61 protein-coding genes and 1 pseudogene are annotated in these 57,216 nt (G+C 51.1%); 12 read left to right on the top strand and 50 right to left on the bottom strand.

Annotation, left to right across the window (positions count from 1 at the left end; all coding sequences use genetic code 11):
* Positions 1-209, top strand: a 209-nt coding sequence (locus BM181_RS15870; protein WP_442758764.1) for a transposase, incomplete at its 5' end; no start/stop codon positions are given.
* A 38-nt stretch (positions 210-247) separates the two neighbouring features.
* A pseudogene (locus BM181_RS15865) lies at positions 248-517 on the top strand (integrase core domain-containing protein); the annotation flags it as partial.
* A gap of 114 nt (positions 518-631) precedes the next feature.
* Here the strand turns inward: BM181_RS15865 and BM181_RS11400 are convergent.
* From BM181_RS11400 to BM181_RS11385, 3 genes are all read right to left on the bottom strand, one after another.
* A complete protein-coding gene (locus BM181_RS11400; RefSeq protein ID WP_075445035.1) occupies positions 632-2,284 on the bottom strand; it encodes an FAD-dependent oxidoreductase in 1,653 nt (550 codons plus the stop codon).
* A 279-nt stretch (positions 2,285-2,563) separates the two neighbouring features.
* A complete protein-coding gene (locus BM181_RS11395; RefSeq protein ID WP_082336285.1) occupies positions 2,564-3,049 on the bottom strand; it encodes a threonine synthase in 486 nt (161 codons plus the stop codon).
* Between the two features lie 176 nt (positions 3,050-3,225).
* Complete coding sequence (locus tag BM181_RS11385; protein WP_256211368.1) at positions 3,226-3,705, bottom strand: PAS domain-containing protein; 480 nt, start codon at positions 3,703-3,705, stop codon at positions 3,226-3,228.
* A 140-nt stretch (positions 3,706-3,845) separates the two neighbouring features.
* Here BM181_RS11385 and BM181_RS11380 point away from each other — a divergent pair, with 140 nt between their 5' ends.
* The 3 genes from BM181_RS11380 to BM181_RS11370 all read left to right on the top strand — a co-directional run bounded on the left by BM181_RS11380 (position 3,846) and on the right by BM181_RS11370 (position 6,246).
* The gene (locus BM181_RS11380; RefSeq protein WP_075445033.1) at positions 3,846-5,219 is read left to right on the top strand and encodes a DUF389 domain-containing protein; all 1,374 of its coding nucleotides are present in this window, start codon (positions 3,846-3,848) and stop codon (positions 5,217-5,219) included.
* A 366-nt stretch (positions 5,220-5,585) separates the two neighbouring features.
* Entirely contained in the window at positions 5,586-6,002 is a 417-nt protein-coding gene (locus BM181_RS11375; RefSeq protein WP_075445031.1) for a hypothetical protein, read from the top strand.
* 94 nt (positions 6,003-6,096) lie between these two features.
* On the top strand, positions 6,097-6,246 hold the full coding sequence (locus BM181_RS11370; RefSeq protein ID WP_143092182.1) for a phosphatase PAP2 family protein: 150 nt from the start codon (positions 6,097-6,099) through the stop codon (positions 6,244-6,246).
* A gap of 238 nt (positions 6,247-6,484) precedes the next feature.
* Here the strand turns inward: BM181_RS11370 and BM181_RS11365 are convergent, their stop codons facing one another.
* The 31 genes from BM181_RS11365 to BM181_RS11215 all read right to left on the bottom strand — a co-directional run bounded on the left by BM181_RS11365 (position 6,485) and on the right by BM181_RS11215 (position 35,874).
* Positions 6,485-7,603: an MBL fold metallo-hydrolase gene (locus BM181_RS11365; RefSeq protein ID WP_075445047.1), complete on the bottom strand. Its 1,119-nt coding sequence runs from the start codon at positions 7,601-7,603 to the stop codon at positions 6,485-6,487.
* Positions 7,604-7,621: 18 nt separating this feature from the next.
* On the bottom strand, positions 7,622-8,101 hold the full coding sequence (locus BM181_RS11360; protein ID WP_075445029.1) for a flavodoxin: 480 nt from the start codon (positions 8,099-8,101) through the stop codon (positions 7,622-7,624).
* Positions 8,102-8,125: 24 nt separating this feature from the next.
* On the bottom strand, positions 8,126-9,874 hold the full coding sequence (locus BM181_RS11355) for a 1-deoxy-D-xylulose-5-phosphate synthase (RefSeq protein WP_075445027.1): 1,749 nt from the start codon (positions 9,872-9,874) through the stop codon (positions 8,126-8,128).
* 202 nt (positions 9,875-10,076) lie between these two features.
* Positions 10,077-10,442, bottom strand: a complete 366-nt coding sequence (locus tag BM181_RS11350; RefSeq protein WP_075445025.1) for an ACT domain-containing protein — start codon at positions 10,440-10,442, stop codon at positions 10,077-10,079.
* A 13-nt stretch (positions 10,443-10,455) separates the two neighbouring features.
* Positions 10,456-10,935, bottom strand: a complete 480-nt coding sequence (locus BM181_RS11345) for a pyridoxamine 5'-phosphate oxidase family protein (protein WP_256211367.1) — start codon at positions 10,933-10,935, stop codon at positions 10,456-10,458.
* 142 nt (positions 10,936-11,077) lie between these two features.
* Positions 11,078-11,911 (bottom strand): HAD family hydrolase, encoded by an 834-nt coding sequence (locus BM181_RS11340; protein WP_075445021.1) that lies wholly within the window; start codon positions 11,909-11,911, stop codon positions 11,078-11,080.
* 19 nt (positions 11,912-11,930) lie between these two features.
* On the bottom strand, positions 11,931-12,797 hold the full coding sequence (locus BM181_RS11335; protein WP_075445019.1) for a histidinol-phosphatase HisJ family protein: 867 nt from the start codon (positions 12,795-12,797) through the stop codon (positions 11,931-11,933).
* Positions 12,798-12,811: 14 nt separating this feature from the next.
* Positions 12,812-13,987 (bottom strand): MFS transporter, encoded by a 1,176-nt coding sequence (locus BM181_RS11330; protein ID WP_082336283.1) that lies wholly within the window; start codon positions 13,985-13,987, stop codon positions 12,812-12,814.
* Positions 13,984-14,991, bottom strand: a complete 1,008-nt coding sequence (locus BM181_RS11325; RefSeq protein WP_075445017.1) for an ROK family protein — start codon at positions 14,989-14,991, stop codon at positions 13,984-13,986. The genes BM181_RS11330 and BM181_RS11325 overlap by 4 nt, the downstream gene beginning before the upstream one ends.
* A gap of 100 nt (positions 14,992-15,091) precedes the next feature.
* On the bottom strand, positions 15,092-15,445 hold the full coding sequence (locus tag BM181_RS11320) for a VOC family protein (RefSeq protein ID WP_256211366.1): 354 nt from the start codon (positions 15,443-15,445) through the stop codon (positions 15,092-15,094).
* A 177-nt stretch (positions 15,446-15,622) separates the two neighbouring features.
* Positions 15,623-16,165, bottom strand: a complete 543-nt coding sequence (locus tag BM181_RS11315; RefSeq protein WP_371263038.1) for a universal stress protein — start codon at positions 16,163-16,165, stop codon at positions 15,623-15,625.
* 11 nt (positions 16,166-16,176) lie between these two features.
* Positions 16,177-17,361, bottom strand: a complete 1,185-nt coding sequence (locus BM181_RS11310; protein WP_075445013.1) for an ABC transporter permease — start codon at positions 17,359-17,361, stop codon at positions 16,177-16,179.
* Positions 17,342-18,436, bottom strand: a complete 1,095-nt coding sequence (locus BM181_RS11305; RefSeq protein WP_075445011.1) for an HlyD family secretion protein — start codon at positions 18,434-18,436, stop codon at positions 17,342-17,344. Before BM181_RS11305 ends, BM181_RS11310 begins: the two co-directional genes overlap by 20 nt.
* A 60-nt stretch (positions 18,437-18,496) precedes the next feature.
* Entirely contained in the window at positions 18,497-18,982 is a 486-nt protein-coding gene (locus BM181_RS11300) for a MarR family winged helix-turn-helix transcriptional regulator (protein ID WP_075445009.1), read from the bottom strand.
* Between the two features lie 130 nt (positions 18,983-19,112).
* Positions 19,113-20,039, bottom strand: coding sequence for a SufB/SufD family protein (locus tag BM181_RS11295; protein ID WP_075445007.1), 927 nt, complete (start codon positions 20,037-20,039; stop codon positions 19,113-19,115).
* Positions 20,040-20,054: 15 nt separating this feature from the next.
* Positions 20,055-20,783, bottom strand: coding sequence for an ABC transporter ATP-binding protein (locus tag BM181_RS11290; protein WP_075445005.1), 729 nt, complete (start codon positions 20,781-20,783; stop codon positions 20,055-20,057).
* Between the two features lie 117 nt (positions 20,784-20,900).
* A complete protein-coding gene (locus tag BM181_RS11285; protein ID WP_075445003.1) occupies positions 20,901-23,102 on the bottom strand; it encodes a SpoIIE family protein phosphatase in 2,202 nt (733 codons plus the stop codon).
* 263 nt (positions 23,103-23,365) lie between these two features.
* Positions 23,366-24,139 carry a TonB family protein gene (locus BM181_RS11280; RefSeq protein WP_075445001.1) on the bottom strand — a complete coding sequence of 258 codons (774 nt, stop codon included), beginning with the start codon at positions 24,137-24,139 and terminating at the stop codon, positions 23,366-23,368.
* Positions 24,129-24,548: an ExbD/TolR family protein gene (locus BM181_RS11275; RefSeq protein WP_075444999.1), complete on the bottom strand. Its 420-nt coding sequence runs from the start codon at positions 24,546-24,548 to the stop codon at positions 24,129-24,131. Before BM181_RS11275 ends, BM181_RS11280 begins: the two co-directional genes overlap by 11 nt.
* Positions 24,545-25,210, bottom strand: coding sequence for a MotA/TolQ/ExbB proton channel family protein (locus BM181_RS11270; RefSeq protein ID WP_075444997.1), 666 nt, complete (start codon positions 25,208-25,210; stop codon positions 24,545-24,547). Before BM181_RS11270 ends, BM181_RS11275 begins: the two co-directional genes overlap by 4 nt.
* Positions 25,211-25,235: 25 nt before the next feature.
* Positions 25,236-27,158: a TonB-dependent receptor plug domain-containing protein gene (locus tag BM181_RS11265; RefSeq protein ID WP_075444995.1), complete on the bottom strand. Its 1,923-nt coding sequence runs from the start codon at positions 27,156-27,158 to the stop codon at positions 25,236-25,238.
* A gap of 38 nt (positions 27,159-27,196) precedes the next feature.
* Complete coding sequence (locus tag BM181_RS11260; RefSeq protein ID WP_075444993.1) at positions 27,197-28,171, bottom strand: ABC transporter substrate-binding protein; 975 nt, start codon at positions 28,169-28,171, stop codon at positions 27,197-27,199.
* Entirely contained in the window at positions 28,168-28,944 is a 777-nt protein-coding gene (locus BM181_RS11255; protein WP_143092181.1) for an ABC transporter ATP-binding protein, read from the bottom strand. The genes BM181_RS11260 and BM181_RS11255 overlap by 4 nt, the downstream gene beginning before the upstream one ends.
* Positions 28,945-28,955: 11 nt before the next feature.
* Entirely contained in the window at positions 28,956-29,960 is a 1,005-nt protein-coding gene (locus BM181_RS11250) for a FecCD family ABC transporter permease (protein WP_442758765.1), read from the bottom strand.
* A 206-nt stretch (positions 29,961-30,166) separates the two neighbouring features.
* Positions 30,167-30,787 carry a peptidase C39 gene (locus tag BM181_RS11245; protein WP_075444989.1) on the bottom strand — a complete coding sequence of 207 codons (621 nt, stop codon included), beginning with the start codon at positions 30,785-30,787 and terminating at the stop codon, positions 30,167-30,169.
* Positions 30,788-30,921: 134 nt separating this feature from the next.
* Entirely contained in the window at positions 30,922-31,659 is a 738-nt protein-coding gene (locus BM181_RS11240) for an SDR family NAD(P)-dependent oxidoreductase (RefSeq protein ID WP_075444987.1), read from the bottom strand.
* Between the two features lie 17 nt (positions 31,660-31,676).
* Positions 31,677-32,444: an amino acid ABC transporter ATP-binding protein gene (locus BM181_RS11235; protein WP_075444985.1), complete on the bottom strand. Its 768-nt coding sequence runs from the start codon at positions 32,442-32,444 to the stop codon at positions 31,677-31,679.
* 18 nt (positions 32,445-32,462) lie between these two features.
* Positions 32,463-33,170: an amino acid ABC transporter permease gene (locus tag BM181_RS11230; protein ID WP_075444983.1), complete on the bottom strand. Its 708-nt coding sequence runs from the start codon at positions 33,168-33,170 to the stop codon at positions 32,463-32,465.
* Complete coding sequence (locus tag BM181_RS11225; protein WP_075444981.1) at positions 33,154-33,942, bottom strand: amino acid ABC transporter permease; 789 nt, start codon at positions 33,940-33,942, stop codon at positions 33,154-33,156. The genes BM181_RS11230 and BM181_RS11225 overlap by 17 nt, the downstream gene beginning before the upstream one ends.
* A 24-nt stretch (positions 33,943-33,966) precedes the next feature.
* Positions 33,967-34,821, bottom strand: a complete 855-nt coding sequence (locus BM181_RS11220) for a transporter substrate-binding domain-containing protein (protein WP_075444979.1) — start codon at positions 34,819-34,821, stop codon at positions 33,967-33,969.
* Between the two features lie 54 nt (positions 34,822-34,875).
* Positions 34,876-35,874 carry a uroporphyrinogen decarboxylase family protein gene (locus BM181_RS11215; protein ID WP_075444977.1) on the bottom strand — a complete coding sequence of 333 codons (999 nt, stop codon included), beginning with the start codon at positions 35,872-35,874 and terminating at the stop codon, positions 34,876-34,878.
* 247 nt (positions 35,875-36,121) lie between these two features.
* Between BM181_RS11215 and BM181_RS11210 the strand changes: the two genes are divergently transcribed.
* The 3 genes from BM181_RS11210 to BM181_RS11200 all read left to right on the top strand — a co-directional run bounded on the left by BM181_RS11210 (position 36,122) and on the right by BM181_RS11200 (position 38,968).
* Positions 36,122-37,261 (top strand): trans-sulfuration enzyme family protein, encoded by a 1,140-nt coding sequence (locus BM181_RS11210; RefSeq protein ID WP_075444975.1) that lies wholly within the window; start codon positions 36,122-36,124, stop codon positions 37,259-37,261.
* A 23-nt stretch (positions 37,262-37,284) separates the two neighbouring features.
* The gene (locus BM181_RS11205; protein ID WP_075444973.1) at positions 37,285-38,457 is read left to right on the top strand and encodes a MalY/PatB family protein; all 1,173 of its coding nucleotides are present in this window, start codon (positions 37,285-37,287) and stop codon (positions 38,455-38,457) included.
* A gap of 82 nt (positions 38,458-38,539) precedes the next feature.
* Positions 38,540-38,968: an FKBP-type peptidyl-prolyl cis-trans isomerase gene (locus BM181_RS11200; RefSeq protein ID WP_075444971.1), complete on the top strand. Its 429-nt coding sequence runs from the start codon at positions 38,540-38,542 to the stop codon at positions 38,966-38,968.
* Positions 38,969-39,088: 120 nt separating this feature from the next.
* Here the strand turns inward: BM181_RS11200 and BM181_RS11195 are convergent, their stop codons facing one another.
* The 3 genes from BM181_RS11195 to BM181_RS15010 form a co-directional block, all read right to left on the bottom strand.
* Positions 39,089-39,451: a hypothetical protein gene (locus tag BM181_RS11195; protein ID WP_075444969.1), complete on the bottom strand. Its 363-nt coding sequence runs from the start codon at positions 39,449-39,451 to the stop codon at positions 39,089-39,091.
* A gap of 168 nt (positions 39,452-39,619) precedes the next feature.
* Positions 39,620-40,984 carry a YjiH family protein gene (locus BM181_RS11190; RefSeq protein ID WP_177207204.1) on the bottom strand — a complete coding sequence of 455 codons (1,365 nt, stop codon included), beginning with the start codon at positions 40,982-40,984 and terminating at the stop codon, positions 39,620-39,622.
* Between the two features lie 125 nt (positions 40,985-41,109).
* Positions 41,110-41,742, bottom strand: coding sequence for a hypothetical protein (locus BM181_RS15010; protein ID WP_082336281.1), 633 nt, complete (start codon positions 41,740-41,742; stop codon positions 41,110-41,112).
* A 377-nt stretch (positions 41,743-42,119) separates the two neighbouring features.
* On the opposite strand from BM181_RS15010, the gene BM181_RS11180 reads away from it, so the two are divergent.
* Both BM181_RS11180 and BM181_RS11175 read left to right on the top strand, forming a co-directional pair.
* Positions 42,120-43,508, top strand: coding sequence for a pyruvate carboxylase subunit B (locus BM181_RS11180; protein ID WP_075444965.1), 1,389 nt, complete (start codon positions 42,120-42,122; stop codon positions 43,506-43,508).
* A 240-nt stretch (positions 43,509-43,748) separates the two neighbouring features.
* Entirely contained in the window at positions 43,749-45,167 is a 1,419-nt protein-coding gene (locus BM181_RS11175) for an alanine/glycine:cation symporter family protein (protein WP_075444963.1), read from the top strand.
* 131 nt (positions 45,168-45,298) lie between these two features.
* Here the strand turns inward: BM181_RS11175 and BM181_RS11170 are convergent, their stop codons facing one another.
* The 9 genes from BM181_RS11170 to BM181_RS11130 all read right to left on the bottom strand — a co-directional run bounded on the left by BM181_RS11170 (position 45,299) and on the right by BM181_RS11130 (position 51,631).
* Entirely contained in the window at positions 45,299-46,132 is an 834-nt protein-coding gene (locus tag BM181_RS11170; protein WP_075444961.1) for an FtsZ/tubulin family protein, read from the bottom strand.
* Positions 46,133-46,148: 16 nt separating this feature from the next.
* On the bottom strand, positions 46,149-47,630 hold the full coding sequence (locus tag BM181_RS11165; protein WP_075444959.1) for a PcfJ domain-containing protein: 1,482 nt from the start codon (positions 47,628-47,630) through the stop codon (positions 46,149-46,151).
* A gap of 121 nt (positions 47,631-47,751) precedes the next feature.
* Positions 47,752-48,168, bottom strand: coding sequence for a hypothetical protein (locus BM181_RS11160; protein ID WP_075444957.1), 417 nt, complete (start codon positions 48,166-48,168; stop codon positions 47,752-47,754).
* A gap of 225 nt (positions 48,169-48,393) precedes the next feature.
* The gene (locus tag BM181_RS11155) at positions 48,394-48,618 is read right to left on the bottom strand and encodes a DUF6718 family protein (protein WP_033170034.1); all 225 of its coding nucleotides are present in this window, start codon (positions 48,616-48,618) and stop codon (positions 48,394-48,396) included.
* Positions 48,596-48,826 (bottom strand): hypothetical protein, encoded by a 231-nt coding sequence (locus BM181_RS15170; protein WP_143092180.1) that lies wholly within the window; start codon positions 48,824-48,826, stop codon positions 48,596-48,598. The genes BM181_RS11155 and BM181_RS15170 overlap by 23 nt, the downstream gene beginning before the upstream one ends.
* A gap of 284 nt (positions 48,827-49,110) precedes the next feature.
* Positions 49,111-49,521, bottom strand: a complete 411-nt coding sequence (locus tag BM181_RS11145) for an HAD domain-containing protein (protein WP_075444955.1) — start codon at positions 49,519-49,521, stop codon at positions 49,111-49,113.
* A gap of 39 nt (positions 49,522-49,560) precedes the next feature.
* Positions 49,561-50,499 carry an SEL1-like repeat protein gene (locus tag BM181_RS11140; protein WP_075444953.1) on the bottom strand — a complete coding sequence of 313 codons (939 nt, stop codon included), beginning with the start codon at positions 50,497-50,499 and terminating at the stop codon, positions 49,561-49,563.
* An 86-nt stretch (positions 50,500-50,585) separates the two neighbouring features.
* On the bottom strand, positions 50,586-51,002 hold the full coding sequence (locus BM181_RS11135) for a hypothetical protein (RefSeq protein WP_075444951.1): 417 nt from the start codon (positions 51,000-51,002) through the stop codon (positions 50,586-50,588).
* A 98-nt stretch (positions 51,003-51,100) separates the two neighbouring features.
* Entirely contained in the window at positions 51,101-51,631 is a 531-nt protein-coding gene (locus BM181_RS11130) for an Appr-1-p processing protein (protein WP_075444949.1), read from the bottom strand.
* A 142-nt stretch (positions 51,632-51,773) separates the two neighbouring features.
* Between BM181_RS11130 and BM181_RS11125 the strand changes: the two genes are divergently transcribed.
* Positions 51,774-52,115, top strand: coding sequence for a hypothetical protein (locus tag BM181_RS11125; RefSeq protein WP_075444947.1), 342 nt, complete (start codon positions 51,774-51,776; stop codon positions 52,113-52,115).
* A gap of 573 nt (positions 52,116-52,688) precedes the next feature.
* On the opposite strand, the gene BM181_RS11115 is transcribed toward BM181_RS11125, so the two are convergent.
* From BM181_RS11115 to BM181_RS11100, 4 genes are all read right to left on the bottom strand, one after another.
* Positions 52,689-53,309 (bottom strand): EcsC family protein, encoded by a 621-nt coding sequence (locus BM181_RS11115; protein WP_075444943.1) that lies wholly within the window; start codon positions 53,307-53,309, stop codon positions 52,689-52,691.
* A gap of 98 nt (positions 53,310-53,407) precedes the next feature.
* A complete protein-coding gene (locus BM181_RS11110) occupies positions 53,408-54,643 on the bottom strand; it encodes a tetratricopeptide repeat protein (RefSeq protein WP_075444941.1) in 1,236 nt (411 codons plus the stop codon).
* Positions 54,644-54,655: 12 nt separating this feature from the next.
* Positions 54,656-55,537, bottom strand: coding sequence for a hypothetical protein (locus tag BM181_RS11105; RefSeq protein WP_075444939.1), 882 nt, complete (start codon positions 55,535-55,537; stop codon positions 54,656-54,658).
* A 15-nt stretch (positions 55,538-55,552) separates the two neighbouring features.
* Positions 55,553-56,851 carry a hypothetical protein gene (locus BM181_RS11100; protein ID WP_143092177.1) on the bottom strand — a complete coding sequence of 433 codons (1,299 nt, stop codon included), beginning with the start codon at positions 56,849-56,851 and terminating at the stop codon, positions 55,553-55,555.
* 101 nt (positions 56,852-56,952) lie between these two features.
* Here BM181_RS11100 and BM181_RS11095 point away from each other — a divergent pair.
* Positions 56,953-57,216: helix-turn-helix domain-containing protein (locus BM181_RS11095; protein ID WP_143092176.1), on the top strand; the 264-nt coding region annotated here is incomplete at its 3' end.

Here is a 57,216-nt window from a genome sequence, read left to right as displayed (position 1 = left end):
AAGAAGGCCGATCTATAAGAAGCATCATTGAAGAGTATGGAATGTCAAAAGCCAGCATTATCAACTGGTGCAACGAATTTCGCGAAGAATGCCAGAACAATCCTGAAAGCCAGAATGAATACGACTCCATGAAAGAAATACGTAAGCTTAGAAAGGAGAATCTTTTCCTAAAAAAAGCAGCGGCATTCTTTGCAAAGGAAATCGATTAGAGGCTTATCGTGCCCAGAAACAGCGTGTGCTCAAGAGTGAGTCAGCAGGCATCACCCAAAGTATGAGCAAAGCTGGCTATCCCTATGATAATGCTCTGATGGAGCGCTACTTCAATACGCTAAAGAATGAATGGATTTACCTGCATGACTATCTAGCAGCGGACAATCTTTATGCATCTGTTGAAGAGTTCGCTTATGTCTGGTATAACCATGTGCGGCCACATTCATATAATGGTTACAAGACTCCATTCGAAGCCAGGACAGGAAATCAGCAATTATTAAGGCACAAGTGTTACAAAAATGCTTGACCACTACAGATAGGAAAAGTCTCAACGGAATATTCTCCCAGGTGTAATAGACATCCAGCCGCCGGCCGCCAAAGAAGGCCAAGGTAAGGATTGACCCAAGGCAATATAGGTCGTTTAGGGCAAAATTCCCTGCAGATAGGTGAAACCACCCATCATATTGCGAACCTCAAAGCCTGACTGCTTCAGCATGCGTTCCATGAAATATCCGTTCATGCCAATTTTGCAGATGACCACCAGGGGCCGTTTTTTATCCAGCTTATCCAGCTGTTCCCGCATTTTTGCCGCCGGGATATTGATTGCGCCCTCTACATGGCCTGCCGCAAACATTTCCGGCGGACGCACATCGATGATCAATGCCCCCCGCTCCTGTTCTGCCACCAGTTCCGCCGGCAACAGGGGATTAGTCAGCCCCTGCAGGATGTTATCGCCATAGTATCCGGCCATATTCACCGGGTCTTTGGCTGAAGAGAAGGGCGGCGCATAGGCAAGCTCCAAATCTTCCAAATCATACACCGTGCCGCCTAAACGCAAAACAGAAGCCAACACATCAATCCGCTTATCCACGCCCTTTTTACCAATTGCCTGGGCACCAAGGACCTTGCCATCCTGCAGGCTGAACAGCACTTTAAGGGCGAAGGGCTCCGCCTGGGGATAATAGGATGCATGATCATTGGGATAGGTGATGGTATAACGATAGTCTTTGCCATAAACCAGCCCCGCCTGCTGCAAGGCCCGCTCGTTTTTGCCAGTGGCGGCAGCAGTCAAAGAAAAGACCTTGAGCACAGAACTCCCCACCACACCGGCATACTTGCGTTTTTTGCCAGCAATATTGTCAGCGGCCAGCCGCCCCTGACGGTTGGCGGGACCAGCCAAAGGCAACGCCGCCTTCTTTCCCGTCAGGCCGTCAAAGGTCATCACCGCATCACCTACGGCAAAGACTGCCGGGGCACTGGTCTGCATATATTCATCAACTAAAATATGCCCTCGCTCCCCCAGCTTGATACCGCTGTCCTGCAGGAATGCCGTATCCGGACGCACGCCGATGGCCAGCACCACAAAATCAGCCGTCAACACCTCTTGAGGAAGTTTAACGCCAATGGTGCCATCCTCATGATGAAGGAATTCCTGTACGCCCTGCTCCAATAGCAGCTTCACGCCATTCTGACGCAGTTCTGCTTCTGCCAGGGCTGCCATATCCGTATCAAAAGGAGCCAGAATATGGGGTGCTGCTTCCACCAATGTCACGGACAGGCCCTGGGCCTGCAGATTCTCCGCCGCTTCCACGCCGATGAAACCGCCGCCGACCACCACGGCACGCCCCTGAGGATAATCCCCGGCCAGCTTCTTCAAAACCGCAGCATCTGGTACATTGCGCAGGGTTACAATGCGTTCATGGTCGATGCCCGGAATCGGCGGCCGCAGGGGCTGGGCACCCGGAGACAGCAGCAGGGCATCATAGCTTTCCGGATATTCTTCCTCCCCATGGCGAATAACTACCTGACGGGCTGCCGTATCCACCTTTATAACTTCGCTCTGCACCCGCACATCCACATGAAAAAGCCCGCGGAATTTGGCCGGTGTCATCACCAGCAAATCGTCCTGCCGAGGAATAACGCCCCCTACATAATAGGGCAGGCCGCAATTGGCAAAGGAAATATCGCCGCCACGCTCCACCAGAATGATTTCTGCCCCTTCGTCCAGCCGCCGCAGACGGGCAGCTGCCGTAGCACCGCCTGCCACGCCGCCAACTACGATATATTTTGCCATAATCATACCTCCAAACGAATATCAATTTCTCGATGTTATTATGATTATAGCAATTTACCGGATAATCGTTCGTGATTCAATCACTTTTACATATCCGTGCAAGGTTTGCTGGATTCCCCAGGCCCGCATTGGCCCAGAGTTTTGATATTTTTTTTTATGTACTTGCTATGTCATACCGCTACTACCTGCATTTTGCAAGTCTTTCTGCAAATAAGTCAAAAATCCCCTTAAGCAAGCCCTTGAAAAAGTGCTCACTTAAGGGGATTTCATTCACTATCTTTAGTGGTCAGACTTCAGCCCAGCCCCGCACATGGAGATCAGGGCATCGCGGGTACGTCCATGCTCCTCGCAATAGTGTAAATAACCAGCATATACAGCAGCAGTGGTATGTTCTGCATATATGCCCCGGCGGGACAGCGCTTCCCGGGCAGCGAGAATCTTATCCTCAGGAATGGTGGCCGATACGGCAGCGCCCCGGTCCTTGAAGGAAAGAGTGGGCATATAGTAGTCCATCTTCACCAGCACGTCTTCATCCAAAGGAACAATGGGTGTCATCCCCTCCCCCAGGGTAACCTGCCGCCAGCTTTCATCGGGCAAAGTCATAAATTTCCGGTAACGGAAAATGCTCCAGGTATCCTGGTCAATCAAGTCCCGGCTGAGCTTAGGCGGCTGAAAGTCCAGCTTCCACAAACCGCCGCAATCACATTTTACCTTCAAGGTCTGAATCTCTTCTTCATGACCGCATTTGCTGCATACATATTTCATTTTGACTCGCTCCCTTCAACAATAAATACTTGCCCCAAAGCCTGCCAATCTCTGTTTTCAGTCGATGGTCCATTCCCGCAGTTCGGCCACAGCTTCCACCTCCACCAAAGCACCATGATGCAGTTTGCCGGTGGGCACCACCGTTCGGGTCGGCTTATGGCCGCCGAAAAATTTGGCTATACCGTAACCTTATTTACCCCCAGGCGCTCTTCCACCTGCTCAATGCTGCCTTTCAGCTGGAAGATGCCTCGTGTGTCCATGAAGCGTATCTTAGCAATGCGTTCCTCACGGGAAAGGGCTGATGTCTCACAATCGGCCAAGATGTTATCAATCAGCGAAAAGACCATATCTTCCACCCGGTCAGGAGAAACATCCTTCTTGACCGTTGGTTTTTCCTTCACCTGGGGCAGGAAGGACTGAATGTATTCTGCCTGCTGCAACATCCTTGTCATGTCGATATTGATACAGAGCGCACCGATCAGTTTGCCCTCATCATCACGAATCATAACCGACGACGTACGAATCAGCTTGCCCTTCTTGCGAAAGAAATCATTGGCTACAAAATCCTCATTTGTATCGCCCTGTTCCATGGCACTTTTGACAAAGTGCTCAAAGCGCTGGCCAATCTTCCCGCCCTCTATTTTATTTTGAAGCAATCCATTGGACAGCAGGAAATCTAGCCTGTATCACGAAGTTATGTAGAAGCGAACGTTCCATTTTTCGTTCCCAGAAGGTATTTCATGAAGGAGCTATACGGCGTTTGAGACACGCAACGGCCATCTAAGGAGGAATATCTATGAATACCCTCAAAACCGTCGCCGCCAATATCTTTGACCTGGAAAAGGACCGCGCTCCCTTGGAAGAAATCGCGGAGCGCATCTATAGCGGCGGCACCCTCAAAGGCACAAACATGTGCATCCTGATTCTTGCCATTTTCATTGCCTCGATTGGTCTGAACATGAACAGCACCGCCGTCATCATCGGTGCCATGCTGATCTCGCCCCTGATGGGGGTCATCATGTCCCTAGGCTATGGCATGGCTACTTATGACAGCGCTTATGTCCGGGAATCCTTCCTGAAGCTCGTGTTTCAGGTCAGTCTCTCCGTCCTGACCTCAGCGGTATATTTTACCCTCTCCCCCATTGACACCGCTTCCACAGAACTTCTGGCCCGCACGGAGCCGACCATCTGGGACGTGCTTATCGCCATCTTTGGCGGCCTGGCCGGCATCATCGGCAGCACCCGCATCGAAAAGAGCAATGTGATTCCCGGCGTAGCTATCGCCACCGCCCTGATGCCGCCCTTGTGCACGGCAGGCTATGGACTGGCCACCTATTCGCCCAAGTTCTTCTTTGGCGCGCTCTACCTCTTCTTTATCAACAGTTTCTTCATCTGCCTGACCACCTTTATCGTGCTGAAATTCATCAAGATTCCTGCCAAGACCTATGTATCCGAGCAAGTTTTCCGCCGCCAGCGCTGGCTTCTCTCTCTGTTGGGAGTGCTCATCATCCTGCCCAGCATGTATATGGCCTACCAGAGCATCCGCAACAATCTGGAACATGCGCAGGTCAAAGCCTATATCGAAAGCAATTTCCAGCAGGGAAACCCGCAGGTCGTCGCCTTTCATCTGAATCCCCAGGAGAAAAAACTGGATCTGACTCTTATCGGCCGGACGGTTACAGATGAAGAACAGGCCGAACTGGAAAAAAAACTGCAGACTTATTCCCATTTTGCAGACTGGAACCTGCATATCATTCAGAACGATCTGTCCGGCACCGTCCGCGCTGAGGATGTCCAAAACCTCATCAACACCCAGTGGAACGCCGCTGGCGGAGCCAGCCTTGCCAAGGCCCAGGAAGATTTGCGCAAGTACAAGGAACTGAGCATGCGTTACAGCCCCGCCTACCAGCGATTCGAGGCCGACCAAAAGCTGCTGGCCAGCATACGGGAAAAAGCCCCTATCCTGTTCCCCTCCTTCACCGGCGTTGAAGGAGCCACCGTTGCCACGGAAAACAAGGATGGCCAAATCATCCCCACAGGATTCCTGGCCGTCATTACATGCAAATCACCACTTACCGAAGACGAACAAGCCCGGTTGCAAAAATGGCTAAATGCTGAAACTGAACTTCCCGTAAGTTTTATCCTGCGAATTACACCAGAAACAGATTAATACATTATGGAGTATCCCAGGTCATTTGGGTATAAATCAATTTATATTTATATGTTTTTCATTTTTTTGCTATACGAGGTGATTCCATGAATTTTTTGCGTATCAGTAAGGATGCCTTATCCATAGCCATGGCCTATGTGGGCGTTTTGGTGGGAGCTGGGCTTTCTTCCGGCCAAGATATGCTGCAATACTTTTTGAGTTTCGGACAATTATGCCGAATATCTACCTATCCGTTATGAATTACTTTGCTCTCTGCGTGATGAATGGCGTTTCCATGGCATTGGTGCCTTTGCCTTGATTTTCAACACGGCCTTCAGTCTTTATTACGCCACCGCCCGCCGTTTCGCCGGGGATGATGTACGCAAAATGCATCGTTATATCATTGGCATTGTAATCTTGGGCTATATCTGCAGTTTCGGCGGTTTCACCAAGCTGGTATCCTGGATGTATCCCTTGCTGGGCTATATGGGATTCCTGGTTTTGGCGGTGCTGTCCATTGCCTGGATTCAGGAGCGGGACAATATCATCCGGGAAAAATTCCTACGCCGCAAGATGATCCGCCTGCTGTTCCGCAAATACGACGACGATTATGAGTTTACCCGCCAAAACAAACAGACATTCCAAAAGCTCGGGGAAATGTCTGCGGCCGATACGGAAGGCCTCAAAAAAGACATCAAAGCCTATGTAGAAGATGTTGTGGAAAATCATGATGACCTGCAAGCTTACGCCAAGAAGAATTTGTCCATGGAGTGCTCGCCTTTAAAGAAAGAAAAAAAGGAATAATGCACTGTGCCTTTTCTCATTGACAATAAACCCATAAACGAACGATAATGGGCGAACATGTCTTTTTGACACAGTACACCAAGCGAGGTAATTTATGGACGAAGCTTTCGCGGTCATCATGGCCTTTTCCCGTCTATATGCAGGTGTCCACTACCCCACCGATGTAGTAAGCGGCATAATCGTAGCCTTTGTTGGCGGCTGCCTGACCTGGCACTTGCGCAGCACCATCTTTGACCGGAAATAAACAACAACATATCAAAAAGAAGCAGACTCTCCAGTTTGACTTTTGACATGTCATTTTAGTTGTTTATATTAGCTTTTTTCATAATCCTCCCTGTACAATTCATTCATACATAAATTTTTGTAAACAGGAATATCCCTCAAACATTTTCTCTGATATTAATCGGACGGCAGTTGAAAAACGAGAATAAAAATCCACACAGCAAAGGAGCGACATCCACATCGATGACGCTCCTTTGCTGTTATTTCATGTTCTCCCACCAGAGCCCAAAGTTCTGGGCATTGTCAAGATAAGCCGCTTCGCCAATTTCCGGGGTCAGCAGCTTATACCCCCGCCCCTGGCTAAAGTGGGAAAGCTCCCGATAAGGTTCCTGCCAGGGATGACGGGAAAGGGCGAACTTGCCGCCATGGGCTGGCAGCAGCAGTTTTGTCCTTGCATCCGTTGCTGCCTGGGCGGTTTCCTCCGGCAGCATATGGATGGCATGCCAGGCCATATTGTACTGGCCGTTTTCACCCAGCATCAGATCAAAACCGCCAAACTTTTCGCCGATGGCCTTGAAATGCTCGCCATAGCCCCCGTCGCCGGTATAATAGACCTTCCGCTGGGGCGTCACAAAGGCAAAGCCGCACCACAAGGTTGGATTGCGGTCAAGGAAGCGGCCAGAGAAGTGCTGGGAGGGTAAGATATGGACAGAAAAATCCTCCGCCAGCCTGACTTCCGTATCCCAATCTTCCTCACGGATCGTTGACATGTCAAATCCCCAAAAGTCAAAATGCTCTCCTACGCCCAAAGGACAGACAATCTGCTTCACCTTGGGCTTCAGGGCCATGACAGTAGGATAATCCAGATGGTCCCAATGATCGTGGGAAATGGCCAGCACATCAATCTCCGGCATATCATCAGCCGTGTAGACATTGCTGCCAGGAAAGGCCTTGTTGATGAAGAACACCGGCGAAGCATAGTCGCTGAATACCGGGTCAATCAGTATCCTGCGTCCTCCCAGCTGCAAAAAGAAGCTGGAATGCCCCAGCCACACCACAGCATCCTTGTCTTTGTCCAAAGCCTTCAGATCTGTCTTTTGAGATAGCATGGTTTCCTGGGGAGAAAGCTCGGATTTATCCCCAAAGAGGAATTTCGCCATAGCCACGAAGCGATTCTCCCCGCTCTCCTCATTCATCACCTGCACCGGCACCAGATTTTGGAACTGGCCGTTTTTATAATGAGGCGAGGCCTGCACGCGGGCCAGCCTTTGCCCTTGGGGCAGGCGGCCAAACTCCGGCCGCCTGGTAAAGAGCCAGCCGCCGGCAGACAGCATGCCCACAGCACCGATACCTCCCATAATAAATGTTCTGCGGTTCATCTTTTTCCCCATTATAAATCAGAGCGTCAGACTGTCCACCCATTCTTTCAACTCATCGATTGAAGGACAGCCGTTCAAAATTTTTCCTTCCATAACCGTCGCCCCCGGGCAGCTATCCTGAAGGCCTGCAACGCTCTTGCCAAAGCCGCTGCCGCCGGAAGTGGCAAAAAGAATGATTTTCTTGCCTGACATGTCATATTCTTCCAGAAAGCTGTTAGTGATATGGGGAGCCACATACCACCAGATGGGGAAGCCCAGGAAAATCACATCATAATCTCCCATGTTCTCCACCTTGCCCGCCACCGCCGGACGGGAGGCAGTATCCCGCATCTCCACGCTGCTGCGGGAGTTCTTGTCCTGCCAGTTCAGGTCTTCTTTTGTGTAGGGCACCTCCGGCTTGATCTCAAAAAGATCTGCCCCTGCGGCCTCGGCCAGATTGCTGGCAACCTTAGCCGTCACACCGCTGGCAGAAAAATACGCGACTAATGCTTTGCTCATAATGGATCCTTCTCCCTTCTACACTTATAAAGTCTTTATGATATCCTCGGCAATCTGTTCAGCAGTCAGATGATGTTCCTGCGCCAGCTTACCGTAATCATAGCGGTCATAGAATTTCTTGGGCAGGCCGAAGTTCAGCACCTTCATCCTGTCAGCACCATAGAAGCGGGCAATCTTCTCGCCGAAGCCGCCTTCCAGCACGCCATCTTCCAGCGTCACCACCATATCGTGGTTTTCCTTCAGGCTTTCCAGCAGTTCCTCATCCAGCCCCGTGATAAAGAGCGGATTGATTACCGTAGCCTCCATGCCCTGTTCTTTGAGCTTGGCCGCCGCTTCTTCCGCCAGATTGCAGAAACTGCCCAGACCGATAAGAGCCACCTGGCTGCCCTGGCGGACCACCTCGTACTTGTTCAGCTCGTCATAGCTCTTGCGGACAGGACGGTTGGAGCTCCCCACCATCATATGGGACACCCGGATGGCTACCGGGTATTTTTCCTGCGCCACCGACCAGTCCAGCATGGCCTGATATTCCTCCGGCGAAGTGGGTGCCAGATAAACAAGATTGGGGATATTGCTCATCATGGGGATGTCGTAGAAGCCCAGATGGGTTACATCATTCATGCCGTACATGGAGGCCCAGAACACCAGGAAGGTTGCGGGGCTGTTATTGACACATACATCCTGTGCCAGCTGGTCATAGGTACGCTGGAAGAACGAGGAATAATCCCCAAAGACCGGATGGGCACCATTTTTCGCCAAACCGGATGCCATAGCCACCGCCTGCTCCTCAGCAATGCCCACGTCGATATAATGCTCACCCAGCTCCTCACGGCGTGCCTGGGTAAGCCCCATGCTGGCAGGAGTTGCTGCCGAGATGGCGATGAATTTCTTATCCTCCTTGGCCAGCCGCAGGAAGGTCTCCGCCGTCTGTTCCGCATAAGGGTCAATCAACGGCTGTGTCACTTCACCGGTCTCGATATCAAAGGGCATATGCCAGTGCCACTCTTCCTTATTCTCTTCGGCAAACTTATAGCCTTTTCCTTTTTTGGTGACAATATGCAGCACCACAGGATGATCGATATCCTTGACTTCCTCCAGAGCCGCAATCATCGCCTCGGCATCATTGCCATCGGCCACGAAGCGATAATCAAGTCCCATAGCCTTGAACAGATTGCGTTCCGACTTACCATTGGTATCACGCAATTCCTTAAAGCCCTTATACATGCCGCCGTGAACTTCAGCAATGCTCTGGTCATTATCATTGAACACGATAATCAGATTGGACTTCATCTCCCCGGCAGTATCCAGCCCTTCCAATGCTTCACCGCCACTCATGGAACCATCGCCGATGATGGCGATGATATTTTCCTTGTCACCCTTGAGGTCACGAGCCTTGGCCAGTCCCGTTGCCAGACTGATGGAGGTAGACGTATGGCCCACATTGAACATATCGTGCGCGCTTTCCTCGGGGTTGGTATAGCCCGACACATCGTCGTAATGCTCCTCATAGAGATAGGCATCCTTGCGGCCCGTCAGCATCTTATGGGGATAGGCCTGATGGGAAATATCAAAGACAAACTTATCCTTCGGCGAATCAAACACCGTATGCAAGGCAATCGTGGCCTCCACAATACCGAAATCCGGGCCGAAATGGCCGCCATGGATACTGGCTCTTTTCAGCATAGCCTCCCGCATTTCGCGAGCCAGCGCTCTGCGCTGCTCCGCCGAGAACCCTTTGATATCCTCAGGACCCGTGACTTTCTCCAAATACATGAAATCGCTCCTTTGCTCTAGCTTACAACATTCATAATCTCAGCTGATGTTTGTAAGTCTATACCTTGGAGCAAACTTCAAGTCAATCCCCCCTTCCGAAAAAATTTCTAAACTTTTATTTTCTCAAGCTCCTCCCGTCCCACTAACTCCACATTTTTACATAGCGTGCCAGCCGCAGGTGGAGTACCGGCTCAGTGGGCAATTACACGATTTTGTAGCCGTGTTCCCCCAATGCCGTTAATGCTGCATTAAAATCGCCTTCCCTAACGAGGATATAATCTGTGTTGTAGGTGGATACGGCGAATATCCCTATCTTATTTTCTGCCAATATGGATGATATTTTCGACAGAATGCCAATCAGTGAAAAATCAAGTATTCCCTTTATACGAAAGGCCCGCCAGCCATCGTCACGCTCCAGTGTTTTAGTTGGAGTATTCTCAGTCTTGCAGACCAAGGATATTTCCTCATCCGTCCTGCCAACAAAATAAAAATCTTGATTCAAGTCAATTTCTGCCGTCGTTTTAAGTTTGCAAACCGTCAGCCGGCCATCAATTTGTTTCAATTCCATCTGCGCCCCCTCCTTACGACTCATTTACCAACTTACCTGTCATATACTCAATACCCATCGCCAGGCACTGCACCCGTGGCAGGGCATTTTTTAATTCCTTCTCCAGATATTCCTGATCGTCGGTGAATCTGCCTACGAGATGGGTACATATCCTTTTAGCCACCTCTTCGTCCTCCACCAGGCTGATTCTGCCGAAGGCGATGACACTCTCGATATTGAGGGCCCATTCCCCTTCTTTGCGATAGCCCTCATCGTAGGCACAGAAGCTGTCCTTGTCACACTTCTTGATGGCCTCAAGCTTATGCCCCGCCTTGGCCCCATGGAAATACAGCTTGCCATCTTCCTCACAGTACCAGTGATTGATAGGCAATCCATAGGGATAGCCATCCTCCCCAAGAAGAGAAAGCACTCCCCGCTTGGCATGGTTCAATACCTCACGGCATTCCTCTTCACTGACCTGCTGCTTAAAGCGTCTCATCTTTCTGAACATCATCCTATCCCCCTTCAATATGCAAAGAACGCCATATCTTTATCTTCGCTGACCTAACGATAAAGATATGGCGTCTTTCCTGCTCCCCGGTGGCAGCAGGCACCTTTTTATGTTCTTATGCTCCTATGTTACCACGTTGCCTGTATCAAATCAACCCCAGCCGCTGGAAGGCATGGAAGAGGCCATCCTCGGCCACGGCATCCGTCACGAAATCTGCCATCGCCTTGATCTCCTCACCGCCGTTGCCCATGGCTACGCCTACGGCACAGTATTCAAACATGGGCAAGTCAATCTTGGCATCGCCGAAGGCGATGGTGTCCTCAATTTTGCCATCGATATGTTTCAGCAGCTCATCAATGGCATGAGCCTTGGTGATGCCCTTGACGCCCAGGTCCCCGAACAGGGCCGTTTCCCCGACGCCGCCCCAGGTGCCTGCCTGCAGATCCGGGAAGGCTTCCTTGGCTGCCAGGAAGTCCTCATAGCTTTCGAGGATGAAGCTGACCTTGTTCAGATCGTCCCGGTAAAGCTCCCCACCGAAAATCATTTCGGGGAAAGCCTGCCGCACGGTCATCCTGGCGGCATTGTCCTGTCCCTTGCGGGCCGAATATTCCTGCATGACAGGCTCGCCCCGGGTCTCGAAGTTCTCGCTGGCAAAGAGGCCATTGTTGCTTTCGAGATAAAATTCCAGCTGGCGCTCATGGAGCCAGTCCACGATGCGGCGGCTCTGCTCTGCCGTGAGCAGCTGGTGCATGACCACCTGCCCGTCGTCCTCCACATAGCTGCCGTTGCCGCCAATCATGCCGTCAAGGCCGATGTCCCAGATTTCCTGATAGACCTCGGCCCGGCTGCGGCCCGTGCTGATATATACCTTATGCCCATTTGCCCTGGCCTGGCGGATAGCTGCCACTGCCGATTCCGGCAAGGCATTGTCATAATCCACCAGCGTACCATCCACATCAATGAAAATAATCCTGCTCACGCTACCCACTCCATTTTCTTCATAATTTATGCCCGATGGGCTCCATATTCCTGAACGTATAGACTTCCTGCATGCCAATCGCATCCCGCAGGATAGCCCGGGCCTCCTCCATGTGGTCGGCCAGATACTTGGTGGAATGAGCATCGGAACCGATCGTGATGATGCGGCCGCCCAAATCCTTGTAGAGCCGCAGGATATCCCGGGCAGGCATAGTGTCATCAAGGCCGTAATGCCAGGAAGAAGTATTAAGTTCAATGCCCTTGCCGTCGGCGATGGCCAGCTTCAGGATCTCGGCTATCATATCCCTGACGGCTGCAAAGGGATATTTCCCCTGCTTGTCATAGCGGCTGATAAGGTTCAGATGGGCCAGCACCGCGTAATGCTTGAAGTTCTTCATCACGTCATACATTTCCTGATAGTACCGCTCGTTGTACTCCTGCTGGCTGCGTCCCTGCTGGAATTCCTGATTCCAGAATTCCTTGTTCTCCACCTGATGGATGGAGAGCAGCACAAAGTCCAGCTTGTCCGCGTATTCCGCAAACAACGCCTCATATTTCGGGATAGTGCCGACCTGCACGCCGAATTCCAAACCACAGCGTAAAGCGATTTCCTTCGCAAACTCGGCCTTGACCCGGCTGAATTTCGCAAAGTACTTAGGATAATCCACATTGGCCAAGGGCTGCAGTTCCTCTGCCGCCAGACCTATGCCATCGCCGCCGCGGTACTCGATACCACCCTCATCCCAGTCCTTCTTGATGCCATAATCCACGTGGTCGGTAAAGCACATTTCCTGCAAGCCCAGCGAAACCGCCCGTTTTGCCTGCTCCTCCATCGGTTCACGGGAATCATCACTGAACTCCGTATGCACATGATAATCTGCCAGCATAAGCATATCCTCCCTCACAAAACCTTTTTATAGACATAAGCGGCAACGGCCGCCTGGGCTGCCACCAATGCCGCCAGCAGGCCAAAGGTAGCATAGAGGCTGGTCTGATGCGCCAGGAAGCCGATGGCCGCCGGCCCCATAAGGATGCCCAGATACCCCAGAGTGCTTACCGCCGGCACTGCCATGCTGATGGGCATATCCTGCTGCTTGCCCAGCAAAGAAAAGAACACCGGCACGATATTGGCACTGCCGATGCCAATGGCAAAGAAGCCTATGTATAAGAGCAGCGAACCGGGCGCAAAGATCACCAGCAGGAACCCCAGGAAAGCCAGCAAGCTGCCACCTACCACCACGGGTTTCTGCCCCAGCCACTGCACGGTAACATCTCCTAACAGCCGCATGACAAGCATGGCAGCTGAAAAAACCGTGAAGCCCATGCCTGCCAAGGACAGGTCAAAACCGCGGACAGTGGTGAGGAAAACACCGCTCCAATCCATGATTGCCCCTTCCACCAGAAAGGCAATGCAGGCCACTATGCCCACAAAGGCCACGATACCCCGCGGAATCGCCACCATGGCCCCGCCACCCTCACCGCCGAAGGGCAGCAGATGGCGGGCAAAAAAGGCCAGCGTGAGCAGCATTATCCCCACGGCAATGCAGGTGGAAATCAACGGTGTCAGCCCCAACGTGCCCACCCAAATGCCAAAGAGCCCGGCGCCGATAAAGCCGCCGACACTCCAAAGAGCATGCATGCCGGACATCAAGCGGCGCTTGGCCGCCTTTTCCACGAGCACCGCCTGAATATTGATGACCACATCAATACAGCCCATCATCGCGCCGAAGACCAGCAGTGAAAGGGCTGCCAGAACCATATTGTCTACCTGACACAAAACCAGCAAAAGCAAGGCAAAGACCGTGGCAGCCACCGTCAGCGTCTTCCGGCAGCCGAAACGCACAGCGGCCGCCCCAGAAAGCGGCATGGTCAAAAGCGAGCCGATGCCGATGCACAAGAGCAGCATGCCCAGCACGTCTTCGCCGATAGCCAGCCTTTCCCGCAAGAGCGGCACCAATGGCGCCCAAGATGCAGCCCCGAAGCCGCCGATGAAGAACAACGCCCGCGTGGAATGCTGCCGCATTTTCCCCGCCGCATACCGCTCTTTGACTTTTGACCGGTCAAATCTCTCGTTCATACCTTCGCTCCATTCCGTTCGCATTTTTCCAGATAAGCCCCTGCCAGCGCATGGATCCCGCGCCGGTAGTCCTCCCGCAGCTGCCTGCCCAGAATGAGCTCCGGCAGGAAGCGCTCTGGCAAGGAGGCCACACACAGCTTGCGGATCTCCGCTTCCTGTTCCGGCGCTATCCCCTCCAGATACAGCACCATGCCATGCGGGTTCCAGAAGCGGACAAAGCTGACGATCTTTTCTGCCACCTGAGCCGCCGATATTGCTGCGGGCTGATACTGGCCGCGGTCAAACAGGCAGGAAATCTCTCCGGCCAGCCCGTCACGGCCCTTATACAGCTCACCGTTGAGCAATATGCCTGCCCCTGGCGGATAATTCCGCGGCCAATAGATGCCTACCACCGTTTCCTGCCGGGCCGCCTGCCCCAAGGTCATGCCATACCCCGAAACCGCAGCGTTGATATCGTTGACCAGACAGACGGGCAGCCCCGTGGACGCTTCCAGCTGCTCCCGCAGCCGCACGCCCTTCAAGGCCGGATAGTCGACGACAGCCATCATGCCATCCACCTCCACCCCTGGCAGGCCCATCATGACCAAGGCCAGCTGCGGATACTGCCCTTGGTACCGCCGGATGGCTGCCAACAGGTAGGCCGGCGATACCTCCGGGCAAGCCACCCGCTCGGCAAAGACCGTATCCCCCAAAAGGTTCTCGATATTCACTTCCATCTGGTTCTCGCCCGCTTCCTCATAGAAGCAAAGCGTGAGGGCCAGACGCCTGTCCGCCAGATACCGGTACTGCCTGGCCGGCCGTCCCCCCTCCTCCGAAGCCGAAGGCCGGAAATCCTCCAGCAGCTCCACCTCGCCGCCTTCCTGCAGCAGCTTCACCAGCGTATTCACCGTCATGGCACTGAGCCCCGTGCGTTCCGCCAGCTGCGGCTTGGTCGCCTGCTTCAGGGCGCGCAGGGCCTGACGTACCTTCTGCAAGTTATGCTTGCGCAAATCTTTCTTGTCCATACTTACTCCGCTTAGTTTATATAATAACTTTATAAACCTATAATATAAAATCCTGACTGCTTTTGTCAACAGTCAGGATCTGTCTTTTGCACCACCGCTATCATTTTTCGCTGGGAAACAGCTCGAGCAGCAAGCCATCCGGCAGCTGCACCCATTTTTCCGGCTTGCCCGCCACGGGATGAACCCCTTCATAGGCCAGCATCTTTGCCAACGTGCCCTTGAAGTCACGCACCCTTATTCCCAAGTGATGGGCCTGACCGCTTGGAACTGTAGCGGGAGCCTCGATGAGCTGAATACCACCATCGAGCCAAACCTGCTGCAATTTGCCATCATTTTCCCGCCGCCGGGTCACGGTCATGCCCAGCACCTCTTCAAAGAACGCCAAGCTCCACTGAATGTCGGCTACCGTAACCGCCGCATGATCGATATACGCCTTTTCCTCTGTCATCTGCATACACCATCCTCATACCAATCCGTCAACATAACCTCTCTATGCCTATACTTCGCCACAGAACGATTATTTCCTGTCAGATGGTTCCAATCTATCGCCAAAGCCCACGAGGGCATCGACGGCATGAGCGCGCCGAATTGCAAGGACAGAGACATCCTTGCCTGGGTGAACGATACGGGGTCATTTCCCCGCCGGCAGCTCCCACTCCGCCGGCAGCCCCCTGCACAGCAGCACGGGACAAGCCGCATGCTGCGTGACAAAGCGGGACACACTGCCTTGGAGGATGCTGCGGAAGGTGCCGAAGCCATGCGTCCCCATGACAATCATATCGCTTTCCTCTTCCTCTGACACCTGGAGGATGACCTCGCCAGGGCTGCCCACCTCCACGCGGGTATGGGCGTGGATTTCGCTGGGGATTGCATGCATCAGGTCAGCGAGGAATTGATAGGCAGCGATCTTCAGCTCCGCTGGCACATAGCCACTGAGGCTGACCTGCTCAAAGGCTGCCACCTCCTGGTTGTAGTCCACCACCATCAGCAGGGTGATTTCCGCCTGGGTCACGGCTGCCAGCCGGACTGCCTCCCGCACGGCCTGAAAGGCCTGGCCGGAACCGTCCGTAGGCAGCAGGATGCGGTCACATGTGATAGCTTGCCGGGGCCGCTTTCTGATTTCCTCAATCCAAGCGGCAGCATCCATTTGACTTGTCATTTCTGTCTTTTCCACAATATCATCCCCTATTCTGCCAGTTCCTTCACCAACGCTGCCATCTGTTCCTGCTGATGCGCGCCGGCTGCCTGCTTGGTCAGCAGCTCCTTGCGGGAAGCGTTGAACCGCAGACAGAACAGTATCCCCACGATCCCCATATAGAGGAGGAAAGCCCCAAAGGTCTGGGAAATATCCAGGAAGCCTGCCCCGCGGGCGATGATGTCCCGCTGGAAATGGAATTCCCAGGTCAACGGAAACACATGGCTGAATTTCACCACCCAGTCCGCAAAGAAGGTGGTAGGTGCCGTCATGCCACCGAAAATGAAGCCCCCGGGAATGAAGAGGATCATGCGGCTCGAGGCAATGCCGGGATTGGCCGCAGTCCAACCAAAGAACAGCGACAGCGCCCCGATGGTGGGGATCATGAACAGCTGCACGACTACGAAGGTCAGCAGACTGCCGGAAAAAGTCAGATCACCCCAGACACGCAGCACAGCCAGCCCCACGACCCAGGATACCAGCAGGCAGAAGCCGTAGGGCACCAGGCGGATCAGCAGATTCCAGGGAGTCCCATGAAGCAGCACCTCGTCGAGCTGATGGCTCAGCCGCAGCCTGGGGATCATGCCGATGGTGGCAAAGGTAAAGAACATGGCCCCAAAGAACAGCAGGAACCCAAGCGTTTCGCCGTTATCCTTGGAATCCTGGGGATTGAAGAGATTACGGGATGCCAGACTGAGCTGCCCCTGCAGACTGTCATTGCTGCTGCCCACGTCACCGTTGGCCACCGCATTGTCCAGCCCTACGATTTCATTGAGGGCCTCCTTGATGTTGCTGGTAGCCGCAGAACTGGTGTTATCATAGAAAACGCCGAGATTGGCCGCCTCACCGGTATAGCGGGCCTTTTCCAGCCCCGGCGGGAAATAGACCACCGCCACAGCCCTGTCCTGATAGAACAGCTCCTTGGGATCCTGCGGCGTGTTCAGCACCGCCGTGACCTTCATGAACTCCGAAGCCTCGATATGGTTTATCAATTCGCGCGAATACGCCGAGTTATCCAGATCGATGACAGCGACCTTAGCATCTTTCGCAATATTGCCACTGAGCAGCACTGACATGATGACCGTGATGACCATAGCCACCATAAGACAGACTTTTTCATAAGGCATTCCCTGACCGGAAAACAGGAACCGCAACTCATCTCTTAGTGAATTCACTGTCTTTCACCTCAATCGTCATGCCTGGGATTACCCCTTCTTGCTTATCGATGTAAATGCGTACCTGGAAGGCGGACAGGTCCGACTGGCCCTTCTCCCGGGAATTCTTCAGATCGGCAAACCCCGGGGCCTGCGCCAAAAGACGGATCGTGCCGGTAACCTCCTTTTCCCCAGCCACCGTAGTTCCTGTGATCACCTTGCCCTCGGCCAGATGGGCAGCCTGCTTCTCGCTGACATAGATGTCGTAGTAGCTGCGGCTGCTTTCCAGCAGCACCACCGGCGTGGAGGGCGAAATCATCTCCCCCTCCTTGGCCAGCACTTTGAGGATCTTGCCATCCTCCGGGGCACGCAGGGTCAGGCGTTCCTTGGCAACCTCCAGCTCCTTCAGCTGGACTTCCAGGGCAGCCTTCTGCTGGCGCAGGGCTTCCACATCGTTGGCCATATTGGCAGCGGCCAGCCGTTCCTGAGCGATGGCGTCCGTACCGCTGCCGTTGGTGGCGGCAGTCAGTTTATTCAGCAGCTGTTTCTGCTGCTCCAGATTGGCCTGCGCCACATTGAGGGCCATCTCCGCATCATCCAGCTGGGACTGGGCAATGGCGCCAGCCTCCAGCAGCGCAGCCTTGCGGTCATAGTCGATCCGGGCATTCTTCAAGGTCACACTGGCAGACTGTACCGCAGCCTGCTGCTGATCGATGCCGCGATAGTTCTGGCTTTCATCTGTATCCGCTTTGAGGTAGTTGATCCCCTGCGTCCCGCTGGCCGAGGCGATCTGCGCCTCCATCTGGGCAATCTGGGTCTTCAATTTGGCGATGGAAAGATCTGTATCCGTAGCGTCAAGCTCCATGATCACATCGCCTTTCTTTACCCAGTCTCCTTCCTTCACCGCCTCCTTGACGAGCCGTCCGCCGACGGAGTCAAAGGACAGCTTCACCTGTTCAGCCGTAAGGATACCCTCTTTCTTCTCCGTAGCCAGCACCAAGGCATCGTTGCCCGTATACATCAGCACCAGCCCCCCGATGATCAGCAGGGCAATGAATAATATCCCTGTGCGCTTGGCTTTTTCTTTCGTATTCATCCGCTATTCTCTCCTTATATAGTTTGCTAGCTAACTATATTGACAAAAAAATCAAGTGCCTCAGGCACTTAATTTTTCCAACAGCATAATAAGCTCTTTCTGTTCTGCTTCCGTCAGCTTCTCCATGAGCTTGCTGACCCGCAGATAATGGTCCGGCAGTATCCCTTCCATGAAATCGCAGCCCGCTTCCGTCAGGCTCACCACCTTGGCCCGGCCATCCTGTGCCGCGGGACGGATATCTACCAGTCCATCCCGTTCCATGCGCTGGAGCATATTGCTGATGGTGGCCCGGGTCACCCCTACTTTGGCCGCCAGCAGCGAAGGCGCAATGCCCTCTTTGCCATGCTGGTGAAGCACCACCAGCGCACAGAATTTCCCCTCTGACAGCTGATAGTCCTGCTGCAGCACATCCAGAATGGACTGCTGGATCTCCTCGCTGGCCGTCTTGATGTTCAGCATGGCGATGACTGCCGCTGGATTTATCTCCGGCACGATTTTCTTATGCCGTTCCAACTCGGCAAAAGTAGGTACCATTTCCCGTTTCATGATCTTCTCCGTTAATATGATTAGCTTGCTAACTATACATTATAATGATTTTTTTCCTGTTGTCAACGCTGCCTGACGCGAAAAAGCTATCCCCCAAGCAAAAATCACTCAGGAGACAGCTCCCTATCTCTTACTTCAAAAAGCCGTTGACAATCTGTTCTTCGGCTTCTTTTTCCGTCAAGCCCAAGGTCATCAGCTTGATGAGCTGGTCGCCGGCAATCTTGCCGATGGCAGCTTCATGCACCAGCATGGCATCCACGTTGTTGGCTTCCAGGGAAGGCACTGCCAGTATGCGACCCTCGTCCATGATGATGGAATCGCACTCCGTATGTCCATGGCAGGCAGCGTTGCCCACGATGCGCAGGTCCAGCTTCTGATAGGACTTGTCCTTGGCTACGCCGCGGGACACCACATCAGCACTGGCATTTTCTCCATCCAGGGACACCTCATATTCGCTGTACGCATACTGCTTGCCATGAGTCATGAGGCGCTCCCGCACGATCAGGCTGGCATCTGCCTTGAGGTTGGCCTTGGTGGTGCGGCTGGTGGAATCCACGCCCTTGATCTGCACCATTTCCATCTCCATGGAGCTGCCTGCTTCCATGGTCACTTCCGTAACAGGATTCAGGATGCGCTGCCCCATGCCATCGCCAGAGCCGTAATGTTTTTCCACATACTTGACCTTGGCATTCTCCCCCACGAAGAAGCGGTGCACGCCGTCATGCTCCGAGTCCTGGGTACCGCAGTTGTCGATGCCGCAGCCTGCCACGATCACCACATCGGCGCCCTCGCCGATGTAGAAGTCGTTATACACCGTTTCCTTCATGCCGCTTTCGCTCATGACCACAGGGATATGCACGCTCTCATTCTTGGTGCCGGGCTTGATGTGGATATCGATGCCGGAGCCATCTTCCTTCGAGGTGATTTCGATATTGGCACTGCTGCCGCGGCCCACGGATTTGCCATTGGCCCGCAGATTATACGCCCCCATGGGGACATCGTGGAGATCCGCCACCTCCAGCAGCAGTCTTTTCTGTATTTCATCCATCTTCAACATAGCGTGGCCTCCCCCTTACTGAAACTTCCTGCACATAGGCATGCTGACTTCCGTGTCCATGATCTTGGGCAGGATATCTTTGGCAGCACCATGTTCCTGCACCCGGCCGTCAGCCAGCACGATGATTTCGTCCGCGATCTGCAGGATGCGCTCCTGATGGGAGATGATGATGATGGAGCTTTCCTCGATTTCCTCCCGCATCTTCTCAAAGATGCGGATGAGGTTCTGGAAACTCCAGAGGTCGATGCCGGCCTCCGGCTCATCGAAAATGGACAGATTGGTCTTCCTGGCCAGAATGGTGGCAATCTCGATACGCTTGAGCTCGCCGCCGGACAAGGAGCTGTTCACCTCGCGATTGAGATAGTCATTGGCACAGAGCCCTACCTCGGAAAGATAATCGCAGGCCTTGATATGGGAAATCTTCTTCCCCGCTGCCAAGCGCAGCAGGTCGATGACCTGCAAGCCCCGGAAGCGCACCGGCTGCTGGAAGGCAAAGCTGATGCCCATCTTTGCCCGCTCCGTAATGCTCTTGTGGGTGATATCTTCCCCGTCCAAAAGGATCTGGCCGGAAGTGGGCTGCTCAATGCCCGCTATGATTTTTGCCAAGGTAGACTTGCCACTGCCGTTCGGCCCCGTGATGACCACAAACTTCCGATTGTCAACGGTGAGGCTCAGGTCCTGGATGATATCCACCTGGCTGTTTCCCTCCGTGACATGGAAGGAAATGTTCCTCAATTCCAACATGTATATTCAGCTCTCCCTTTTTTATTTACACAATTTATGTCTCAACATTCTTTCTATATTATAACTCTATTATCCAGATCTTGTCGACAGGCAAATCCTTCCTATGCCTGCCAGCCCTTATTTCCCACAGTACATCAGCCCCAGCATGGTAATATCGTCGGACTGCTCCGCCCCCTCTGCATGGACAGCTATATCGTGTCTGACCGCTGTCAGGATCTCCTGCACATCGGCCTCACGATCGATACGGTCCAGCGTCTGCTGCAGACGTTCCTCTGAGTAGAAGCGCTTCTGCGTGTCCATGGCTTCCGTCACCCCATCGGTATACAGGAAGAGCTTCTCCCCCGGCGCCAGCCGCAGCCTGTGGGCCTCGTAAGCTGCCTCTTCCAGTGCACCCAGGGCCGGCTGTCTCCGCTCCTCCCGGATATAGCTGTAACGGCCGTCATGGCTGACCAGCGGCGGATTGTGGCCACCATTCACGTAGATGAGCTCACCCGTCGTGAGATCCAGCTGGGCCAGGAAGACGGTGACAAACATCATTTCCTCATTGTCCTGGCAAAGCTCCTGGTTGGCCAGTGTCATGACCGCGGCGAAATCATCGGGTACCCTTGCCATAAGCACCAGATTCTTCAGCGTCGTCTTAGCCCGCATCATGAACAGGGCCGCAGGCACCCCCTTGCCCGATACATCAGCCATCGCCAGCACCAGGTGATTCTCGTCCAGCATATAGAAGTCATAGAAATCTCCACCCACTTCCTTGGCGGCAAACATGGCCGCATAAAGCTGGATGCTTTTCTTGTCCTGCAGGAATTCCTGCGGCAGGGCGCCCAGCTGGATGTCTCTGGCAACAGAAAGTTCCGTGGCTATGCGCTCCTTCTCGGCCGTGGCTGCGGTGAGATTCTTCATATAGGTCTGCAGCTCATCGGTCATGGCATTGAAACAGACTGCCAGATGCTCGATCTCATCCCCTGTGCGGATCTCCACCTTCTTGCTGAGATTGCCGCTGGTGATCTCCCTTACACCATCTGCCAATTCGTGGATAGGTGCCACGAACTGCCGGGAAAGTTTCCTGCCACTGTAAACGAACACCACCAGCAGGACAGCGATGAACACCACCATCAGGAATATGATGAGCGACATCTTCTGCTGCATGAGGGAGGTTTTCTCTTTGGTGACCTGGGCAATGCCGGCCTTGTTCTGCAGCGCCGGAGCGATGACATCGTCAGCGGCAAAGGCGGCCGCAAAGCTCCAGCCCGTGCTTTCGATAGGCGCAAAGGCGATGTAGTAATCCTTGCCATCCACCTGCGTCTGCCGCACGCCATTCCCTCCGGCCACCATCTCCCGGATGGTCAGCGCCAGCGTCGCATTATCCGACTGCCGGAGGTCGTTCTGGATATTCACCTCCAGTTCCCGCTCCTTACCAGCAGCATTCTCCTGAGAAGACAGGATGACGTATCCCCGGTTGTCCGTCACGAAGCAGAAGCCCTCATCGTGCAGGTTGGTTTCCTTCAGGATATGGCGCAGATCGTCCAGCGAGGTCTGCATGCAGGCCACGCCAGCCAGCCTGCCATCCGTCCCATAATAAGGCACCGAGCAGAACATCCCCAGCTTCTTGTTGAACATGAACCGCCTGACCGGGGTAAAAACCAGACCATCCTTGCCAGCTGCCCGCTTGTACCAGTCGCTGCCGACTGCATCATAGTGCGGCTTGGGGATATCTGACTTATCCTCGGCCAGCACCCGCGGGGCATCCACAGATAAGGTGAAGTTATCCTTGGCGGTGATGAATACCGATTCGGCCATGTCATTGCTCTCTATCGTCCGGGCCAGCAGATCCCCGATATTGGCCATCATGGAGATATGCTTCCGATAAGCCTCCGGCGAAACCTCCGGCCCATACTGGAGATAAAGATACAGGCTGCGGTAATTGGCAGGCGTCGGGATATTCACCTCCTGTGGCAGGAACCGCTGCGGATAGCGCTCGATTTCTTCGGCCTCCCTGGCCACGCCCTGCACACTCCGGGAAATGTCCAGCATCCTGTGATTGATGATAGCCGCATTGTCCTGGGCGATATGTACCAGCTCTTCCTGCCGCTGGCTTATCAGTAATCTCGAACTGTTCTCATAGGAATTCTCCCCCAGGCTCTCCCCCATATCCTGTGCCTGCCTGAGCGCAAAGCTCATGCCATAGAGTGCGATCCCTCCTAAAATGAGCACTGCCGCCAGATTGCTTCCCAGTACGATGCGTACCATTTTATCCAGGATGTTCCTGCGGTTCTTCCGCATGAACCGATACAACAGTTTTTCCCAAAAATTTCTCATACTCGCAGCTCCCCTTTTAAGAGACAGATCTTCCAGCCAGCAAATGTCCAGTTTCTGCTGCGCGGACGAGTCCTCGTCTTCAAGCAGCGGAAACAGCTGCGCTGACGCCGCCTGCACAAAAAAGGACTGTCATATGCCTTTCCCAACATACAACAGTCCTCATTCTTATCCCTCACTATGTTCATGGGGCAGGCGTCCTATCCTTCTGCTTGGTAACGGAATCGTCAACGATTTCTGTTGTTTAATTCGCCAAGCCGGATGCATTATCCTGCTCCATCCAAACGGAATTGCACGGTCTGTCCGACCGCACAGCGCACGGGGTCGCCATAGCTGTTGCGCGCCGCTGCGAAGCGATAGCGGTAAGCAGCCGCCACGGCAGCAGCATCCATCTCCTCGTACCCCGAAGACGATGTCACCGCCGCGCTTTCCACACTGCCGTCCCGGCCAACGACCACGCGCACGCGCACCGCCCCCTCTATCCCTTGCCGGCGCAGGCCTTCCGGATACGCAGGCGCCGCACCAGCGACAAGCTGCGGCGGCACAGCGGGGCGCCCGGCAGCGGCATCATCCCTGTCGCCACTGCCTGCTCCCGTTTCCTGACCTTCTCCTATCCCAGTCCCTTCTTTGCTTCCCTTTTCTTGCCCTGCCATTCCGCTGCCAGTCTGGCTAGATTCCTTACCCTTCTCCCCACTGCCGCTTTCCTGCCGGGCAGCCTGCGTGCTCTCCGCTTTCGCTGCGGCCTTCTCTTCGACCGCGCGTACCACGGCAGCGGACTGATCCAATACCGCCTCCTCCACGGTGACGGCCATAGCATCGCCAGCCGCAGGCTCCGCATTTCCACCGCTTTCAGCTCCCGCAGCCTCAGCGCCGCCGGCCGCTGCCGTCTCCAACTCGTAGAGCGTGACATCCAGCACCTTATCGGGATCTGACGACAGCTTGGCAAACAGGCCCGTCAAAGCCACCACGGCAAACAACAGCAGATGGATCACCACGGAAATGCCCCAGGCTATGGCCTTATGCCTTCTGTTACTCTCCATGGGTGCCTCCCGGCTCAGCCGCCAGCCCGAACCGGGCAATCCCCGCGCCGCGCAGCTTATCCAGCAGGGCGACCACCAGACCATAGTCGATATTCTGGTCAGCCCGTACCACAACGGCAAAGCGCGGATTGCGCTTGTATTCCTGCTTGGCCCGCTCCAGCAGATCCTGCTCGGCCACCAGCTCATCTTCGAGCCACAACGAGCCATCCTGCTTCAGCGTGACCAGATAGTTCACATTCATCTGCGTCTCTGCATGCTGTGCCTTGGGCATCTCCACATCGACGGTCTTCAGATTGACCATGTACAGTGTACTCATCATGAAAAACACCAACAGGAAAAACATGATGTCAATCATCGGAATGATCATGACTTCAGGCTGCGAACCGGCCCGTCTATCCCTGAGCCTCATAATGCGCCGCCTTCCAGCACATAGCTGCCATCCTGGACATCCTCCGCAGCCGCCAGCAGCTCCGCCCGATGCTCCTCAACCAGCGAGCAGCAGAGCTCCATGTCCGTGACGATGTTTTCCACCCGCTGGGTAAAATACGCATGGACGGTCAGAGCGGCGATCGCCACGCAGAGCCCCATGGCCGTAGCGATGAGCGCCTCACCGACACCGCCGGTGATAGCCGTCGCCTGACCCGCCGTGACATTGAACACACTGAAGGACGAAATCATGCCGCTGATGGTTCCCAGCAGCCCCAAAAGCGGTGCCATCGTCACGATGACACTGAGATAATAGAGCCGCTGGCGGAACCTGGACAGCTCGATTCCCGTCTGCAGTTCCATATGATGCGCAGCCTGCGCATCGCTTGGCTTATGCATGGCAGTCCACAGTATGGATGCCAGTGCGCCGGAGGCCGCCTTGGCAAGGCTGGCCGCCTCACCGAAACGGCCAGACGCCATTTCCTGGCTGAACCGGCGCGCAAACTCCCGGCCAGAATCTGCCTGCCGGTAGTAAAGGGCGCGTTCCACGCCGATCGCTGCCACCAGCAGCGAGCAAAGCACGAGCACATACATAACTGCGCCGCCCTTCTGGAAGAATTCTATCCCCGTTGCAATATATTCCATATACGAACCTCACAATCCATCATCATCAAAACGCATGCTGAATACCAAAGACCACGCTGCGCCCCGGCGCCATGTAATAGCCCGCACTTGCCGCAATGGACTCGTAGCTTGCATTAGTCAGGTTATAGCCCTTGAGATACAGTTTCGTAGCCGCCGAGCACCGGTAGTTGACGACCATATCCAGCGTCGTGTACTGGCTGTCCAGGAACGCATTCGCCCCGACCACGCGGCCAGACACATGCTGCAGGGTCGCCTCGGCATCCCATTTGTCCTGCTGGTATCCCAGACCCAGCAGATAGCGGTTGGGCTGGTTATTCTTGCGATACAGGTTATTCCAGGTCGTACCGCTTTCCTCCACCTGAGCGTAGGCATAGCCAAGGCGCAGCGCCCACTGCGGCGAGAAGCGATGACGCAGGTTGATGTCCAGGCCACGCCGCGTCTCATCGGCAACATTGTAATACCGCGTCTTGTCGGTATAGATCCAGTCCAGGGCATCGTCCACCTTGCTGTAATACATGCTGAGATCCAGATCCGTAGCCGCCGACAGTTTCGACTTGACGCCGACCGTCACCGTCTCCGATTTCTCCTGCTTGAGATTTGGATTCCCCTCCCAATACAGGGTGTTGGCATAGCGCATCTTCAAGGTAGGATTGTTGACGGCCTGCCCCCAGGAAATGTAGGCATTCGTTGCCTGCGAGAGCTCCTTGTTCAAGCCGATATGCGAAGTGAAATCCGCACCGAAATCGCTGTGGTTCTCCCACCGGGTGCCGAAATTCAGCAGCCAGCCCTTATCAAACTGCCAGTTGTCTTCCATATATAAAGAAGTCGTTGCCGCCGAACGGTCAAGGCTGCCGTCATTCTCCTCCTGGATATTCTCATGATTGTAGGACACACCGCTGATGAGCGTATTCTTATCGCCAAGCCGCCAGTTCTTCTGATACTCTGCGCCCAGCGCCCGCAGATCGTCCGTATAAGCAGCGCTCATGCGGCCATCGATCGTTTCCTGATTCTGATAGATACGCAGGAAATCCTGCGGCGCGTTCTCCCAGCGCGGTGCCCAGGTATACGTCAGCGACAGCGAACGGACCGTCTCCTCCGTCCGGGCATTCCGGTATACAGGCACTGCCGTATTGGGGTTGGCCACATAGATGGCCGAGCTCTTATTGGCATCGGTGTTCTCAAACGCAAAGCTCAGCAGATCGCCATTCTTGAATTTCTTGTCCAGCGTCAACGCCTCACTGGTGCGGTTCATCCCCGTGTCGGGGATGGTCAGGCTGCCACGATCCGGGGAATTGTACTCAATATCCCCGCGTACCTCGCGGCTCGCGGACAGCGCGTAGGTGACATTGTCGTCGCCACCTTCCACCCGCAGGGCACCGCGGAACTGCCCCTGCGTGCCGACCTCACTGCGCACCTTCAGATGCTGCCCCGGCTCGGGACGCTTCGTGATGATATTGATGGCGCCGCCCATGGCTGCATTGCCATAAAGGGAGGAGTTCGGGCCATGCACCACTTCGATGCGCTCGATGTCGTCGATCTGGAACGAATCAAGATCGACAAGGCCCGTATTCACGCCACTGATCAGCGGCCCATGATTCCAGTTGGTACGGCGTCCATTCACCATCAGCAGCACGCGGCTGTCACCATTGAGCTCGACATAGCTGCCTGTCGTATTCGTCTTGACGTTGACGCCCTTATCCCGCAGGGCATCCGTCACCGTCGCGAAATTCCCCTTCGCAATCTCCTCAGCCGTCACCACCGTGACATCTGCCGCCACGGCCTTCTCCCGCACCTTCATGCGATTGGCCGTCACCACATAATCATCGAGCGAGAATTCCTCCAACGGAGCATCTGCAGCCTGCTCAGCCGCCGCATAATTTGCTCCGCCCAGCGAAATGGCTCCACAGACCAATGCCGCCAGCAATTTTTTCTCCGAATACTTTTTCATACAGTTCTTAAATCCTTTCTGCAAATCGTAGAAGATCTTTATCTATTTCTAATTCTGCCTGTTACCAGACGATTTAGCGCATCAATTGCACGGCCATTGCCGCTGTTCACCTCTGCAAACGGGATGACGATGATATGTCCCTGCTGCACCGCTCGCAGACGCTTAAGATCCGGATTCGCGTTGACCAGCCCTAGCGCGTCTTCCTCGCTGAGGTCGTTGCCATCCTTTCCTGGCAGCGAGACATAGACCAGATAATCCGGATCATAAGCCAATATCCGCTCGGGGCCGACCATGGAAGTCTTGCGGCGCACCAGATTCGCAAAGCCAGCCTTTGCGAGCACATCATCGATCAGATAGCTGGCATCGTAGAGCGAATACGTCGAGCGGCCATGATCCTGCAGGACCACAGCGGTTGCCACCGGCAAGTCCGCTACCTGGCTCATCGCCCTTTCTTCTTGGCGGCGGCATGAGGCGATATACGCCTCCGCGCGCTGCTCGACGCCAAACATCTGCCCCAGATCCCGCAGGAACGGATAGACCGCATCCTCCAGCGTCAGCGAGCGGCCCGGCAGCGTCGCCGGCACGATATACGCACCGATTCCCCGCATCTGCCAAGTCTGCGCTTCGCCAAGTTCCATCGCTGAGAAATTATGCGCCCAGCCAATGATAAGATCAGGCTGCAGCGCAAACACTTCTTCCTGCGCGGGAACAAAAGCGGCCTTTACCTTGGGAAGTTTGGCAAAACGCGCCGCAATTTGCTCCGGTTCACTGCCATACGCCCCGATGGTCTGCAGGATATGCTCGTCTAACCCCAATTCCAGCATGGCCTCTGCTGCACCAGGATACAAGACCAGCACGCGCTGCGGTACACCTTGCAGCACTGTCCGGCGGGCATAGCCATTTGCGTCAAAATTCTGAATCACCTGGCCAGCCGCTGCCTGCTCACCGTCCCGGCCGCAGCCGGCGAAGAACACGCTGAGGCCTGTCAATAAAACCAGCAGGTACCTCCTCATATCACCACGGCCTCCCGGCCAAATACGATGACAGGCCGCTCTGCCTGCCCACGGAGCACTTCGCAGGTCACCCCATATACCTGCCGCACGAGCTCTGGTGTCAATATCTCCCGCGGCTCTCCCGCGGCAGTGAGACGCCCGCCCTTCAGGACATATAAACGCTGGCAGTACATAGCCGCCAGATTCAGATCATGCAGCACCGCCAGGACACCGATGCCCAGGCCGGCCGCCAGCTCCAGCAGCTGCATCTGGTAGCGGATATCCAAATGGTTCGTCGGTTCATCCAGCAGCAGGAAGCGCGGCTCCTGCGCCAGCGCCCGGGCCATCACCACCCGCTGCTGCTCCCCGCCCGACAAGGACTGGAAGCGGCGGCTGGCCATACCGGCCATGCCCACCATCTGCAGGGCCCGCTCAACCGCCGCCTTGTCCTGCCGGGTTATCCTGCCGCCATGGCGCTGCTGGGGAATCCGCCCCATCATCACCATATCGTAAACCGAAAAGTCAAAGGCCACCGTATGGAACTGGCCCACGACAGCCATCTGCTGTGCCGACACCGCCAGCGGCATATCCGCCAGCCGCCGCCCAAGCAGGACGATTTCGCCCCGTTCCGGCCGCAGGACGCGATACACATGCTTGAGCAGTGTCGATTTCCCACTGCCATTAGGGCCGATGATGCCCACAAACTCCCCGCGTTTCACCGCCAGCGAAATATCCTGCAGGATTTCTTTTCCCCGCAGCGAAAACGATAGATCTTTTATTTCTAAATCCAGCATATACGCCCCTTTCAGCAACGCAGCCCACCTTCGTCACGGAAGAGCAGCCGCATGAAGAGCGGCGCTCCCACCAAGGCGGTCACAATCCCGATCGGCAGTTCTCCGCTCGGCAGCAATACACGGCACAGCATATCGGCCAGCATCAGGAAAACCGCCCCGGCAAGCATTACCCCGGGCAGCACCCGGCGATGATCGGCTCCCAGGAGCATCCGCACGCCATGGGGGACGATAAGACCGACAAAGCCGAAGATCCCGCAGGCCGAGACAATGATCCCGGTCAGCAAAGCCGTGAGTGCCAGATATCTACGGCGCTCACGCGCCAGATCTACGCCCAAGGTCATTGCTGTCTCCTCCCCGAGCAGCATCGCATTGAGCTCACGCAGACGCAGGGCAAAGAACACCCCGGCTGCCAATACCGCCACGCCCGGCAGCCACAGATTATCCCAGCGCGCGCCTGCCAGCGAGCCCATCGTCCAGAACGCTGCACTGCGCATCCCTTCCGCATCGTTCGCCAGATACACCACCAGATTGGCCAACGCCGAAAACAAGGCACTCACCACAGCACCAGCCAGGATCAGCCGCACCGCCGAGGCACTCCGCTCCCGGCCAGCCAGCAAAACAACGACAACAGTCGCCGCTACTGCGCCTGCAAAAGCGCCGGCAGGAACTCCCATACCGGCAAGGACCGCACTGCCGCCCAGCATAATGACCACGACCGCTCCCAGGGACGCCCCAGATGCCACGCCTAGGATATACGGTTCAGCCAGCGGATTTTGTACCAATGCCTGCATGACCATGCCACAAAGTGCCAGCCCAGCTCCAGCCAGAGCCGCCAATATGACCCGCGGCATTCTCAATTCCCAGATGATATCATAATGCCCCTGAGGAATCCCTGCCTCGACAGGCAGCCCGAGCATACTTGCCAGTACCGCCATGGTCTCTGTCTCCGGAATCGCCACTACACCTACGGAAACAGCCAATCCGGCAGTCAAAAACAGGCCGGCAATTCCTGCCATCCAATATAACCAACGCAAATCATTCATATCCTTTCTGTTTATGCCTTTCATCAGCAATGATTATCATTATATATTGATAATGATAATCTGTCAATTATATTCAGGCAAAAAAAAATCAGCCAAAAAGCATATACGCAACGAATATCACGCTTTCTCCTGGCTGTTGTTTATATATTTGCTTATATTGTCTTCTATCCCTTGTGCAATCAAATGAAGTATTCGATGGTTTTCTCAGCGGTAAGTTTCGTGTTCTGATTGAAAAACAGCACGGCTTCCCGTTCGTCAACCGGCCCTAACGCATATATTCCCGGAGCTTCCCGATTGAAATATTCAAATGGCACAATGCGATTATAGGCTTTCGGATGCGCTTCCGTGCATTCAATCGCTGCGTCGTCAATTGTCCGCTCCAAAAGATACGGATCGAATAAACGAATACGCTTTTGCTCCACGCCGGTCAGCAATACATAGTGATCCCCCTCAAGATTCAAGCGTACCACGACTGTTCCCTGACGCCGCAGGGCATCGACGAGCAGACTGTTCTCCCCCATATAAACGTCTTTTCCTGCCAGATACCGGCTCTCGATTGGCAGGACACCGGTTTTGCCCACGCCATCGAGCCAGTTGGAAAGGAACATCATAGCCATGCGCGAGGTACCGCGCTGGCCAAGTACTCCACCACGTTCATAGCAGTCCAAGGAATACAGCATGATATTGCGGATAAGTTCCGGCGATATCTCCTCCCGCTCAAACAGAAAACTCAGCGCATTCAACAGTGAAGTCGGGCCGCAATCATATTCAGAAATCTGATAGCGCAACGGATTTTTCATAAAACAGTCCCTTTCTTAGAGCCATGGGAAGCCCTGGCTTTTGTAACAATTCAATCTCCATCTTACCCACAGCTTTTGGCGATGTCAACTGGCGAATAAAAAACCGGGCCTTTTGCCCGGTTCCAGCAAACTGTTTACTTCATAAAAAGACCACCATTGATATCCAGCGTGGTTCCTGTGATGCAGCGGGATTCTTCCGATACCAGGAAATATACCGCATTGGCAATGTCCTCAGGTTCTGCCATACGCCCCAGTGGGATGATTGACTCGTCCACAGCCATCGCTTCGGTCATCTGCGTGCGCACGAATCCTGGCGCTACCGCATTGACATTGATCTGATACGGTGCCAGCTCCCTTGCCAGCGATTTGGTAAGGCCAAACACTGCCGCCTTGCTGCCTACATAATCAGCAGCCGTGGCAATACCGCCCACCTCCGCTGCCAGCGAGGCCACATGGACAATCTTGCCGCTTTTCTGTTTCTTCAGCCACGGTATGATTTGACGGGTCAAATGAATCACGCCATATAGATTGACCCCAAGCGTCGCCGCCCAGTCAGCATCGGAGACTTCCGTGAAACTCTTGCTGAGCTGACAGATACCAGCATTATTCACGAGGATATCGAGCGAGTCATATTGCTCCGCTACCGCGGCGAACCAGTCATTGACCGCCGCCTCATCGGCAACGTCTACAGCAAAGCCACGGACAGCGTCTGGATAAAGGCGGTTGATTTCTGCCTCCACCTGCCGGTTTTCCCTTTCATTGCGGCCCAGGAACAATACTTTACTTCCCTCGCGGGCCAACCGTTCCACGATGGCCCGGCCAATGCCGCGATTTCCCCCGCTTACCAGTGCGGTCTTTCCTGACAAACTCATAACAAAGCCTTCTTCCCTTAAATTCGCACAGCCGGATCTTCATATGTTTCCGGCAGTATCCGCTTGAGGAATTTTTTTGTCCTTTCCTGCTGCGGATTCGTAAAGAAATCTTCACTTGCCCCTTCTTCCACAACCACACCATCAGCCATGAAAATGACATGTGAGGCTACATCGCGGGCAAATTTCATCTCGTGCGTGACCACGATCATGGTCATGCCTTCCTCGGCCAGGCTCCGCATGACTTGCAGCACCTCGCCCACCAGCTCCGGATCAAGCGCTGACGTCGGCTCATCAAAAAGGACAACATCCGGACGAACGGCAATAGCGCGCGCAATGCCTACGCGCTGCTGCTGCCCGCCAGAGAGCTGGGACGGATAGTAATCCGCCCGCTCGGAAAGACCAACCTTGCGCAAAGCACGCAGTCCGATTTTCCTCGCCTCGTCTTTTGCCATGCCACGTCCAGCCGTAAGACCCAGCGTCACATTTTCCAGCGCCGTCTTATTGGCAAAAAGATTGTAATTCTGGAACACAAAGGCTGTTTTCTTGCGCACCTCGGCAATCTCTTGGGACGACGCTTTTGACAAGTCAAGTTTTACCCCATCAAGCTCCATGCTCCCCGCATCAGCCTGCTCAAGGAAATTGAGACAGCGAAGAAACGTCGTTTTGCCCGAGCCAGAAGGCCCCAGGATAACGACCACATCACCGCGGTTCAGATCCATATTCACATCATGAAGGACTGTATTATCTTGAAAGGATTTACGTACACCACGAATCTGCATCAACATGCAACCACCCACTTTCTATCATGCATTCCCGCGGAATGCTCCCAAACGACGCTCAGCAAAATGGTACGACCACTGGACAAGCGTGCAAAGTACCAGATACACCAGAAATACATCCAGATACGCTTCGATATAGTTATACCCATACGAAGCTGCGATCTTGCCCAATGCCATGACATCCTTGACCGTCATCAGGAAGGCAAGCGATGTTCCCTTTATCAGATTGACCGTGATATTGCAGATAGCTGGCAAAGCCACCACCAGTGCCTGCGGAATGATCACGCGCAAATATGTCTGGACTTCCGAAAGGCCTATCGACAGGCCTGCTTCAAGCTGGCCCTTCGGTATACTCAGCAGTGCCGAGCGAAAGACCTCCGTCAGCAGGGCTGTCGTATTTAAAGCAAATACAACCACTGCATACCAGAACGGATCGATTGTCTCAAAAATGTTGATGCTGCTACCAGCCGCTTTGAGCACCGCATGGATAAGGCTCGGCAACAAACTGTATAGCAGCAGGATCTGCAGGATGATTGGCGTACCGCGCACAAAGGAAACATAAAGCGCCGCCAGCCGGCTGCTCGAGGAGTTCCCCCGAATCCTCAAGACTGCCAGATAGAAGGCCGGCAGGAAGGCCAGCAGCAGAGACAGCGCCGTCAAGGACAAGGTCACACCTGCCCCCTTCCAGACTTCGCCAAAGGTCCTGGCCATGAACTCATAATCCAATTCCATGCGCTTCCCCTCCTTTCAGCCACTCTTTCCAACCATTCTTCTCTTTCCCCGTCGCGTCTTTGCTGCGGATAGCCAGCGTCTGCCCCTTATCCAGACGTGCTTCCAGCCAGTCAAAGACTCGTTCCAGCAGCAAAGTCATCCCCCAATAGATCAGCATGCAGGCTGTGTAGACCTCAATACCATAGGCCCCGAAATTCTGAGCAATGATAAGATTCCCCTGTCCTATCATGTCAATCAAACCGATGGTATAAGCCAGCGCCCCTTCCTTCAACAGATTGATGGTCGAGTTGGCAAAGTTCGGCAGGGCAACCACGGCCGCCTGAGGCAGCATAACCAGGAAAAAGGCCTTTATCGGCGGGATGCCGATGCTCACCGCAGCCTCGTACTGTCCCTGTGGTACAGCCAGATATGCTGACCGGAACACCTCCGATATATAGGCGCCAAACAGTAGCACAAATGTGAGAATAGCAAATACCGCCCGATTCATCTGATTGATATTATATGAGAACAGTGCATCCATCAGTTGAGGCAGCCCATAGAACACGATGAACAGCAGGACGATGGACGGTGTGCACCGCATGACATAAGTGTACCCCTGCGCCAGCCAGCGCAATCCGCGCGTGCCGCCTATTTTCGCCCAGGCCAGCAGCATCCCCAGCAGCGATCCCCCTATGATACTGCCAGCGCCTACCAGCAGCGTTACATCAAGATATTCCAGCAGATCCGGCATGACCGTAAAAATCATGGCCGGATCAAAAGCTCTGGTATCCATGGCAACCCCTTCTTTCTGTCTCGATTATTTCAGATAGGAAGACAAGCTTTCCCCGAAATACTTCTGCTCCAACTCAGCAATCTTGCCTTCACTGCGCAGCTCCTCAATGGCCTTATCGTATTCATCGGCAAACTGCTGCTCATTCTTGTTGAAGATTGGATACGTCGGAATGCCCTTATAACGGATATACGTCAGCTTATCGTCGAACTGATGATACGGTGCATCCTCTTTCTGGATGTTGTTCTTATAGCTGAGCTCGACTTCCAGATAGGCATCATAGCGGCCTTCCATTACCCAGCTATAGGCATCAGCAATCTGGAAAGCTTCCGACGAAACGAGCTTGATGGGCTTATCCTGATGCTCTTTGTTGTACGAATCGATGACCATGTAGCGTGCATCCTGCGGCGCAATCGGTACGAGCTTGCCGCTGAACTGTGCAAAGGACGGCAAGTCCTTGATCTCATTGGCCGTATCTTTGCGGATGACCAGTCCAATTACGCTGGCACCGATATTGTTTTTCGGGAATACATATTTTTTCTTGCGCGCATCCGTAATCCAAATGCCCTTCGTCCCCACGTTATACTTGCCAGACTCCACACCGATGAGCAGATCATCATCGGACGTCGGTACGAATTTGAATTCATACTGCGGCAGTTTCTTGGCCACTTCCTTCATGACTGCGACCTCAAAGCCATCCGACTCGCCCTGTTCATTGACATAATCATACGGTACATAATAGTTGGTATGCGCCACGGTGATGACCTTCTTGCCATCGGCCGGCTTATCTGCCGCTTTATTGCCGCCGCAGCCAGCTGCCACCGTGAGCACACCTGCCAAAAGACCTGCCGTAATGAGTTTCCCTATCTTGCGAATATTCATCATGAATTCCTCCTAATAAAAATCTATCCTCCTACCCACAGCATCTATACGTCTTCAGACAGCGGCCTCGCGCACCCATTCAAGATGTTGCCAGTCAATATCTCTCGGCACCGTGCAGTCAGCTCCGAGGATAACGCCGCGGCGGCCAGCCTTGGCGATGAGCCGGCGCGTTTCCTGCTGGATTTCCTCTTTACTGCCACTGTAGAGCACATCAGAAGTAAGGTTGCCAAATCCGCCGATGACCGTGCGTCCGTCGAAGATCTGCTGGCCTTCTTCCAATGATACATGCTCAACGGAAACCGCCCAGTTGACGGCTTTGACCTCGTAGTCCTCATACCACTCGAGGCGGTTGTGGTGACCGGCATAGCCGCAGACATGCAGGATATTGTAGTCACTGACGCTGTTCGCTGCCGCCAGGATCTTCTTCTCGCCCGGTGCCAGCACATCCTCGTAGATTTCACGGGTAATGCCATCGCCGAGCAGGTTCTGCACGCTGAAATAGATACCTGTAACATGTGCCTCCGTGATTAGCCGTTTGGCCAATTTCGCCAAATCGGAAGAGATCACATCGAAGGCCTCACGGACCGTTTCTTTGTCTTCGCGGATAAAGGAAACGAGTTTCTCTTCGCCCTTCTCCCAATGGGACTGCATGAAACGAAATGTTGTGTTAGCACCAAAGACATTGTAGAACAATGCAATCTCATCACCGTAGCGCTGCACCAGCTGCCGCGCATACTCAATCTGCCGGGTGAACCAGGGATCATCCTCTGCCAGCGGCTGCAGATCCTTGAGGTCTTCTACACGCTGAGCCGCCGCAACCTGTGGATGATTGTAATGGAAGAAACCATCCGTCATGATCTTGACGTAATCGGGCCGGAACGAATCGATATACTCAATCTGTTTTGCCAGTACTTTCTGACTCAGTTCTGGATGAGCAAAGGCATCCGAACCAATCTCATCATCAAGAAAGTGAAACCAGAATCCTGACGGGATCCGTTCCACGTCTTTTCCATCTAAAGCATCGAGTACCAGTTGTTTTCTGTTGATTGTCATAAACATCCACCTCTGTCTTGTATTTCATAGTTAACATGTATGTTTTATCTAGTCGTTGTAGCTATCATAATTCAAATTATCATATATGTCAAGTATGTATTTGTAATTTTGTAAACTTATTTTTCCACTGGCAAAATCTAACTAATATATATATAAAAACGAAAAAACATTGACAGCAACATGCTTTCCGTATATCATATTTAACATACCAAAGAAATATGATATACCTATACAAGGAGGAATTCCTATGCACGACTTTTCGCTCGAAGTTCACGGTACACATACATTCGATTCCACGGGTGCTATCAGTGCCCCCATCTATACATCTGCGACTTATCGCCATCCTGCGTTCCAGCAGAGTACCGGCTACGATTATGGCCGCGTCGCCAATCCGACCCGCGACGAGCTCGAGAAGACCATGGCGCTGCTGGAGCGTGGCGAGCGCAGCTGGGCGCTGTCCTCCGGCATGGCTGCCATCAATATGGTCCTGCACCTCTTCCAGCCCGGCGACCATGTCCTGCTATCCGAGGACCTTTATGGTGGCACCGTCCGTCTGGCTAACGACATCTACACACGCTACAACATCCAATTCGAATATGTAGATACGGCCGATCTCGAACTGACCGCCGCCCATATAAAGCCGGCTACTAAAGGCATATTTATCGAAACGCCCTCCAATCCCATGATGCGCATCAGCGATATCCAAGCGCTGGCCAGGCTGGCACACGACAACGATGCCCTGCTCATCGTTGACAATACCTTCCTATCACCGCATTTCCAAAAACCACTGACCCTTGGTGCCGATATCGTTTTGCACAGCGCCACCAAATACCTCTGCGGCCATAACGACATCATCGCCGGCATCCTTGTCGTCCGCGAGGCCAAAGCCGACTACGCCCAGCAGCTGGAGCTGTTCATCAAATCCGAAGGCCCGAACCTTTCGCCGCTGGATTCCTGGCTGCTGCTGCGCAGCATCAAGACGCTTGGCCTGCGCGTCGAGCGCCAGTCTGAAAATGCCTTGAAGATCGCCCAGTGGCTGCAAACCCATCCGGCTGTCACCGACGTTTATTATGTAGGCCTTCCCAGCCATCCTGGCTACGAATTGCAGCGATGTCAGGCCACAGGCAACGGCAGCATGATCTCTTTCAAAGTCAAGACGACCGAATTGGCAAAAGCGGCACTTGGAAAGCTGCACCTTATCTGCTTTGCCGAAAGCCTCGGCGGCGTGGAAACACTGCTGACCTATCCATTGGCACAAACCCATGCCGAAATGCCCGCAGAGCTCTTGGCACGCACCGGCCTTGATGACCGCCTGCTGCGCCTGTCTGTCGGTATCGAAGATGCTGACGACATCATTGCCGACCTTGGCCAGGCCCTGCAGGGCTGACCCCACCGAAAGGAGCGTTTCCCATGCCCACCAATTTTGACGAAATCATCGACCGCCGTGGCACCTCCTGCCTCAAATACGATTTTGCTGCCGAGCGTGGCTATCCTACAGATATCCTGCCCTTTTGGGTTGCCGATATGGATTTTCGGGCACCGCAGCCTGTCCTCGACGAACTTTCGCACCGCGTAGCCCATGGCATCTTTGGCTACACGGACCCGAAAGCTGCCTACAAGGACACCCTGCTCAACTGGTTCCATCGACATCACAACTGGACGCCCTCTGCAGATGCTCTTGTCATAACGCCAGGCGTTGTCTTTGCACTTTGCACAGCGATCCGCGCCTTTACCCAGCCTGGCGACGGCATCCTCATCCAGCAGCCAGTCTACTACCCGTTCACGGAATCCATCACGGACAACGGCCGCCGGCTGGTCAACAGTCCGCTGCAGGAACAAGGCGGGCACTATAGCATCGATTTTGCTGACCTCGCGAACAAAATCGCCAAGGAAAATGTCAAGCTCTTCCTGCTCTGCAGCCCGCACAATCCAGTGGGCCGCGTCTGGAGCCGTGAGGAACTCCTGCGCCTGGCAGATATTTGCGAGCGGCACGATGTGCTCATCGTGGCCGACGAAATCCATCACGAGTTCGTCCGGCCTGGTTACAAACATACCGTACTCGCATCGCTGTCTCCCCAAATCGCCCAGCGTGTCATTACCTGTACCGCCCCGAGCAAGACCTTCAATCTTGCGGGCCTGCAGCTATCGAACATCTTCATCGAAAACGGCTCGCTGCGCCGGAAATTCAAGCATGAACTGGCCGCAGCCGGCTATAGCCAGCCAAACAGCCTGGGACTCTTCGCCGCCCAAGCCGCCTATACCCATGGCGAAGAATGGCTCTGCGAATTGCGCACATATCTGGAAAGCAACTACCAAAAAACAAAAGCGTACCTGCAGCAGGAACTTCCACAGGTACGCTTGATTGAGCCCGAAGGCACCTATTTGCTTTGGCTGGATTTTTCCGCCTACGGCCTTACCGATGACGAGCTGGATGAACGGATCATCCATAAAGCCAAGCTCTGGCTCGACAGCGGCCATATCTTCGGCCCTGCCGGCCAAGGATTCCAGCGCATCAACATCGCCTGCCCCTGGCATACGCTAAAGCAGGGGCTCGAGCAGCTGGCCAGCGCCTTCCGCCCCTGACGGCCATCTATCCATGGCAAACTCTGCCGAAATATGCTATACTGATAAAGTTTTACAAACCTTTTACGATAGGAGCATATTCATGAGCAACGAAAATAAAAAAGTCAAAGTACACTACACCGGCACGCTCAACGATGGCACGAAATTCGATTCGTCCTATGACCGTGGCGAACCACTCGAGTTTGTCTGCGGTGCCGGCATGATGATCAAAGGCTTCGACGAAGCCGTCAAAGATATGGCGGTCGGCGAAACCAAGGACATCCACCTGCAGCCGGAAGAAGCCTATGGCATGCCGTCGGAGGAAAACATCGTCACGATGGAAATCAGCCAGCTGCCAGGTTCCGAGGGCTTGGAGGTCGGCCAGCGCGTTGCCCTGCAGAACTCGCTGGGCCAGCCGGTTCCCGTGACTGTAACGGAAAAAACCGCTACAACGATTACCTTTGATGCCAACCATGAAATGGCAGGCAAAGAGCTCAATTTCAAGATTGAGCTTGTCGAAGTCGAAGCATAAGAAAAACATAAGAAAAGAAAGCGGCTCACATCCATCATGATGTGGGCCGCTTTCTTTTCTTATGATATTCCATTATCCCGATCCATCCATCCTATAGCCATCAATCGACAAATCCTCTCATCAAATCGACGCACTGAACAGAGAGCCCGCCGCAGACGTACTTTTCGCCAGATACTCCTGCGGAAGTACACCTGAAGACCCCAGCATATTTTGCTGCATCTGGACACTGGCACCACTCAGCTTCGACTGGGAAATCACCTGGTTCCCCTGCATCTTGACGAGAACTAACGAACCGTCAGGCAAAACCTTGGTAACCGTCACTGTCGCAACACTGCTGTCACTTGCAGCCGGCGCACTTGTCAGACTTTCCAAGATATCACTGAAGGATGCAGGTTGTGCCGTCTTCCGGACATACGCTGCCGGCTTTTCCGGCTGCTCTCCATACTGCATTCTGCTGGCCGCATTTATCGCCTGGATACTCATCCGCTCCACCTCCTTTCCTGCACCACAAACAACCTACACTTATATTATCGTCGCGTTTCGTTAAAAGTTTATATAAGGCAACTAATAATTTGATAAAAAAAAACGCCGTGCACTTTGTACACAGCGTTTTTGACATGTCAAATTCTCACAGCCAGACCAATTGACCGGTCAAAGCAAATGCGATACCAGCACCAGCAGCGGAATGGCAATGATCGTGCGCTCCAAAAAGATGATAAACAGGCGCTTGAAATCCAGCCCGACGCCGGATTTGACGATGATACTGCCGACCTCGGTCAGATAGATGATCTGCACGAGCGACAAACCAGCAACGAGGAACCGCGTAGCAGCTGGCAAATCCTGGCTCGTAATCAAAGCCGGGATGAACATATCGATAAAGCCCACCAGCGTCGCCGGCGCAATCTGGAAAGCGCCCTCGACACCAAAAAGACTCAGATACAGGCCCATCGGATAGGAAATCCACTGCATGATGGCCGTTTCATTGACCAGCAAGGTACCGATCGTGCCCCAGGCAATGACAATCGGGATAAGATCCAGGATGATTCCGATTGTCATCTTGACGGCTGCATCGAGTGCCACGCGCAGATTGAATCTCTCGGCACGATTCAGCGCTGCCGCCCAGGCCCAGCGCCAAAGCGAAACATCGGGCGGCACTTCTTCGTTGATTTTCTTCTCCCCACAATAACTGTCAGGAATAGCTGACAGCGGCCGGATACGCACGCCAATAGCAGCCAGCAAGAGGCCAATCGCCGTGACCGATGCATAGAGCAGCAGGAAATGCTGCGTCACATGCAAGGTCTCTGCCACGACCATGCAAAAAGGTATCGATACGAGCGAGAAATTCGTCATGATCGACGCCGCTTCGCGCTTGCTGTAAAAACCACTCTGATACTGGTTCCCCGTAATCAACACAGCCGTATTCGAAGAGGCCAGCCATGAGGCAATGAGGTCCACCGATGCCCGCCCCGGCACGCGGAACAAGGGACGGATCAGAGGTTTCAATAATATGCCTGTAAACTCCATGATGCCGCAATCGGTCAAGAACGGCAAAACAAAGCTCAGCGTTACCGCAATCGCAATCAAGGTCTGTGACAGCGACACCATGCTGCCGCCCACATCATCACTGCGCACGATTTCCGGCCCTGCCCCCAAAGCCACGCAAAGCGTGACAAACAGGGCGACCAAGCGCGTCACGGCATAGGGCCGCGACACGAACAGCAAATCGGCCAGCCAGTCTATCTTGCGGATTGCCGCCGGCCGCCAAAACAGCCCCATCAGCGCCCCGAGCGCCGAAACCACCACGATCACAGTAAGCAGCCAGGGCAGATTTACCTGCACGGCCTTATCCAGCATCTCAGTCAATACGCTGAGCACCGTGTTGAAATCACTGTCTGAGTTGTTGAGAGGAAACAGAAACATAAAGCAGCCAAAGCCTGAGCAAAGCAGGAATTTCAGCTTTGTCTTCCAGGAATACCCTTTACTTATTTCTGCCCCGAATTCCGTTGTCCGTTCCATTCGCTTCCTTCTTTCTTGAATCATACTTATCTATCATACCTTATTTGCAAAAAAATGCAAGCATTTCTGCATAAATATAAAAAACAGTGCTCCTGCAAGCACTGTTTTCCTTCTATCTGTTTTCGTTATTTTTTGTCCTTGCCAGCTGGTGCCGCGGCCTTCGGCGGTGGTGCCGCAGCTGCTTTCGGCGCTGGCGCCGCTTTTGACTTTGCCGCCGCTTCTTTCGGTGCTGCAGTCTTCTCCTCTGCCGCGCGGGCTGCCTTTTCCGTTCTGGCCTCGGCTTTGGGTGCCTTTTTCTCTTCCTCAGCCGCTGCCGCTGCGGCCTCAGCCTGCTGCTGTGCCTCCACCTGCTCCTGATAGGAGGCCAGGCAGTCATCGACCTTCGCTTTCAGCTCCTGCGCCTTGCCCGCATAGCCCGCCAGATTCCCCATATTGATCTGTGCAAGATAATCACTGGCCACTTGCAGCTGATTGATGTCGCCAGTTCCCAGATACGTCCGGTAGGCAAGCATCGCCGCCGTAAAACCATAGAGATTATACCCGAGCTCCGTCTTTCCCTTTTCTTCAAACATAGACAGATACACACGGGCCGACTGGTAATCCTGCTCCGCCAGCATGGCCTTGCCCTTCGCAAGGCTGTCAGTCAGAAGCTGCTGCTTGGAATATTCCACTACGCTGAAAAATCCCACTGCGCCAATCACTGCCATCACCAGCAGAACCACAACCATCATATGCAGTTTTGATACACGATCATCCATCAATCCGTCTTCCTATCCACTTTAATATTATATAAATGCAATCTACGTAACATAGTACCGCAGATTTGCCCGTTTTGTCCAGCAAAGAATCCGCAGCCCTTCCGAACCGCAAAAACAAACCTTAAAATAAACTATTGCACGATAAACCAAGACTATAATTCAAATTAGTTATAGTTTGAGAAAAGAATCACATTTTCCATTGACAAAGAACTTTTTAGTACCTATACTATTCTTGTGATATTAAATGTGCAGACAGTCTTGCAAGCCAATGCTATCAAGGCTTCATCTGCAATACAAAAACAAAAACCAGGCCTTTCGATACCATAACATCAATAATCGATAGTTATGTATCAATAATTTAGAGGAGAGTGTTGATTATGGCAAAGAAACCAGTTCAGATTATGGAGACGGTCCTGCGTGACGGTCATCAGTCCTTGTGCGCAACGCGCATGCGTATCGAAGATATGCTCCCACAGCTTGAGGCCCTTGACGCGGTAGGTTACAAGGCACTCGAAGCCTGGGGCGGTGCAACGTTCGATACCTGCCTGCGTTTCCTCGGCGAAGATCCTTGGGAGCGGCTCGACACCTTGAAGGCCAATCTCAACACCCCGATCCAGATGCTGCTGCGCGGCCAGAATCTCCTGGGCTATAATCACTACTCCAACGATGTCGTAGAAAAATTCGTTCAGAAGGCATCCCAGCACGGTGTCGGCGTATTCCGCATCTTCGATGCCTTGAACGACGTCCGCAACCTCAAAGTTGCCATCAATGCAGCGCTCAACTGCCCGGAGAAGCCGGAAGTCCAGGGCTGTCTCGTCTATACCATCAGCCCGGTCCATACAAACGAAAAATTCGTCGAGCTGGCTAAAGAGCTGCAGGATATGGGCTGCCACTCCGTCTGCATCAAAGATATGTCCGGCCTGCTCAAGCCGTATGTAGCCGAAGACCTCGTCAAGAAGCTCAAGGCTGCGCTTGACATCCCGGTCGAGCTCCACACGCACTGCACGTCCGGTTTCGGCCATGCAACCTACCTCAAAGCCATCGAAGCCGGTGTCGACATCATCGATACGGCCCTTGCTCCGTTCTCCTCGGACACGTCCCAGCCATGCACGGAAACGATGGTCCGCGCACTTGAGGGCACGGAATACGATACGGGCATCGACGTCCAGAAACTCACGCCGATTTCCAAGCACTTCCTCAGTGTCAAGAAACGCATCATCAACGAATTCAACCTCAAAGGCTATTTCGATATTAACCCGAACGTCCTCGACTTCCAGATTCCGGGCGGCATGCTCTCGAACCTCGCCAACCAGCTCAAAGAAGCCGGCATGGAAGACAAATATCAGGATCTGCTCGATGAGATGCCGCGCGTCCGCAAAGACCTCGGCTACCCGCCGCTCGTCACGCCGTCCTCGCAGATTGTCGGCACGATGGCAACCTTTAACGTCATGAGCGGCGAGCGCTATAAGATGGTTCCGAAAGAATTCAAAGACCTCGCCCGTGGTAAATTTGGCCGTACGCCGGTCGCTATCGATCGCGACTTCCTCACGAAGACGCTGGGCATCGCACCAGAAGACATCATCGAGGATTGCTCGATCGAGGACGCTAAAGCCAAGACCTTCGCTGAGTTCGAAGCCGAGCTCAAGGAAAAAGGCTATCTGAATCCGTCCGAAGAGGATGTACTCTCCTATGCCCTGTTCCCGCAGGTTGCCGAAGAGTTCTTCCAGAACCATTACCAGAAGATCACGGCTTACAAAAAAGCTTGATAACACGAAATCTCCTGTTATCTCATAAGTCAACAGCTCCGCACAATCCTGCGGAGCTGTTTTGGTATACAAACTAACACAAACTTGACAGCTACTAATCCAAAACGCTATAATAGATATGTAATTTTTATTATATCTTTAGGGCAACGACGCCTTTTGCAACTATCCGGTACATGTGTGACGTGTGCTCTCTTTGTGGTAGGAACAAAAGGCTTATTTTATTGGAAAAGAGGTATATTCATGGATTTATTAAACACTGTCGTCAATGAGGTCAATAATGTCCTTTGGTCCTATGTCCTCATTGCTGTCCTTGTCGGCTGCGGCCTTTGCTTCACACTGTCGACAAAATTTGTCCAGCTGCGCCTGCTGCCGGAAATGATCCGCCTGCTGACGGATGGCATCGGCGAAAAGACAACGGGCAAATCCATCAGCTCCTTCCAGGCATTCTGCGTCTCGACTGCCTCCCGTGTCGGTGTCGGCAACATTGCCGGTGTGGCTATCGCAATCGTTACCGGCGGCCCGGGTGCGGTCTTCTGGATGTGGGTTATCGCTTTCATTGGCTGCGCTACCGGCTTCGTCGAGAGCACGCTGGCCCAGATCTACAAGCTGCCACGCGGCAACAATGCCTTCCATGGCGGCCCAGCTTACTACATCCAGAATGCCCTCAAGCAGCCTGGCGTCGCTAAACTCTTCGCTATCCTCATCGCCGTTACCTACGGTCTTATCTATAACTCCGTACAATCCAACACCATCGCACTGTCCGTGCAGAATGCCTTCGGCATCCCGCAGCTCGGCACGGCCGTCGTTCTCTGTGTCCTCACGGCACTTGTCATCTTCGGCGGCATGACTCGCATCGCCAAATTCACGGAGTTCCTGGTCCCCATCATGGCCGGCCTCTACATCCTGACGGCCATTGCCGTTATCCTCTTCAACCTCGATAAAGTCCCGGGCATGTTTGCCCTGATTGTCCACGATGCCTTCTCCCCGCAGGCTGCAGTCGGCGGTGGTCTCGGCTCGGCCATCCTCACGGGCGTCAAGCGCGGCCTGTTCTCCAACGAGGCCGGCGAAGGCTCCGTACCGAATGCCGCCGCTACGGCTGACGTTACGCATCCGGTCAAGCAGGGCCTTGTCCAGGCCTTCGGCGTCTATGTCGATACCTGGCTCGTCTGCTCCGCTTCCGCTTTCATCATCCTGCTCTCGGGCCAGTATGTCATCGGCGGCGAAGTAACCGGTGCCGCGCTCGCGCAGGCATCGCTTGCCAGCCTCTTCGGCACCCTGGCACCGATTTGCGTCTCCATCATGATCATGATGTTTGCCTTCAGCTCCATCTGCGGCAACTACTACTACGGCGAAATCAACATCGCCTTCTTCGAGAAGAAATCCAAGACGTCCCTGAACGTTTTCCGTCTCCTCTGCGTCGCCATGGTATTCTTCGGCAGCATCGCAGAACTCTCGCTGGTCTGGAACCTGGCCGACCTCTTCATGGGCTTTTTGTGCCTGACCAACCTCTACGCGATTGCCCGCCTCAGCAAACGCGTCCGCATCGCACTGGCTGACTACCTTGACCAGAAACGCCGCGGCGTCACTGAGCCGGTATTCGATCCGGCCATCCTCGGCGACGAAACCGGCATCCATGCCTGGGGCATCGATAAAAAATAATACCGCATACGAAAAGGCCGGGCTATCCGCATCGATAGCCCGGCCCTTTTTATCTGTCCATCACAAAATTCTTCGCGTCCAGCGCCCGAAAATCACATTTTCCAGCTTATTTTACGTCGATTATCACAAAGTTATCGAATATTTATTCCTACACTTAAAGCGGGCGAGATTGACAAGTCAGATTTTGACTTGTCAACATAATAGTTATGCCTCACGCATCTTGATTCCCCCATCAAAACAGACACTCGAATCATATCCTCCATCGAATCATCAATAGATGCGCCCCAAATAATCGTTGCCTGCTTATTCTCCATCCAATTGTATATTGCTTCACTAGCTTCTTGAATTTCATACATGCTAATGTTGGCTTCGCTGCCAGTAACATTCAACAGAACATCTTTACCTACACTTTGCGCTTTTTCATGCTGTTTAGTCAGTTTATTTATAGCCTCCATAACAGCACTCATACTTGCGCCTTCACCCTTAGCTTCCCCTGTCGCTAACAATAAATTCTTTTTATCCTTACAAACTGTTTTGATATCACACAAATCAAGATTTACCAATCCTGGAATACACACAACATCATATATAGCTTTAATAGCATAGTATATATTCTTGTAAATATCAGATTCTCCTTCATATTTTTCAGGATTCATAGTCAACAATGGTGCTGGTACTTCTATCTTTTCTTCAGAAATCAATATTGGTATGAACACTGATACACACGTATCTGCAGCAGCTTCTACCGCTTTTTTTAGATGATTTACATCTTCCATCGCCCTGCCATCAACAAGCAAAAAGCCAATATCTACACTCCTCCATGAGGAATAATCTAATGGGTCTCCCTCTAGCAACTTAAATTCTTCAGCAAATCCTTGCTGATTCCACATCTCAGCGGTTTTACCAATAAAAGCCACTCTGAGATTACACAATTCTTCATTCATATTTTCAGCTAACTCGAACATTTTTACTTCTCCTCAATCACCGTCTGCAGAAAATCTTATTCTCTTTTGCCCATTCTGCAATCACTGTACAATAATCTGCTGGCAATCTTTGATTGCAATGCCCCAATGCCTGCGTAATCCGGCCTTGTTTTACCTCTATGCAAGCAACGTATTTTTCCTGTTTTTTCATCGCGACGATTAAAGACCATCTGGATATAACCGCTGAATCATAGCTGGCGACACAATTATGAAATACATTGCCCCATTTACGTAATTCATTTGTATCCTTGGGCAACCGGAATGTATATTCACCGAGTTCTGTTTCCAAGGCCAATTCCTTGTCCTTATATTCATATACCGCATTCTTACGTTCAAAAGGCGTCCCAGCATCTCTATAACGATTTACAATCTCCGGATGCTCGGCAAACAATTCATCGACCAGTGCATCATGGACTTCCTGGGTAAGCCCTTCATTGAGCAGACGGCGATAAACAGCCCGAGCGATCAAATCTTCATGATATTCCAGCCCAGCTTCGATGAACATTCTCAGCGTATCCATTGCGGCATAGCTAAGGTTGTCATTACACCACCTAAGCACACGCGGGGCAATGGCTTTTTCCGAACGATGGCGCAGCAGCCAGCGGCAAAAACGTTGAAAACTACGTATTTCATAGGCTCCCGCCCCACTAAAACTCAGCACCTCTGTGATAGTATCGTAGCGCATATCCAGCAGCCGATAACCAAAAATCTCTTCCCGATAGAAAAACCGCCGGATGATATTGATATCCGTAAAGCCGCATTGCTGAAGGAAAACATATACCAATATGCTTTCGGGATTTCTCACATAGGCCTTGCGCAGACTGGGAGGCGGATTTTCTATGGACAAAAATCTGCACAATTCCCGATAAACATCAAAGCCGCCTTGTTCCTTTATCGCCTCATAAGCAGCCTGTCCCAAAACATCTTTCAACAAATAAAGCGAAGGATCTAACGTGCATTCACAATAAGCAAACAAATGCAGCAAGCCATGCGCCTCTCCTAAATAACTGGGACGAAATCCATATTTCCCCTCAGCAATCTCCTGCAAATATCCAATGGCTATATCGATAACCATCGCGGGAATATCCACATACTTTGCAGCTAGCAATTCCGGAAACGTGATATTACCTCCACAAACATACCCATTGCGCCAGTTTCTTACCGTATTTTCTACAATCGACACGGGCCAGCCCTGTACACTGCCATGGTCAATATCGCAGGCAATCGTCCACTCCTTATCCATAACCTCCGTAATCACATTGTCTTCCAAAGTCACGCGCTGGCTATGCAAAACAAGCTCCACCGTTCTATCAGGAAGCATCTCCACACTCCAGCGCAAAGGCAAATAAATGTAAGAAAATCGCTGGTCATCTATCCGTAGTTCCTTCAGACGATCTTCCAAAGCGCCCGGTATACACGGCTCTTCCTGCCAATCATCTTCTATGGCATTGTAATAAAAACACCTTTTCTTAGCGTCCATTCACTATTCTCAGACTCCCTCGTAACCTCGCCATCAATTCCTCATACCGCCAAAGCACAATCGCAACAACAGCACAGACGCTATATCCGCCTGTGCTGAATTGCGAAACTACTATAAGTTATCAAGCTTTTGCCGCTTTAGGATTCAAATCGGAAAGCGCCTGATCCAATGCCTCCGATAAATTCTCCATCTTCTCTTTGAACCCCTGCACCCTGCTATCCACGGAATCTGCCACTTCTTCCTTACTGGGAACATCCGCAGTCTGCGTCCGCAAATCAGCAATGATTTCTTCGCCCTTTTCCTGCAGCGTAAGCTGGAGCTTTTGCACCGACTCTTTTACCTGTGCATAGACCAGCTCACACTCCTCATCCGTCGTGCATGCATCCATCGCGCATTCTGCTTCCTCGCGGATATCCTGTATCAACACCTCCAAAGCCTGCTCCGAGGTAACCTCAACTTTTTCCGCTGGCTTATCCTCTTCCAGCAAATTTGCCAACACCCAACCAGCTACACCACCAATGACAAAATTCCAAATCATACAAATCTCCTCCTTACAAACTTCCAGCAGACATCCTGCCAATTTTTAGCAGGTGCCATCTTTGTATCCTGATGATACCGCATCACTATGACATCTCACGTCGTTTTATCATTCATCAAATTTTTTACAAAAAAAAAACCGATTCTATCACAGAATCGGCTGTTTCCTCTATGTATCGAACTATATCTTATATATTCCCCTGTCTAATAATACATCCTATTTCCTTCACATTGACAAAACCTTTTGCACAAATTCTGCTTCATCAGAGCATATATCATAAGGAGCATACTCTTTATACGCATCAGGATTGCTCAAGGTTATAATTTGACTTCCTTTACCTTTTCTTACCTCTTCAATATAGTGCGTCAGCGATCTAAGCCGAGGGCCATGCTGCATTTGGACAGCAATACTGCCACGCTCACCAAAATTATTCACCACCAAGTAACACATTAAGCTCCCTCCTAAAATCTTCTTCTGATTGAATGCAGCCAGATTCATATAATTTTCGTAAGCGTCCACCAACATCAGGTGCATAGCCTTTCTTGTATAAATAGCTATGTAACCAATCATTCAATCGCCGGTCATACGCTGTATTGAACTGAAATTCAATCGGATATACAAAGTGCTTCCCCGATACGTTTCTTACCATAATTATCATTCCAATCATCCTCAGCGATTATATCTCGTATTTCCTAAGCTAAAGTTGCGTGTTTCTACCCCAAGTGCCTACCGCACTTTTTGAGAGGCCAAGTTCCTTTGCTGCTTGAGTCTGACCGATTTCCATAGCGAGTTTTACGGCCTGTACTTTATAATCGTTGCTATATCTTTTTCCAGTTGACATTTGCTTTACCATCCTTTTCAATTCAGCATTTTATATACTGAATGATTATTTTATATCTGTCAACTAAAAGTGTACTACATCAATATTACAGTTTTCATCTGCTAGACATTCAGCATTTTTATACACTGAACGGCATCTTCTTTCTGCAGGCCAACATTCGTATCCGTCTGTATCAGATTCATCTCCGTGAATTCTGCCATATCGGATTCATCATCCAGAATAGCAAATCGCTCCACATCATTCTCAGTTTCAAATTTCTCCAGCCACTTACGGATTTCATCGCCCCGACATGAACCGGACAATTCAGGCGTACAAGCCATAAGTTCCAGCCCATATTCCTTAAACCGTGCAAGTAAGTTTTTACTAGCAGGCGTAAAACCTATCCGCCACGAGGAAGAAAGGACAATCTTAGCCCCTGTTTCCTTTATGATGCGCTGCAAAAGTTTCAAATGCGAATCTGTCCTTAGCCGTATCGAATAGCCGTCCTGCGCAGAATTCAGTACACCATCCACATCTAAAAAGTTACTTTCAACTGTGGGTACCTGCTGCTATCACTCGTTAAGCGCTTTTACTAAGGCATTCGCGACTTCTTTCTTCAAATCACCATTTCTAAAACACAGTTCTCCGTATTCCAGCGCGTATATTGAATCCTTCGACCTGGCAGCCTTCATATAGCTGTTATAGGCTTCCTGTTTTCTTTCGCCCCAGCGCCCGTAGCCGTAGTAGCAAATATTTCCTTTGGTAAAGGCTGCCCAGCCATCACCGGCTTCTATAGCTTCATTGAGCCACCTGATCTCTTTTTTCAGTTTAACATCGTGATTCTTTTTAGCGTTCTCAGCAAAGGTACCCTCTATATACTCGCGCCCCAAGCGGCCTATCATTTCTAAACCGCTGTCCTGCACCGCCTTATCCAGCCATGCCTTGTATTTTTCTGCTAAGTCCCCAGCCCATGTGCGCTTGGCCATTTGGAAAAATTCACGTACCTTTTCCCTGTCACGGACGCAAAGGCGGCCTACTTCATAGGCTTCTGCCAGAAAGAACATCGCTTCCACATCGCCGGAAGTAGCCATCGCTTCCTTTGCCCTTATAACTTCCTCATAGTGCCGTATCTGCTCCATTTTTCCATATAACAAGCCACACTTCTCACGATAATAAACACACATCCGCTCTACCAAGTCAGCAGTAAGGTCAGTTACATTCCAAGCTGAAAAGTCAAAGCAGGCAATCCCTACACCATAATATGAATTTTTTCTATTTATCACTTCCCACATCGGCAGTCTCTTTTTAATTTCTTTGATTCCCTGCTTGTTGCAACCTTCCAACACTGGAACAATCTGACGCTCCAGCAGCGGATTTGCCTTTGCTGATTCCAGCGTATCATCATCAAGGCCAAAATCATCACGAATTTCTGCAAATCTTTCCATACACTGACGTATGAACTTTTCTTCATCAAAAGGAATGTATATTTTATCAAAACAGATAGATGTCATGTCATTATCCTCCATATACTACAGCACTGACAACAGCACAGGGAAATTATCGCCTGTGCTGAAATACAATACTATATAGAAATATATCAGCCTTCTACCGAAGCCGGCTTTAAATCGGATAAAGTTTGAGTCAACGTGTCCGATAGATTGTCCATTTTCTTTTTAAACTCATTCACTCGAGTTTCCACTGTGTTAGCCACTTCTTCCTTACTGGGAGCATCAGCCACCTGTGCGTGCAAGTCAGCAATGATTTCTTCGCCCCGTTCCTGTAAAGTCAGTTGAATCTTCTGTACTGATTCCTTCACCTGTTCATAAACAAGTTCGCGCTCCTTGTCCGTAGTGCATTCTTCCATAGCCCACTGCGCTTCATCGTGGATGTCCTTTACCAGCACCTCCAAAGCCTGCTCCGGGGTAACTTCTGCTTTTTGAGCAGCCTTCTCTTCATTCATGAATGCAGCCAACATCCAGCCTGCAACGCCACCGATAACAAAATTCCAAATCATGCAAATCTCCTCCTCTAAAACATCTGATATCCCTTGATTGCTTAGATTATACAGAGATTTTTGCCTATGTTGGTATCCTGTCAGGCAACCTTGAAAATTTATTTGCTTTCACGCCAATTTGTCAGCGGCTTGCAATCGTGTATATACAGCGCTTCATTGATTTCATCAAGATTGTAACGCTTCATCTCCAAAAAGCATTTCACAATCATATCTCCCAGCCGACATTTGGATAACGCATAGCCTGCCCGTTCCAGTAAATCATCAGCCTCCTCCAATGACAAATGCAAGGCTATAGCAAAAGCCAGCACCGTCTCCTTAGTCGGATGATATTGCGCATTATTGCGGATTTTGGCAAAGTGCGCCTTAGTTATACCTGCCGCATGATATATCTCTACAGCTGTCCGATTCCGTTTCTTTATCCACCACATCAGCTTTTCTGAAAAGGACATATCAAGATGCTGCGCCAAAGAATCTGTCCCCTTCAAAATATCTATGACTGCACCTACTGCAAAAGGAAATATACCCTTATCCTCCGGTTCATCAGCAAAACTCTTTTCCGCTGCTCCCTCTGGACGATAGTATAACAGCAGGTACCGTTCCAGTTCCGCGCTAAGTTTTCCATCCAGCATTCACCATACCTCCCTGTTCATTTAAATATACTATTCGTGAACCAGCACGCAATACCTGCTCATTTATCAATCTTCAATCAGAATCTCAATCTTCCTCCCCCTCTGAATTCGTAGTATAATCACCTTAGAAGGGAGATATAAGATGAAACCCAAACGCACCTACAAAACTCTTCGCCCAGCCATCACTTCGGCTATCCGTTATTGCAAAGAACACGACCTTTTGGCAGATTACTTCGCCCAAAAGGAACAGAAGGAGGTTTTCGATATGGTAAACTTCAAATGGGGTTGGAACAGAGCTATGGAAGTCCAAGCTGAAGAAGCCGCTAAAAAAGCCGCTAAAGAGTCTGCTGACGCAAAAACTACCGAATTCGTCCTCAATATGTTACGCGAGCATGAACCCTATGAAAAAATTTCCCGTCTCGCCTCAACTTCTATGGAAAATGTCCAGCGCATTGCCCAGAAGAACAATCTTGCATACAACTAGCATCTATACCAAAACGGTATCAGGAAAACACAGGCTCAATCGGCCTGTGTTTTTCAGTTATATAGTATACAGCTAAAGATACGAAGATAGACATTTGCTTGCTACAAATCATTCAGTCGTATTTTAAATCATCTATTTTCCATCAACAATCTTACACTCATACTTCGTACAACCAAAGTATCCTTCTGTATCCGTATTACGTTTTAGACACATCCTCATTGCTCTGGTATCATACTCCCAAATACCAATATTCGGTGCCTTCGGTCGAATGCATGAATTAGTCAGGTCATACCAGTGACGGCAGAAGGCACATTTTCTCATTCGACTATTTAGACTAAATTGCTCAAAACTCATGAGTAACCTCTCCTATTAATTTTTAACAAACGGAGCCATCTTATTCTGATTTAGATACAAAATTATTGTAAAAAATTCTTTATACAATTATCAGCATTGATATTCACACAATTTTGATGTGAATATAGGCTGTCATTTAGACAACATATTCCACATCAAACTGAGCCATTCGTTTTTCATGTACATAACAATATCATCTCAAACAATAAACACATACAATCAGCCGTTCTTTATAAAACATTTTTTTGCGGTATCTCCAATAATGTTAGTTGTCACACCATCTATAGTTCCACCAACAATTCCCCCAAAGAAGGGAATTGCTTTTCCTAGATTAATCATTCCCTTTTCGCCAAACTTTGTCACCAATCTCATTCCTACAGCTCTATTTATTCTTTTTATCACTTCGTTAGGTATTTTTTTTATTAAAACAGTCCCCATTGCTCTAGCCAATGGTACAGCTAGTGTATCCCTTACTATATCACTAGCCTTATTGCCACATAAACAAACAAAGGCTAATGTCTTAACCTTATCATCTCTAGGATCATATCCGCCCATATACGCAATTGCAGCAATCATTCTGAGTTGAACGTAGATAACACTCGCTAAATTTGCTGGAATTGCTACAGGAAGCGTTATAAGTCCACCTATACCTGTCAAGAAACCAGACGTAGAGCATTTAGCTATTTGCCACCTAATCAACGAATCAGCTTTTTCAGATAAAGTACCAGCTTCTCGAAGATATTCTTTTGCTAATTCTTCAGCTGATTCTGCGCCAGGCAATCCCTCTAATGCCTTATTATAGGCAGCATTTAACAGATTTACCATTGCTTTTTCATCCATAATTATCATTCCTTTCAATAATCATTCACAGATAAAATCGAAGCAAGTTGCCTATAAGGCAACCTACCATTTAACTTTGCATATATTCCCCATCATTATTAGTCTGGTATCTTCTTTATATAAACTCCTATATATTTTTCTTTTAAAGTTCTCACCATATCAACATAAATATTCATGCATTTACTAAATCGTTCCTGTTCTATGTATAACAAACACTTTTTCAAATACTGTTTCCAAATCGAATGGTATATTTCTTTAGAGTTTGGCAACAAGTTAATTTTTTCCACAATTTGCGGTGCAATCGAATAATATTCTTCAATTAATTTTTTCCCATTTGGCTGACAAGACAACCAATTATCTCTAAAACTACGAAATACGGATAACTCATAGCAATCATCAGGTTTACCAAAGCTGTCGCAAACGGCAGTAGTAATAAAACATCCATCCGAATCAGTAGATGCAGAAGACTCTAACTTATTCATTAAATCTTCTGCTCCTTTTATCCCTAACTTGTTAATCATAATTTTTGCAATTTTTTCTCGTTCATCTTCATCTGCTTTTTTCAGTGTAGCATCAAAGTTATCTATGTATACCTTTTTACTCTTATCGTTATCCGCTTTTGCATAAGCTTTTATAAACCATTCTGCCGCATAAACTAGGTCTATTTTTGCTCCGTTGCCAGTCAAATAAACCATACCAAGATTATTCATTGCTGTAGTGTGTCCAGCCATAGCTGCCTTTTTATACCAGAAAAAAGACTTATATCTATCCGGCTGCACACCAGCAGCTCCTTTATCATATAAATAAGCTGCATGAAAAGCTGCATTTTCATTACCACCTTCGGCAGATTTTTCATACCACTCTAATGCCTTGCTAAAATCCTGTATGACACCTTCACCATCTTCATAAAATGAACCCACCCAGCACATTGCATTTATATGGTCATTTTCCGCAGCTTTCTTACACCAAGCAAAGGCTTGTACCAAATCCTGTTCAGTTCCATCTGCATGGTAATACATTAATCCAATTTCAAACATAGCATCGACAATATCGTTCTGAGCAGCCTTCTTAATCCAGTAAAATGCCTTTTCCATATCCTGTGTAGTACCTTCTCCATCTCTATATGCAGTACCCACATTATACATTCCCCATGGATACCCATTTTCTGCCGATGTGAGAAATAGTCTGAAAGCATTTCCATAGTTGTTATTTTTATATTCTTTAAGTCCTTTTTGATTAGCCTTTTCTCCCGCTAAAAATTTTTCACTGTCTGTACTGCCCTCACGAACTTGTTTTATCCCCTTTAGCAAATTTTGCATTTTCCCTACATCCATTTTATCCCCACCTCATTTATCAGCATCCAGCAATGCCATTGTCTGCTCTCCAATTTCTAGTGTCATATCCATATCAGGGTTAATCGTTCCATCTTCCTGGAACATAGAAGTTTCCACAATAGTTTTTACGGTCTGTGCCAGTTGAAAGGAATAATGTACTGTCATTTTTGCTTCCATTGTGTATTGTGCGTAATTATTACCGAATTTGTCCATCGTTTGGGACAGTGCTTCCACGGCGGGCACAAAATATCCATTTAATCTATGCAATAAGTCGTCTATCTGTTCCCCACGAGTGGCAATAGCACTGAACAGACTACTCATGTTATTGCAACGTTCTGCATAAACTTTAGCTTCGTCTACTCTCGTTTTCGCCTCATAGTAGGCTGCCTCTGCCTCATCTGATTTCATAAAACTATATATAAACATTGCAGGTATTGCCACTACGCCAAATCCCAAGGCTGCACCGCCTAAAGCGCCGAATACACAGACAGCATTTTCGTTTTCTGATACATCTATTTGCTTTATATCATTTGTACCAAGTTGCTGCGCTTGTTGTGATAATGTATGCATTTGTGATAACATATTCTCATTTATTCCAGCCTCATCGAGTTCTCGTAGTGATTTTGTGTCTCGATTTTGCTTCAATACCTTGGTAATGTCTTCAATAAAGTCACCCGCCATACCAATTGCCACACTGGTACGCATTTTATTGTCACCCAAATCATCTAAAACATTCATCATTCGTTCATGAGAAGTATTAACCTTGTTATAGGCTCTCTGCGCCAGTTCAGATGCTTCTTTATTCATTTTATTAGCAGCATTAGCGTTTGACTCAGCGTCTGCCACATTGCTTATTCCCCAAATAGCAGCAGCCCCTAAAAGTAATGGTACCATTTTCTTCCCCTCCCTCTACCAATACAATTCTTCCTTGCCGTTCATGATAAAATCATCAAATTCTTCAAACGTAACTAACTTATTTCCATTGCCAAATTCTCTCGATATTTTGTCAAGCGCTGCAGATGCAACATTCGCATCCTTTGTTTTTACGGCTTGATCTAAGGCAAAAATACTTTCATCAATTAACTTTTGCCTATTATTAAATAATTTTGCCGTTTCCTGCTCAAACAAAAAACGCTGTTCCTGCATTTGTCTGACTGCTTGATCCGAAAGCTCATGAATTTTTTCATAACGTTCTTTGGCCCACTTTGCTTTTCTAGCAGCATTTACAAATGGTGCAACGGCCTCACGAATAAGGTTCCCCGCGACATAACCAGCTATATAACCAATAACAGGCGCAGCAGCTCCGGTTTCAAAAGTTAACACTGTAGCAACTTTTTCCACAGCTACAGATACGGAATTTGCAGCCTTATCAGAAATATTTTGCATTAAGTCAGCACGATTAATCTCACCATCAAGAAATTTTTCTATATAGCTACATATCTCCTTTGCATCCTGTGCGAATTCCAATACCCCATCTAAATTAGATGTTTTCTTCAATCCTTTATTGGCTAATTTTTTTAACGATTTATTCTCTATTCGACTGACCAATTCTTTTTGAATATTTTGTGTAGCACTTTTCAATAACTCGTTACCTATTTTAACTGCTTGCTCTTGGACAATATCCATAACTGCACTTGTTGCAGTATCAGCTACTAAATCACCTAATGCAGTTGGTAAATTCTTATTCCCTTCCCATAATTCATCAAAGTTTCTACCAATATTAGCAAACAAATTATTTTTTAAGTGCCCAGAAATATTGTCTATCCGTCTATTCGTTCTACTCCGCCCTTTTCCTCTTCCTTTTTCTTTGAAATCTCCCGCTATGTTATCAATCCAATCACCACCTATTTTTTTACTTTCCTCTTTTAAATATTCTTTTGCGTTATAGGAAAAATGCTCTTCAATATTCCCTATCACAGCATCCATATCAGCGCCACTACAAATCTCACTTATACCGCTTTGAACTAATTTCTGCAGTTCTCCTTGTACAACCTCTCGCCCCATTCCAATGGGCATTTTATCGGCTATGCTCGTCAATATTCTCTCCGTATAAAATGTAGCAGACCAGCGTGCAGCACACATAACGCCCTTCTTAAGCTCATCTTCAAATGCCTGACCATTTAGAACAGAACTAATACCTTGCCTAGCTATATCCTCCAGTTCACGCTGAAACTCTTCCTTACCAATATCATCAGGTAGCTTATCCATGACACTCTGCACAGCATTATTAACATAAAAATCCGTCAGTTCGGTTACTGTAGAGACCCCCATAAGTTAGACCAAGGAATCTAACTTATGGGGGTCTTTTTATGGCAAAATATAGTGCAGAATTTAAATGTAAGGTAGTCCAAGAGTATTTGAATGGACATATAGGATATACTGCCTTAACAAAAAAATATGACATCCCTTCCTCAAAATGCATTCAAGCGTGGGTCGGAAAATATCGTAAAATGGGGAAAGATGGGCTTCAACGGTCAAGAAAAAATGAAACCTATTCTTTCCAATTCAAGGTAAATGCTGTAGAGTTATATTTAAGTACAGAGATTTCTTACCAAGAATTGGCACTTCGACTT

This window comes from Pseudoselenomonas ruminantium (assembly GCF_900113715.1).
GTDB lineage: Bacteria > Bacillota > Negativicutes > Selenomonadales > Selenomonadaceae > Selenomonas_A > Selenomonas_A caprae.
This window is presented reverse-complemented; position numbering and strand designations above follow the sequence as displayed.

Bases quoted from the DNA above. Each gene is read 5' to 3' on its own strand.
- BM181_RS11400 (WP_075445035.1), bottom strand. From the start codon at position 2,284: ATGGCAAAATATATCGTAGTTGGCGGCGTGGCAGGCGGTGCTACGGCA.
- BM181_RS11395 (WP_082336285.1), bottom strand. From the start codon at position 3,049: ATGAAATATGTATGCAGCAAATGCGGTCATGAAGAAGAGATTCAGACC.
- BM181_RS11380 (WP_075445033.1), top strand. From the start codon at position 3,846: ATGAATACCCTCAAAACCGTCGCCGCCAATATCTTTGACCTGGAAAAG.
- BM181_RS11375 (WP_075445031.1), top strand. From the start codon at position 5,586: ATGCATCGTTATATCATTGGCATTGTAATCTTGGGCTATATCTGCAGT.
- BM181_RS11370 (WP_143092182.1), top strand. From the start codon at position 6,097: ATGGACGAAGCTTTCGCGGTCATCATGGCCTTTTCCCGTCTATATGCA.
- BM181_RS11365 (WP_075445047.1), bottom strand. From the start codon at position 7,603: ATGAACCGCAGAACATTTATTATGGGAGGTATCGGTGCTGTGGGCATG.
- BM181_RS11360 (WP_075445029.1), bottom strand. From the start codon at position 8,101: ATGAGCAAAGCATTAGTCGCGTATTTTTCTGCCAGCGGTGTGACGGCT.
- BM181_RS11355 (WP_075445027.1), bottom strand. From the start codon at position 9,874: ATGTATTTGGAGAAAGTCACGGGTCCTGAGGATATCAAAGGGTTCTCG.
- BM181_RS11350 (WP_075445025.1), bottom strand. From the start codon at position 10,442: ATGGAATTGAAACAAATTGATGGCCGGCTGACGGTTTGCAAACTTAAA.
- BM181_RS11345 (WP_256211367.1), bottom strand. From the start codon at position 10,935: ATGATGTTCAGAAAGATGAGACGCTTTAAGCAGCAGGTCAGTGAAGAG.
- BM181_RS11335 (WP_075445019.1), bottom strand. From the start codon at position 12,797: ATGCTGGCAGATTATCATGTGCATACGGAGTTCAGTGATGATTCCCGT.
- BM181_RS11330 (WP_082336283.1), bottom strand. From the start codon at position 13,987: ATGAACGAGAGATTTGACCGGTCAAAAGTCAAAGAGCGGTATGCGGCG.
- BM181_RS11325 (WP_075445017.1), bottom strand. From the start codon at position 14,991: ATGGACAAGAAAGATTTGCGCAAGCATAACTTGCAGAAGGTACGTCAG.
- BM181_RS11320 (WP_256211366.1), bottom strand. From the start codon at position 15,445: ATGCAGATGACAGAGGAAAAGGCGTATATCGATCATGCGGCGGTTACG.
- BM181_RS11305 (WP_075445011.1), bottom strand. From the start codon at position 18,436: ATGAATACGAAAGAAAAAGCCAAGCGCACAGGGATATTATTCATTGCC.
- BM181_RS11300 (WP_075445009.1), bottom strand. From the start codon at position 18,982: ATGAAACGGGAAATGGTACCTACTTTTGCCGAGTTGGAACGGCATAAG.
- BM181_RS11295 (WP_075445007.1), bottom strand. From the start codon at position 20,039: ATGTTGAAGATGGATGAAATACAGAAAAGACTGCTGCTGGAGGTGGCG.
- BM181_RS11290 (WP_075445005.1), bottom strand. From the start codon at position 20,783: ATGTTGGAATTGAGGAACATTTCCTTCCATGTCACGGAGGGAAACAGC.
- BM181_RS11285 (WP_075445003.1), bottom strand. From the start codon at position 23,102: ATGAGAAATTTTTGGGAAAAACTGTTGTATCGGTTCATGCGGAAGAAC.
- BM181_RS11280 (WP_075445001.1), bottom strand. From the start codon at position 24,139: ATGGAGAGTAACAGAAGGCATAAGGCCATAGCCTGGGGCATTTCCGTG.
- BM181_RS11275 (WP_075444999.1), bottom strand. From the start codon at position 24,548: ATGAGGCTCAGGGATAGACGGGCCGGTTCGCAGCCTGAAGTCATGATC.
- BM181_RS11270 (WP_075444997.1), bottom strand. From the start codon at position 25,210: ATGGAATATATTGCAACGGGGATAGAATTCTTCCAGAAGGGCGGCGCA.
- BM181_RS11265 (WP_075444995.1), bottom strand. From the start codon at position 27,158: ATGAAAAAGTATTCGGAGAAAAAATTGCTGGCGGCATTGGTCTGTGGA.
- BM181_RS11260 (WP_075444993.1), bottom strand. From the start codon at position 28,171: ATGAGGAGGTACCTGCTGGTTTTATTGACAGGCCTCAGCGTGTTCTTC.
- BM181_RS11255 (WP_143092181.1), bottom strand. From the start codon at position 28,944: ATGCTGGATTTAGAAATAAAAGATCTATCGTTTTCGCTGCGGGGAAAA.
- BM181_RS11250 (WP_442758765.1), bottom strand. From the start codon at position 29,960: ATGGCAGGAATTGCCGGCCTGTTTTTGACTGCCGGATTGGCTGTTTCC.
- BM181_RS11245 (WP_075444989.1), bottom strand. From the start codon at position 30,787: ATGAAAAATCCGTTGCGCTATCAGATTTCTGAATATGATTGCGGCCCG.
- BM181_RS11240 (WP_075444987.1), bottom strand. From the start codon at position 31,659: ATGAGTTTGTCAGGAAAGACCGCACTGGTAAGCGGGGGAAATCGCGGC.
- BM181_RS11235 (WP_075444985.1), bottom strand. From the start codon at position 32,444: ATGTTGATGCAGATTCGTGGTGTACGTAAATCCTTTCAAGATAATACA.
- BM181_RS11230 (WP_075444983.1), bottom strand. From the start codon at position 33,170: ATGGAATTGGATTATGAGTTCATGGCCAGGACCTTTGGCGAAGTCTGG.
- BM181_RS11225 (WP_075444981.1), bottom strand. From the start codon at position 33,942: ATGGATACCAGAGCTTTTGATCCGGCCATGATTTTTACGGTCATGCCG.
- BM181_RS11220 (WP_075444979.1), bottom strand. From the start codon at position 34,821: ATGAATATTCGCAAGATAGGGAAACTCATTACGGCAGGTCTTTTGGCA.
- BM181_RS11215 (WP_075444977.1), bottom strand. From the start codon at position 35,874: ATGACAATCAACAGAAAACAACTGGTACTCGATGCTTTAGATGGAAAA.
- BM181_RS11210 (WP_075444975.1), top strand. From the start codon at position 36,122: ATGCACGACTTTTCGCTCGAAGTTCACGGTACACATACATTCGATTCC.
- BM181_RS11205 (WP_075444973.1), top strand. From the start codon at position 37,285: ATGCCCACCAATTTTGACGAAATCATCGACCGCCGTGGCACCTCCTGC.
- BM181_RS11200 (WP_075444971.1), top strand. From the start codon at position 38,540: ATGAGCAACGAAAATAAAAAAGTCAAAGTACACTACACCGGCACGCTC.
- BM181_RS11195 (WP_075444969.1), bottom strand. From the start codon at position 39,451: ATGAGTATCCAGGCGATAAATGCGGCCAGCAGAATGCAGTATGGAGAG.
- BM181_RS11190 (WP_177207204.1), bottom strand. From the start codon at position 40,984: ATGGAACGGACAACGGAATTCGGGGCAGAAATAAGTAAAGGGTATTCC.
- BM181_RS15010 (WP_082336281.1), bottom strand. From the start codon at position 41,742: ATGGATGATCGTGTATCAAAACTGCATATGATGGTTGTGGTTCTGCTG.
- BM181_RS11180 (WP_075444965.1), top strand. From the start codon at position 42,120: ATGGCAAAGAAACCAGTTCAGATTATGGAGACGGTCCTGCGTGACGGT.
- BM181_RS11175 (WP_075444963.1), top strand. From the start codon at position 43,749: ATGGATTTATTAAACACTGTCGTCAATGAGGTCAATAATGTCCTTTGG.
- BM181_RS11170 (WP_075444961.1), bottom strand. From the start codon at position 46,132: ATGTTCGAGTTAGCTGAAAATATGAATGAAGAATTGTGTAATCTCAGA.
- BM181_RS11165 (WP_075444959.1), bottom strand. From the start codon at position 47,630: ATGGACGCTAAGAAAAGGTGTTTTTATTACAATGCCATAGAAGATGAT.
- BM181_RS11160 (WP_075444957.1), bottom strand. From the start codon at position 48,168: ATGATTTGGAATTTTGTCATTGGTGGTGTAGCTGGTTGGGTGTTGGCA.
- BM181_RS11155 (WP_033170034.1), bottom strand. From the start codon at position 48,618: ATGTGTTACTTGGTGGTGAATAATTTTGGTGAGCGTGGCAGTATTGCT.
- BM181_RS15170 (WP_143092180.1), bottom strand. From the start codon at position 48,826: ATGATAATTATGGTAAGAAACGTATCGGGGAAGCACTTTGTATATCCG.
- BM181_RS11140 (WP_075444953.1), bottom strand. From the start codon at position 50,499: ATGACATCTATCTGTTTTGATAAAATATACATTCCTTTTGATGAAGAA.
- BM181_RS11135 (WP_075444951.1), bottom strand. From the start codon at position 51,002: ATGATTTGGAATTTTGTTATCGGTGGCGTTGCAGGCTGGATGTTGGCT.
- BM181_RS11130 (WP_075444949.1), bottom strand. From the start codon at position 51,631: ATGCTGGATGGAAAACTTAGCGCGGAACTGGAACGGTACCTGCTGTTA.
- BM181_RS11125 (WP_075444947.1), top strand. From the start codon at position 51,774: ATGAAACCCAAACGCACCTACAAAACTCTTCGCCCAGCCATCACTTCG.
- BM181_RS11115 (WP_075444943.1), bottom strand. From the start codon at position 53,309: ATGGATGAAAAAGCAATGGTAAATCTGTTAAATGCTGCCTATAATAAG.
- BM181_RS11110 (WP_075444941.1), bottom strand. From the start codon at position 54,643: ATGGATGTAGGGAAAATGCAAAATTTGCTAAAGGGGATAAAACAAGTT.
- BM181_RS11105 (WP_075444939.1), bottom strand. From the start codon at position 55,537: ATGGTACCATTACTTTTAGGGGCTGCTGCTATTTGGGGAATAAGCAAT.
- BM181_RS11100 (WP_143092177.1), bottom strand. From the start codon at position 56,851: ATGGATAAGCTACCTGATGATATTGGTAAGGAAGAGTTTCAGCGTGAA.